The sequence below is a fragment of the Peribacillus sp. FSL K6-5616 genome, from assembly GCF_038008245.1.
GTDB classification, from domain to species: Bacteria; Bacillota; Bacilli; order Bacillales; family DSM-1321; genus Peribacillus; species Peribacillus frigoritolerans.
In genome coordinates this window covers 230,687-288,357 of the sequence record NZ_JBBOYT010000001.1, presented here as the reverse complement: position 1 = coordinate 288,357, position 57,671 = coordinate 230,687, and the positions used below count along the sequence as shown (strand labels likewise).

Annotated in this window: 45 protein-coding genes and 1 pseudogene (1 of these 46 cut by a window edge); 18 read left to right on the top strand and 28 right to left on the bottom strand. The window is 39.7% G+C overall.

Annotated features, from left to right (window positions below):
- Positions 1-103 precede the first annotated feature (103 nt).
- From MHB45_RS01300 to MHB45_RS01290, 3 genes are all read left to right on the top strand, one after another.
- A complete protein-coding gene (locus MHB45_RS01300) occupies positions 104-529 on the top strand; it encodes a universal stress protein (RefSeq protein WP_048685474.1) in 426 nt (141 codons plus the stop codon).
- A gap of 159 nt (positions 530-688) precedes the next feature.
- The gene (cidR, locus tag MHB45_RS01295) at positions 689-1,570 is read left to right on the top strand and encodes a cidABC operon transcriptional activator CidR (protein ID WP_048685477.1); all 882 of its coding nucleotides are present in this window, start codon (positions 689-691) and stop codon (positions 1,568-1,570) included.
- Positions 1,571-1,732: 162 nt separating this feature from the next.
- Positions 1,733-2,104 (top strand): hypothetical protein, encoded by a 372-nt coding sequence (locus MHB45_RS01290; RefSeq protein ID WP_048685483.1) that lies wholly within the window; start codon positions 1,733-1,735, stop codon positions 2,102-2,104.
- 63 nt (positions 2,105-2,167) lie between these two features.
- On the opposite strand, the gene MHB45_RS01285 is transcribed toward MHB45_RS01290, so the two are convergent.
- The 5 genes from MHB45_RS01285 to MHB45_RS01265 all read right to left on the bottom strand — a co-directional run bounded on the left by MHB45_RS01285 (position 2,168) and on the right by MHB45_RS01265 (position 7,049).
- Positions 2,168-2,890, bottom strand: a complete 723-nt coding sequence (locus tag MHB45_RS01285; protein ID WP_048685484.1) for an amino acid ABC transporter ATP-binding protein — start codon at positions 2,888-2,890, stop codon at positions 2,168-2,170.
- Entirely contained in the window at positions 2,887-3,543 is a 657-nt protein-coding gene (locus tag MHB45_RS01280) for an amino acid ABC transporter permease (RefSeq protein ID WP_048685487.1), read from the bottom strand. The genes MHB45_RS01285 and MHB45_RS01280 overlap by 4 nt, the downstream gene beginning before the upstream one ends.
- Positions 3,544-3,621: 78 nt before the next feature.
- On the bottom strand, positions 3,622-4,443 hold the full coding sequence (locus MHB45_RS01275; RefSeq protein WP_034305421.1) for a basic amino acid ABC transporter substrate-binding protein: 822 nt from the start codon (positions 4,441-4,443) through the stop codon (positions 3,622-3,624).
- Positions 4,444-4,781: 338 nt separating this feature from the next.
- Positions 4,782-5,801 (bottom strand): AI-2E family transporter, encoded by a 1,020-nt coding sequence (locus tag MHB45_RS01270; protein WP_048685492.1) that lies wholly within the window; start codon positions 5,799-5,801, stop codon positions 4,782-4,784.
- Between the two features lie 1,017 nt (positions 5,802-6,818).
- Positions 6,819-7,049: an excisionase family DNA-binding protein gene (locus MHB45_RS01265; protein WP_048687214.1), complete on the bottom strand. Its 231-nt coding sequence runs from the start codon at positions 7,047-7,049 to the stop codon at positions 6,819-6,821.
- Positions 7,050-7,300: 251 nt separating this feature from the next.
- On the opposite strand from MHB45_RS01265, the gene MHB45_RS01260 reads away from it, so the two are divergent.
- Positions 7,301-8,227 (top strand): hypothetical protein, encoded by a 927-nt coding sequence (locus MHB45_RS01260; RefSeq protein ID WP_048687216.1) that lies wholly within the window; start codon positions 7,301-7,303, stop codon positions 8,225-8,227.
- A 105-nt stretch (positions 8,228-8,332) separates the two neighbouring features.
- On the top strand, positions 8,333-8,581 hold the full coding sequence (locus MHB45_RS01255) for a hypothetical protein (RefSeq protein WP_072272412.1): 249 nt from the start codon (positions 8,333-8,335) through the stop codon (positions 8,579-8,581).
- Between the two features lie 113 nt (positions 8,582-8,694).
- On the opposite strand, the gene MHB45_RS01250 is transcribed toward MHB45_RS01255, so the two are convergent.
- The 6 genes from MHB45_RS01250 to MHB45_RS01225 form a co-directional block, all read right to left on the bottom strand.
- Complete coding sequence (locus MHB45_RS01250) at positions 8,695-13,365, bottom strand: hypothetical protein (protein ID WP_253349047.1); 4,671 nt, start codon at positions 13,363-13,365, stop codon at positions 8,695-8,697.
- A 165-nt stretch (positions 13,366-13,530) separates the two neighbouring features.
- Complete coding sequence (locus MHB45_RS01245; RefSeq protein WP_048687223.1) at positions 13,531-14,727, bottom strand: MFS transporter; 1,197 nt, start codon at positions 14,725-14,727, stop codon at positions 13,531-13,533.
- Positions 14,728-15,101: 374 nt separating this feature from the next.
- The gene (locus tag MHB45_RS01240; RefSeq protein ID WP_048687225.1) at positions 15,102-16,064 is read right to left on the bottom strand and encodes a sensor domain-containing diguanylate cyclase; all 963 of its coding nucleotides are present in this window, start codon (positions 16,062-16,064) and stop codon (positions 15,102-15,104) included.
- A 221-nt stretch (positions 16,065-16,285) separates the two neighbouring features.
- Positions 16,286-17,080, bottom strand: coding sequence for a DUF4097 family beta strand repeat-containing protein (locus tag MHB45_RS01235; RefSeq protein WP_048687226.1), 795 nt, complete (start codon positions 17,078-17,080; stop codon positions 16,286-16,288).
- Entirely contained in the window at positions 17,073-17,627 is a 555-nt protein-coding gene (locus MHB45_RS01230; RefSeq protein ID WP_340907222.1) for a DUF1700 domain-containing protein, read from the bottom strand. The genes MHB45_RS01235 and MHB45_RS01230 overlap by 8 nt, the downstream gene beginning before the upstream one ends.
- Entirely contained in the window at positions 17,624-17,944 is a 321-nt protein-coding gene (locus MHB45_RS01225) for a PadR family transcriptional regulator (protein ID WP_340907221.1), read from the bottom strand. The genes MHB45_RS01230 and MHB45_RS01225 overlap by 4 nt, the downstream gene beginning before the upstream one ends.
- Before the next feature lie 228 nt (positions 17,945-18,172).
- Between MHB45_RS01225 and MHB45_RS01220 the strand changes: the two genes are divergently transcribed.
- Positions 18,173-19,231, top strand: a complete 1,059-nt coding sequence (locus MHB45_RS01220; protein ID WP_161921985.1) for a DUF2157 domain-containing protein — start codon at positions 18,173-18,175, stop codon at positions 19,229-19,231.
- Positions 19,224-19,760, top strand: coding sequence for a GDYXXLXY domain-containing protein (locus MHB45_RS01215; RefSeq protein ID WP_161921986.1), 537 nt, complete (start codon positions 19,224-19,226; stop codon positions 19,758-19,760). The genes MHB45_RS01220 and MHB45_RS01215 overlap by 8 nt, the downstream gene beginning before the upstream one ends.
- 88 nt (positions 19,761-19,848) lie before the next feature.
- On the opposite strand, the gene MHB45_RS01210 is transcribed toward MHB45_RS01215, so the two are convergent.
- The 7 genes and pseudogenes from MHB45_RS01210 to MHB45_RS01180 form a co-directional block, all read right to left on the bottom strand.
- Complete coding sequence (locus MHB45_RS01210) at positions 19,849-20,328, bottom strand: C40 family peptidase (RefSeq protein WP_034305456.1); 480 nt, start codon at positions 20,326-20,328, stop codon at positions 19,849-19,851.
- Positions 20,329-20,514: 186 nt separating this feature from the next.
- On the bottom strand, positions 20,515-20,787 hold the full coding sequence (locus MHB45_RS01205) for a phage holin (RefSeq protein WP_048687232.1): 273 nt from the start codon (positions 20,785-20,787) through the stop codon (positions 20,515-20,517).
- A 193-nt stretch (positions 20,788-20,980) separates the two neighbouring features.
- Positions 20,981-21,832, bottom strand: a complete 852-nt coding sequence (locus MHB45_RS01200) for an ATP-binding cassette domain-containing protein (RefSeq protein ID WP_161921987.1) — start codon at positions 21,830-21,832, stop codon at positions 20,981-20,983.
- On the bottom strand, positions 21,832-22,236 hold the full coding sequence (locus MHB45_RS01195; RefSeq protein WP_034305461.1) for a GntR family transcriptional regulator: 405 nt from the start codon (positions 22,234-22,236) through the stop codon (positions 21,832-21,834). Before MHB45_RS01195 ends, MHB45_RS01200 begins: the two co-directional genes overlap by 1 nt.
- 23 nt (positions 22,237-22,259) lie before the next feature.
- Positions 22,260-22,976, bottom strand: coding sequence for a hypothetical protein (locus tag MHB45_RS01190; RefSeq protein ID WP_048687235.1), 717 nt, complete (start codon positions 22,974-22,976; stop codon positions 22,260-22,262).
- A gap of 335 nt (positions 22,977-23,311) precedes the next feature.
- Complete coding sequence (locus MHB45_RS01185) at positions 23,312-24,505, bottom strand: LL-diaminopimelate aminotransferase (RefSeq protein ID WP_055348370.1); 1,194 nt, start codon at positions 24,503-24,505, stop codon at positions 23,312-23,314.
- A gap of 74 nt (positions 24,506-24,579) precedes the next feature.
- Positions 24,580-24,824, bottom strand: a pseudogene (locus MHB45_RS01180) (DUF1731 domain-containing protein); the annotation flags it as partial.
- 606 nt (positions 24,825-25,430) lie between these two features.
- On the opposite strand from MHB45_RS01180, the gene MHB45_RS01175 reads away from it, so the two are divergent.
- The 8 genes from MHB45_RS01175 (at position 25,431) to MHB45_RS01140 (ending at position 34,078) form a co-directional block, all read left to right on the top strand.
- Positions 25,431-25,844 carry a GNAT family N-acetyltransferase gene (locus tag MHB45_RS01175; RefSeq protein WP_048687239.1) on the top strand — a complete coding sequence of 138 codons (414 nt, stop codon included), beginning with the start codon at positions 25,431-25,433 and terminating at the stop codon, positions 25,842-25,844.
- Between the two features lie 540 nt (positions 25,845-26,384).
- Entirely contained in the window at positions 26,385-26,855 is a 471-nt protein-coding gene (locus MHB45_RS01170; RefSeq protein ID WP_048687241.1) for a DinB family protein, read from the top strand.
- Between the two features lie 482 nt (positions 26,856-27,337).
- Positions 27,338-27,922 carry a YjgB family protein gene (locus MHB45_RS01165; RefSeq protein ID WP_048687243.1) on the top strand — a complete coding sequence of 195 codons (585 nt, stop codon included), beginning with the start codon at positions 27,338-27,340 and terminating at the stop codon, positions 27,920-27,922.
- A 248-nt stretch (positions 27,923-28,170) separates the two neighbouring features.
- A complete protein-coding gene (locus MHB45_RS01160) occupies positions 28,171-29,745 on the top strand; it encodes an S-layer protein (protein WP_048687245.1) in 1,575 nt (524 codons plus the stop codon).
- 359 nt (positions 29,746-30,104) lie between these two features.
- On the top strand, positions 30,105-31,463 hold the full coding sequence (locus MHB45_RS01155) for an IS1182 family transposase (protein WP_072272405.1): 1,359 nt from the start codon (positions 30,105-30,107) through the stop codon (positions 31,461-31,463).
- Positions 31,464-31,798: 335 nt separating this feature from the next.
- Positions 31,799-32,623: an amino acid ABC transporter substrate-binding protein gene (locus MHB45_RS01150; protein WP_072272403.1), complete on the top strand. Its 825-nt coding sequence runs from the start codon at positions 31,799-31,801 to the stop codon at positions 32,621-32,623.
- A complete protein-coding gene (locus MHB45_RS01145; protein WP_072272402.1) occupies positions 32,607-33,311 on the top strand; it encodes an amino acid ABC transporter permease in 705 nt (234 codons plus the stop codon). Before MHB45_RS01150 ends, MHB45_RS01145 begins: the two co-directional genes overlap by 17 nt.
- 29 nt (positions 33,312-33,340) lie before the next feature.
- Positions 33,341-34,078: an amino acid ABC transporter ATP-binding protein gene (locus MHB45_RS01140; protein ID WP_048679100.1), complete on the top strand. Its 738-nt coding sequence runs from the start codon at positions 33,341-33,343 to the stop codon at positions 34,076-34,078.
- A gap of 75 nt (positions 34,079-34,153) precedes the next feature.
- Here MHB45_RS01140 and MHB45_RS01135 read toward each other — a convergent pair whose 3' ends face one another.
- Complete coding sequence (locus tag MHB45_RS01135; protein ID WP_048679097.1) at positions 34,154-35,329, bottom strand: MFS transporter; 1,176 nt, start codon at positions 35,327-35,329, stop codon at positions 34,154-34,156.
- 351 nt (positions 35,330-35,680) lie between these two features.
- Between MHB45_RS01135 and MHB45_RS01130 the strand changes: the two genes are divergently transcribed.
- Both MHB45_RS01130 and MHB45_RS01125 read left to right on the top strand, forming a co-directional pair.
- Positions 35,681-36,391: a response regulator transcription factor gene (locus tag MHB45_RS01130; protein ID WP_072272401.1), complete on the top strand. Its 711-nt coding sequence runs from the start codon at positions 35,681-35,683 to the stop codon at positions 36,389-36,391.
- A complete protein-coding gene (locus tag MHB45_RS01125; RefSeq protein ID WP_048679092.1) occupies positions 36,388-37,776 on the top strand; it encodes a sensor histidine kinase in 1,389 nt (462 codons plus the stop codon). The genes MHB45_RS01130 and MHB45_RS01125 overlap by 4 nt, the downstream gene beginning before the upstream one ends.
- A gap of 59 nt (positions 37,777-37,835) precedes the next feature.
- Here the strand turns inward: MHB45_RS01125 and MHB45_RS01120 are convergent, their stop codons facing one another.
- The 5 genes from MHB45_RS01120 to MHB45_RS01100 all read right to left on the bottom strand — a co-directional run bounded on the left by MHB45_RS01120 (position 37,836) and on the right by MHB45_RS01100 (position 42,588).
- Positions 37,836-38,189 carry a YxeA family protein gene (locus MHB45_RS01120; protein WP_072272400.1) on the bottom strand — a complete coding sequence of 118 codons (354 nt, stop codon included), beginning with the start codon at positions 38,187-38,189 and terminating at the stop codon, positions 37,836-37,838.
- Between the two features lie 5 nt (positions 38,190-38,194).
- The gene (locus tag MHB45_RS01115) at positions 38,195-40,114 is read right to left on the bottom strand and encodes an ABC transporter permease (protein WP_048679085.1); all 1,920 of its coding nucleotides are present in this window, start codon (positions 40,112-40,114) and stop codon (positions 38,195-38,197) included.
- Complete coding sequence (locus MHB45_RS01110; protein ID WP_161921990.1) at positions 40,101-40,868, bottom strand: ABC transporter ATP-binding protein; 768 nt, start codon at positions 40,866-40,868, stop codon at positions 40,101-40,103. Before MHB45_RS01110 ends, MHB45_RS01115 begins: the two co-directional genes overlap by 14 nt.
- Before the next feature lie 155 nt (positions 40,869-41,023).
- Complete coding sequence (locus MHB45_RS01105) at positions 41,024-41,314, bottom strand: DUF3817 domain-containing protein (protein ID WP_034305497.1); 291 nt, start codon at positions 41,312-41,314, stop codon at positions 41,024-41,026.
- A 209-nt stretch (positions 41,315-41,523) separates the two neighbouring features.
- Positions 41,524-42,588, bottom strand: a complete 1,065-nt coding sequence (locus MHB45_RS01100; RefSeq protein WP_048679080.1) for a C45 family autoproteolytic acyltransferase/hydolase — start codon at positions 42,586-42,588, stop codon at positions 41,524-41,526.
- Positions 42,589-42,746: 158 nt separating this feature from the next.
- Between MHB45_RS01100 and MHB45_RS01095 the strand changes: the two genes are divergently transcribed.
- On the top strand, positions 42,747-44,135 hold the full coding sequence (locus MHB45_RS01095; protein WP_048679077.1) for a hypothetical protein: 1,389 nt from the start codon (positions 42,747-42,749) through the stop codon (positions 44,133-44,135).
- A gap of 352 nt (positions 44,136-44,487) precedes the next feature.
- On the opposite strand, the gene MHB45_RS01090 is transcribed toward MHB45_RS01095, so the two are convergent.
- The 4 genes from MHB45_RS01090 to MHB45_RS01075 all read right to left on the bottom strand — a co-directional run.
- On the bottom strand, positions 44,488-45,219 hold the full coding sequence (locus MHB45_RS01090) for a thioesterase II family protein (RefSeq protein ID WP_072272398.1): 732 nt from the start codon (positions 45,217-45,219) through the stop codon (positions 44,488-44,490).
- Between the two features lie 20 nt (positions 45,220-45,239).
- Positions 45,240-48,143, bottom strand: a complete 2,904-nt coding sequence (locus tag MHB45_RS01085; protein ID WP_072272397.1) for a non-ribosomal peptide synthetase — start codon at positions 48,141-48,143, stop codon at positions 45,240-45,242.
- Positions 48,140-55,819 carry an amino acid adenylation domain-containing protein gene (locus MHB45_RS01080; RefSeq protein WP_340907211.1) on the bottom strand — a complete coding sequence of 2,560 codons (7,680 nt, stop codon included), beginning with the start codon at positions 55,817-55,819 and terminating at the stop codon, positions 48,140-48,142. Before MHB45_RS01080 ends, MHB45_RS01085 begins: the two co-directional genes overlap by 4 nt.
- Before the next feature lie 79 nt (positions 55,820-55,898).
- Positions 55,899-57,671, bottom strand: the 3' end of a protein-coding gene (locus MHB45_RS01075) for a non-ribosomal peptide synthetase (protein WP_253349037.1). Its footprint extends 2,946 nt past the window's final position; the window shows 1,773 of its 4,719 coding nt (coding positions 2,947-4,719); the start codon falls outside the window, past its right edge; the stop codon is at positions 55,899-55,901.

Sequence of the window (57,671 nt, the reverse complement as noted above, 5' to 3'; positions counted from 1 at the left end):
CTTCAATGAAATATTCACAAAATTTATAATATATGAAACTGCATGAAAGATTTATATTGATATACTATGGGTATATGCTTTTATAGAAGGGAATGATCGATCAATGCTATGTTCAAAAATATTAGTTGCTTATGATGAATCTGAATTGGCACTTAAGTCTTTAGAAAAAGCGATTGAATTAGCGAAGCTGGATCCCGCTATCGAAATCCAGGTGCTTCACGCTGTTACACTGCCAATCAAGCCAAATATATATGGCAATGCTTTTCAGGAAATTGAAGAATCCATGCTTAAGTATGGCAAGGAAGTGATTAAAAAAGCGGAAGCGCTTTTATCCGAAATCCCGAATGCATCCCAAACATTTGTCGTAGAAGGTTCAGCCATCACGACTTTATTGGAACATGCAAAATCCGAGAATTGTGACCTTATTATCATGGGCAGCCGCGGATTGAGCGGCTTCAAGGAATTCCTGGGCAGCGTGAGCCACTATATCGTTCAACATTCTCCAGTTCCTGTCTTGTTGGTCAAATAAAATTTACGGCAGATATGGCCAGCCCCTTCATAAGCTGGGTTCCCCTTTGGAATCCAGCTTATTTATGCGTTCATGAACTCCAAACTTATCATGTTTTACAAACACTTCCGTTTACGGGTAAAATGAAACTAATTTCAAACGAGGATAACAGGTGACGCAATGGATATTAAACATTTGCAATACTTTATAGAGGTTGCCAATTTCAATAGCTTCACTCGGGCTGCCGATCATTTATTCATTACCCAGCCGACCATCAGCAAGATGATCAAAAACCTGGAAACCGAGCTAGGTGTTGAGCTTTTTGATCGTTCACGTAAGCAACTGATCTTGACCGATGCAGGCAGGGTTGTCTTAGAGCAGGCAAAATTGATCGATAAGGCCTTTCACAATTTAGAAACGGAAATGGACAATTTATTAGGTTTAAAAAAGGGACATATACGCATCGGGCTGCCGCCGATCATCGAGGCTTCTTTCTTCCCCCGAATTCTTAGCCGTTTTCACCAGGACTATCCCAATATCACCTTTCAATTAGTAGAGGATGGTTCAAAGAAAATAGAAGAATCCGTCCAAAATGATTTAATCGATATAGGCGTAATAGTCCTGCCAACCAACAACACGCTTTTTCACCATTTTGCTTTTTTGGAAGAAGACATCAACTTGATAGTTCATCCCTCCCATCCCCATGCTTGTGGGAAAGAAATTGATTTGGCCGACTTGGAAAATGAATCTTTCATCTTATTCAATAAAGATTACGTCCTTCGAGACCTCATCATTTCATCCTGTAATGAAGCTGGTTTTTCTCCACATATCGTTACTGAAAGCTCACGTTGGGATTTTATTGAGGAAATGGTTTACTGTAAACTTGGCGTTGCTCTATTACCGGAAAGCTTATGCCGCCATGATGAACGCATAAAGACAATCAAGGTTAGAAACCCCTCCATTAGTTGGAATTTAGGATTCATATGGAGTAAGGACCATTACCTTTCATACGCTGCAAAAGAATGGCTGAAATATACTAGGGAAGCATTGTCCCATAAGTAGTGGATTATCCAGCATGATTGATGTAAGCACTATCATAGATTTGGGTTATGCACATGATAACATCTAACCATTTTACAATCCGTTACGGCGGGGGTAGACTAGTATTAGTAAAAAGCACGTTGAATGCTGATGGATTCCATATGTTCTAAAAAGGAGATATTCATGATCACTTTATCTAATGTCGATGAGTTACAGGCATCAGAAGCAGCTCTGGAGAAAATTAAATATTCATACCCCGAACTATTTAATAAACTGCTCCATGTCGTTGCCTTAACACGGGCTCTTCAATTTAAATATCAATTTATGGGCACATTAATCATGGATGAAAACCCTAACGAATACACCCCTGAATTCGTTATGCCCTCCATTATCGAATTATATATAGAGGAAGTTCAAAAGTTAAAGGATGATCCGAATATCCAGGTATTACTTCAGACCTTCTCCCAAAGTAAAAATATTGGATATGCCAAAATCAGTATGCTTGTGCTCGGTAAAAGCCCTGAATCGCTTTTAGGCGCTTCATGCATCAAATGAAGCCCCCTGATATGCCCCGAAAAAAAACCTCCCATAATGGAAGGTTTTTTTCTTTACGTGTAATTAAAGCACTTTACTCAAAAAGGCTTTAGTTCTTTCCTGCTGGGGATTATTAAAAATCTCACTAGGAATATTTTCTTCGATAATATAACCTTCGTCCATGAAAATCACGCGATCTCCAACTTCTTTTGCAAACCCCATCTCATGGGTCACAACTACCATGGTCATGCCTTCCTTAGCCAGTTGCTTCATGACCTCAAGGACTTCACCGACCATTTCCGGATCCAGGGCGGAAGTGGGCTCGTCGAATAGCATGATTTTGGGTTCCATCGCCAACGCCCTTGCAATTGCGACGCGTTGCTTTTGTCCCCCTGATAATGAATCCGGATATGCGTTCGCTTTCTCTGCAAGTCCGACTTTCTTAAGCAGTTCCATCCCTCTTTGGGATGCCTGTTCTTTGGATATCTTGCGGACCTTTATCGGTGCCAGCATTATATTCTCAAGAACAGTCTTATGTGGAAATAAGTTAAAATGCTGAAATACCATGCCAACTTCCGTCCGGACTTTATTGATATTGACCTTCTTGTCTGTCGTATCAAGCCCTTCAATGAAAATATGGCCTCCCGTTATCGTTTCAAGTTGATTGATGCATCTGAGAAAAGTGGATTTACCCGATCCAGAAGGACCAATTACCACGACTACTTCCCGAGGGGAAACGATTGCATTGATATTTTTCAATACATCATTTTCGCCAAATGACTTCTTTAGATTCTCCACCTTTATCATTCTGTTTTCAACCTTCTTTCGAGTCTATTTAATACGAAACTTAAAATGAGGGTCAGGAATAGATAAATGAAGGCACAAGCCAAGTATGGCTCCCACACTTTAAAGTACTGACTCCCCATCGCTTTCCCCCAATACATTAATTCCGGGGCAGCAATGACACAAAGCAGGGATGAATCCTTCAATAATACGATGAATTCATTTCCTAACGGAGGAATCATTCGTTTGAAAGCTTGAGGCAATACAACATGTATCATTGTTTGGGCATGGGTCATCCCCAATGAACGCGCCCCTTCCATTTGCCCTTTATCGATGGATTGAATGCCCGCCCGGAAAATTTCTGCGATATACGCGGCTGCATTTAACGATAAAGCAATGACACCGGCGGTTACTGCATTCGTTTCCCCGGTAAAAAAGGGCACGATTCCAAAATGGATTAAAAAGATTTGAACTAAAAGCGGTGTTCCGCGAAAAACCGTGACATATCCGTAAAAAGGAAGGGCAAGCACTTTGTTTCTCATGATTTTCCCTAAACCGATCAATAACCCCAAAAAGGTTCCGATCAGGATGGAGGAAACCGAAAGCCCAATAGTAAGCAATGTCCCTTTTAATAAGAAAGGAGCATATTCAAAAATAATATCCCAGCGAAAACTCATTTCGTTCCCCTCCTAAAGACCAAAAAAACTGCGTAACTTCACACGTAAAGTTACGCAATCTTTTACTATCCATTTGTTTTATTGTTGTGCTTTCAACGTTTCAATATCTGGGTCAGTACCAAACCACTCTTTATAAATTTCTGCATATTTCCCATTTTCATAAATGGCATTCACGGCTTTATCGAACTCCGATTTCAATTCACTGCCTTTTGGGAACATAAGACCATAAAACTCCTCATTGAAACTTTTGCTGTCTTCAACGACTTTCAGTTTTTGATCGGGGTTATTTTTCACATATTCTTCAACAACTGTATTATCAGCTACGACAGCCGATGCTCCGCCTTTCAGTAATTCCTGAATGGCCAGGTTATTATTTTCGAATTTTTTGATATCCTTGTGATTCTTTCCAAGGAGTTTCTCTACCGCTTCCTGTCCAGTTGTACCGGTCTGAACGGCAATGACGTTTCCTTTCAATTCATCTCCAGATTTTATATCACTATCCTCAGGAACGAGAATTTTGTTTGTGGATAAGAAATACGGAACCGAGAAGTCATAAGATTGTTTTCTTTCGTCATTCACTGTAATCGCAGATATGGCGACATCCGCTCTCTTACCTTCGATTTCAACAAAAATCGGATCCCAACCGACACTTTCCAATTTAACTTCATATCCCGCTTCTTTTGCAACGGCATTGATGAAATCAACATCGAATCCTACAATCTTATCGCCTTCAAGATATTCAAATGGAGCATAGTTGGCGTCAGTCACGATCCTGAGTGTTTTCCCATTAGACTCTTCTTCTTTACCAGTTGTCGAGACTTCCTTATCCTTCCCGCATCCTGTCATGACTAGTAACAAGGAAGCAACCATGGCAAACACTAAAAAAGAAACCTTTTTCAAAATAATCCCCTCTTCTCTCTCGTAAACTCTCTTTTTTGAAAAAAACAGATAAATCTAACTTTAGAGAACTTTCAGTATATTCTTTTAAGAATATTATACGTTTATTTGTTTTTTTATGCAATAAAAAGTCGATAAATAACTTTAGTAAAATAAAATTTTAATCAATTAACTCGGTAAATTAAAAACGCAACTGTGCTCTAATGGGGAAAGAGGCCACTTTCTCCCCTTCACTCGAATTAATGGATATTATATTGAAAACAGATAGTGCCACCATTCAAAAGATTTAATGGAACAAAAATAAGCAGCGGCCATATTAGCGGCTGCTGCTTAAATGATTATTATGGGACTTCCGTATTCCCCTCTTCAATATCCAACATATCCAACAGGAAGATGAATATCGGTATTCCGATGATCAATCCCCATATCCCAAGGAAATGCTCGGAAAACAATAGGATGATGAAGGTGAAAAATGTTGGAAGATTCGTTTTTGCCGACATGAATTTCGGATTTAAAATATAGCTTTCAATTGCATGGATCACAACAATCATGATTAATACGGCAATCACTTTGGGCATGCCGCCGATGCTATAGGCAATCATGCTAAGCGGGATGAGGGAGATGATGACCCCTGCAACCGGAATCAAACCAAGGAAGAAAATCATGATTCCTAGACCAAGTAACTGCGGGAAGCCAAGAATCCATAAGAAAGTTACGGATAGGACAGCATTCGTAATGGCTATCAAGAACTGGACCTCAATTACCTTTCCGAATGAATTGATGAATTTGACGCCAAAGTGGCTTAAGTTTATAAAGAAAGATTTAAATTTGGCCCGCTTGAATTTAGAAGTGAAACGAATGATTTTATCTTTTTCCAATAAGAAAAATAGACTAAGCAACATGGAAATGAAAATTTGAAATGCCAGTTTACCGAAATCGGATATATAAAGATAGAGTGTATTCATCTGTGTTTGAAGATCGAGCGGCGATCGCAGCTCGTTCATTATATTAATGGCATATTGAATGACCCTGCTATCTGGTGGATGTTGAAAGAAGAAAACGATCTGTGTCACTAATTCCGTGAATTGTAACGTAATGACCGGTAGGTATTTATAAAGAACGATGGCTAAACAAGAAATGACGACTGCATATAAAAAGCTTATAACAACCTTGGAGTTGATATGCATTACTTTATTCAGCCGAATCATGATAAATTGCTCCAGCCTTCCCATCAGGAAAGTGAAAACAAATGTGAATAACACGATATTAACCATACTGCCGATGCTTATTAAAAAGAGAACTAACACAATTAATGTAATTAACCTTGAAAAACCTTCGCTTTGCAAATAATCTTTTACCACTTACTTATCTCCTAACTACCATTCTGCCGTGATAATTCCTATTACCTTTCATTTTACACGGAATTGAAGGATTCTACTACAATTACCTTCCATTGACAACAAAATTATTTGAATGATCAGTAAGGCCCCTGATGCAGACGTAGTTAAGACCTTTTTCGGAAATTCGACCATTACTTTCACAGCCATTTCCTGCATGAAAAAACATTTGCCAAATCGGTAGATGCCAGACCTTGGACAACTCACTGAAAATACGATTTTTTATTGGTTTGTACAATTTGGACGTTGATTTCCGCTCCAGGCACTCGCTTTCCGCGGGCGGTCGCGGAGCCTCCTCGGCTTGCGCCTGCGGTGTCTCCCCTAGACGCGCTTTTCTAAGCAGGATTCTCGTACCTTTTGCTCCAATCAACTCTGTATAAAATTTAAATAGAACCATACCTATGGAGTTGAAGGTGTTGTTCAATTGGTTCGGGAGCTTCACTTGATGAAAGATATGTTTCAGGACCCCTTTTATCTACAAACTAAAGCTGAGGCTAAGGCCTCAGCTTTTTTTTATGGCTGTACAATTTGGACGTTGATTTCCGCTCCAGGCACTCGCTTTCCGCGGGCGGTCGCGAAGCCTCCTCGGCTTGCGCCTGCGGTGTCTCCCCTAGACGCGCTTTTCTAAGCAGGAGTCTCGTACCTTTTGCTCCAATCAACTCTGTATAAAATTTAAATAGAACCATACCTATGGAGTTGAAGGTGTTGCTTGGGATCAATAGGTCCGGAACTTCACTTTGATGAAAGATATGTTTTCCGGGCCCCCTTCTATCTACAAGCAAAAGCTGAGGCTATGGCCTCAGCTTTTGTTATGGCTGTACAATTTGGACGTTGATTTCCGCTCCAGGCACTCGCTTTCCACGGGCGGTCGGAGCCTCCTCAGCTTGAGCCTGTGGTGTCTTACCCTAGACGCGCTTTTCTAAGCAGGAGTCTCGTACCTTCCTCCTTTTTGAAACTCAACATCTGCCAAATGGACAGATGCTAATCTTCATCTTTCACATCGATATCTTCGGGAATGGGTTCGTTATAATAATCCGCTAAATCCTTCTTATATTTCTCCATCTGTTCAAGATGCATATTAAATTGATCTTTAAAAATCAAATGCTGCTCACCATCATGAACGGTGCGAATTTTATTTTGAACGATTAAACTTTCTATATAAGATTCCGGCATCGATAGATATTCCGCAGTCTCTTTTACTGTCAAGTACATGCCTTCACCCCTTTTCCCCTCTAACTATACTAGATATGAGGCATTATTTGAAGCGCTTGATTTTTAACTGAAAACCCCTTACATGCCAAGGAAAGGACGATACCCGATTCAGGGTATTGTCATGCAACCTCACGAGATTAATCAATTTCCGCCAACGGAACATTTTAGATAAAACAACTTACAATCCCTTCCATTAACATGTAAGATAATGTTAAAGCAATATATCCATAGATTAAGAGGAGTGGACAAAGATGACCTTCTTTTATGTCATTCTTGCGGCAATTTTTGCTGTTTTCCTGGTCAATTTCGTTAAAGGGCTAAGTGAACCGGCTAAAATGGAACGCTATCAAAATGAATTCCGTAAATACCATGGTGAAACTTTAGATCTTCATGCAACGGAAATCGTTTCAGAAGCATTGATAGAAAAGCTTAATAAAGCACTGGATTTCGATTATATGGAAAAGGTCAATACTGAATTCCGCCTGAAGCATCCACGGGACTCACAGTTAAAGGTCAATCAGGCCTGGCGTGAATTGAAACGCTATTTGATTATGGCTGCAGTGTTTGGAAAAGTTGAAATGTTTAATTCAGTCATCGATGAGTTATGGCATATCATGCTGAACTATAGACAGGAATATGATGAGTTTTGCCAGGTTTTCATCGGTAGGACCATTCAGCACCATCCTCATTCAGAACCTGTTTTCAAACCCGATGAGCGCACTCTATTTGACTTTTACTATGTACAGCTATTTACGGTGGACTCCCATTCCATTCAAAAATGGGGCAAATTTTTCAAACATGATAAAGGGCTAACGCTTCTCCGCGATTTTGAAACGTTGGAGCTGGAGCAGTTAAAAGAGAAATATATGCGGAAACCGACAAGTATACAGGCGGAACGGACCTTTGAAGCCTTCACTTCACAATTTAAAGAAAATCGCCCCATGACAGAATTGAATTGGCGGAAAACGTACGATCAGACTGACTACGCAGCTCCTGCCTATTTCACTTATGCAAGCACCGATGATTTTGACAGCGAATTTAAAGATATATTCGGGAATGAACCGAACACAGTTTCCTCCGGTTCCGGCCATGCCGATCATGGTGGCCATACCGGTTCCCATGACAGCAGTTCTGATTCCTCTTCCAGCTGTTCTTCATGCAGTTCTTGTTCGTCTTGAGCTTTTCGCTTGGAGAAATCCAAGCGTTTTTGTATACACAAGCATTAGATGAACTGATTGATCGTGCTTAGTTTTTCACTCAATTCTAAAGGAGTTACAACTGATATGGGTGATAATGAGATCCGAAAATTCAGACCAGTTTTTGTCTATGCAAATTTCGAAAGCAAAAAAAAATTAATGCAAGGTTTAACTGAAGATCGAGTGAAATTGATTCAAGAACTAGAAAAATACAGAAATGTCCTATCACCATTTTTAATTAATGTTTTGCAAACTAATATAGATCAGTGGGAAATAGAAATTCATGATTGGGATGAGGAAATAAAAAAAATAGAAGCAGAGAAAGAGAGCTTTTAAGTACTCTCGGTTCACAGGCAAAAGGGGTTCGGAATTAATAAATTCCGAACTCCTTTTAATTTTCGTCCAAGGTTAAGAGCTTGGGTATCTGACGCATTCCATTTTCTTCTTCATTAATTCCACCGATTGAACCAATTCTTGATCCTTTGTTTATTTTTCTCAAGAACCTCCTTAGAGGTCCTGTTGTCTTTTTGTTTTTTCCATTCAAAGAAAGATGCAATTCCGATAAGCAGCCCTCCGCCGATGATTAAATACAGCCACCATGGCATCTCGCCCCACATCGAATTGGTATTCATATAGACATTGAATAAAATCGTCCCAGTTCCAGCGATGAAATAGGATTTGTATTTCATCATGAATCCAAAGAGCATTGCTGCCAATGACACGGTTCCGATAATGAGGGCATCATATAAGGTGTTTCCTGCCATTGCATCAATGATCAGGGCTAAAAACAAAAGGAAAACAATACCACTTTCGATATATTGTGTAATTTTGCCTTTAACAAAGATTTTCCTCAGCAGAGTGGTGCTGACAATGAACAGCGGCAGAATATTCACCTCCTCCTCAAGTACAGGAGGGATCGTGAGCTGATCGACAATGACCCAATACGGATATAGACTGAACAAAACCGCAGCTGCCAACTGGGATTTTCTTTCGAACATCCCTGTCGTCGTGCTTCTCATCAAAATGAAATAGGCCGGAATCAGAAGTGCCGCGATGATTTCCAAAATGAAATGTGCCGGTCCCCCTGTCAAAACATCCATGTTCATGGCAATAAGAAACAACAGACCATAGACTCTGTAAAAATCCAATTTAAGTCCTGCCCCGCCTTTATCAAGCAAGCCTTTAAAGTATTTCTTGCTTAGCAAGACCATTATGGCCGTACACCCAAAAAGGACTGCCGTTCCAACGAAAGGCTGCAATGTGTCCGCGTACATGATGATGATCCAATACGGATACAAACTGAGAATTCCCGTCAGCCAAACGTAGATGCCCTTTTCTTTTACATCCTTTGTGAAACTTCCAATCAAGATGAAGTAAACCGTGATCAAGAGCGATACAAAAACTTCGAGTAACTGGGTCAATGTTTCAGTTGCTGGGAATCCCCGATTCATGGCCAGTAAAAACAGCAGGCCATATATCCTGTATGCATCGATGGTCATACCTGCTTCTTCCTTTTTGATTAAACCATCGAAATAACGCCGGCTTAAAAGCAGCATCCCTGACATACAGCCGAAAAGGAACAGCAAGCCCATTACAACCGATAGGCTGTCGGCATAGCCGACGATGATCAGGAAGGGATACAGACTGACTAGTGCAGCAATATTGGAATGAATTTTCCTTTCTAGCTTTTCCGCTGTCAAGCTTCTCATGAAAATGAAATAAGCGGTTAACAGAAGCGATACAAAGACTTGGAGTAACTGATGTTTAGTATCGTTAAAAACCTCCGCATTCATATCGATCAAAAAGAATAAACCATAAATCCTGAAAGGATCAAAGCTGATGATGCCTGATCCGTTTTTCTTGAGTGAACCGCTGGAATACAGCCTGCTTAACAACAACATTCCTGCCATACAGCCAAAAAGAACAGCCAAACTCGTGACGATTGGGAGTGTATGGGCATAAACTATGATATTGATGAAGGGGACAAGGCCGATGATTGCCGCTATTCCCGAGTAAATGCTTTTTTCTTTCTTATAGATTGTGAATCTTCCCATCAGGATGAAGTAGCTAGGCAACAGCAGGGAAACAAAAATCCCCAAAATCGCAGAAGCTGTATCGCTCATAAACACTTCCAGATTCAGAGTACACAGATATAACAAGCCAAAAATCCGATAATGATCAATGACTCTCTTCGTTCCCTCTTGGTTGAGCAATCCTTTGAAAAGGCGTCTGCTAGCCATCAACATCACAACCATACATACAGACAATACGATAATCGCCATAACCAGAGGCAATGTATTTACATACATACTATAGAAGATGAACGCCAGGCCTAGAGGAACCGCAACATAGTTCCGCCAATTCCTTTGCATGAGCAGATACCAGGCAAACAAGAGCTGTACAGTCATCACTCCTACCCAGACTGACTCGCGGTTAAGTGGAAAGCCCCGGATCGCCGTTTCAAAAATGGATATGCTTATCCCTAAATGAATGAATGGAATAAGGTAATACTCCATGATGCCTTTCCAATTCTTATTGGATAACCCCCACAGAATGGTTATGAGTCCTGCTGTAATCATCATGCATATTGATGTAATGAATACTATTTGCTCCATGTTTACCACAAATAAATGGACCTGTAGGAAAAGGACTGAAAACCCTAGGTACGTAAAAACGTATTTTTCCCATTTAACATGCGCCCTTAAAGCACTCAAAATATAAATCGACAGTTGTGCAACATATAGTAACGGTGAGCTTTCCGTAAAAATAATGAGCAAATATCCAACAGGAATCGCCAGTAAATTGGCAAGGTGACTTGCGTAAAAGAAATACAGTTTCCCACTTTTCGAATATTTCCCAAGCCATTCTCCTAATAGGAAAAAGGTAATGGGGCCGAGCAACACGAACGCAATCCTCAGTACCATTGATGCAAAATCAAAAACATCGTAGAGTGAAGCATATAAGCTGGCACTTGTAATCACGACAGGCACCCAGAATATTTGCTTCCGATGGATATGGACGGACCAGCCGTTTATTGCAGTAGCTACGGCAATCACTCCGCTTGCCTCCAAAGGATTTTGTGAATCGAATGGAATCGATATCAAGGAAAGGAAAGAAAGAATCTGCCCGCTATATGCAAAAACTGGAAAGAGTTTATAGTATCCCTTTTTAAATGTGTAAGCTGCACCGATGGAAACCAGTGAAACACCCATTAAATAGACGCTGAGCGGGAAATTTGACCGAACCCATTCTAAACTCTCCGTCAAATATGGATAGAAAGCAACCAAAGCTAGTACGAAAGTGATTGGAAATCCGTATAAGGCATTTTCCTTCATATTCTTTGTTTCGTCTTTTATATAGGTGATGAAGAAAAGCCCAGAGATCATGGCGAGAGCCGCACTAACTGCAAGCCAATCCATTTCGCTGAATTTAATGGTCAGAATCACTAACATGATCATTGGGGAGATAAGTAAGGTACTCTTCCTAAACAGGATGTACCTTGGGTGACGATTATATAAATATACTCCAAGATATTGAACGACCTGAATAACAAATAACAGATTTAAAATGGTAGAAAAAGAGATTGGCAAGGCAAAGAAAAGGTATAGTAACGCTAAGTCGAAAATAACAACAGCCGGGTACGTGAGGCTTGAGTTTCTCGATTGAAGGGAAACATAGGCAAGCTGGGCGGATAATAACATGAGCGCGACGAATATTTGCGCATAGTTCTCCTGGTACACCATCGCGTTACTATATAAGAAAACGATCCCGCTCTCAATCAAACTGGTAATCATGAAGTGCTTCGAAAGCTTAGTTCTTTTGGCTTTAGCCAGATATTTCGATAGCATGGTAAAAATGATTGGAACAAGTGCAAATGCAATGATCATGTACTCACTTATAAACGAGTTATAAACTAGATGGATATATCCATACGTGAAAACGGCGCTAAAAGCCATTTCATAATATTTTTTTTTGAATTTGACCGAAATAATTAAAAACAAAACAGAAAAGACCATCAACGTTAGCGAATACACCAAGTTGCTTGAAACTAACGTCAGGATCACAAAGGTCTCCACGATAATCTTAAACTGGATAAATTGAAAAATGAATGGCTTGAATAACGTTAATGCTTTTTGATTTTTCAATTGCTCAATATTCCCTAATAGCAATAAATTAAGAACGCCAATCGCCAAAAACATCCACTCGATAGTCGGCGTCACAAAAGCCAATCCGAAATAGCAGGTAATGGCAAAAGTGAATATTGAAATGAAAATGAATATTTTCGACTTGAAGTAGTCAGCAATCTTACAATAAATGGCTAAGCAGAGTAATCCCCCAATAAACCCCAGAAGCCCCCGCCCCCCACCATTAAGTGAAAGGTACTCTCCAAAAATCCGATAATATGAAGCTGATAAAATCGTAATCGGAATGAATAAACCCGCTAGCGTCAGGAATGCAAAAGAGGTCTGTTCAATTTTCAGTTTCGAAGCGATGAAGGCCATCCCTGCAAAAATGACGGATACCATTCCAATGAAGAGAACTTTCAGGACCGCATTCAGATCCCCCCATGAAGTGGTTGCTAAAATCAACCCGCCAAACAGAAGCAATATGACCCCAGTGAGCAGGATGACAGAAATATTCCGTTCCCTGATTTGTTCAGGTGTTTTCTTCGGCTTTACCGGTTTTACCGGTTTCTCCCGCTTGATGGCCTGCTTTTGAATAACCGGTTTCCTATCATTGATCTCCTTGACAGGTTCAAGGCTCTCCTCGAAACCAGATTCAATAGGCGCATACCCGGCCTTCTCATCTTTCATTATCGATTCATTCAATCCACTGGATTCCCGTAATTGGAATGAAGATTCTTCGATCAGGCTATCCTGAATCCTCTTATCGGCACTTTCACCGATTATCGTTTCAGTTCCATGGGTGGATTTCTTCTTTTCTTGCTCTAAGCGCTTTTGTTTATGGAGGGCTAATTGGAAATGCCGATTGTAAGCCCTGCTAATCCGGATATATTCTGATTTAGGGATGAGCCGCCTTTCCCATAAAACATCCAGCTCTTCTTGGAAAATACGCTTCCTTCTTTCTAATGTCATTTCTTCGTTTGAAGAGTCATTCATTCCAAGCTTCCCCTTCCTTCAAATAGACCTTCTATCATCTTATGTATAATCTCTTTTCGATAATAACAAAGTTCTTCCATTTTTAAAATATTTAGGATAGTGCACCAAGGGTGTTCCTACTGACTCAAAAAAAAGAATGACTTCCATTGAAGCCATTCAACATCCTTATATTGATTTTCCTTTATCCTCGCTCCTGATGATGAATAAATAAACGATCATCGAAATGAAAATCGAGGCGGCTGCCGTGATATAGATGCTCCTATATCCGAAGAGGAAGCCAATCTGCCCGAACACGATGGCACCTATGCCCACTCCAAGATCGAAAAATGAAAAGTATGTGGCATTCGCCATCGCCTTCCGATTGGGTGCCGTCTTTTCAATCGACCATGCCTGCAGCGCCGGCTGAACAGAACCGAATCCAAATCCATAAAGCACTGCCGCAATGTAAAGTACCGCTTCACTCGGCATCCATGCAAGCAGCAGCATTCCAGCCATGATGAGTACCGTTGAAGGCACGAATACGGCTCGATGTCCCCTTCTGTCATATAGTCGACCCGCGAATAATCTCGTGACCATAAGGGCCATTGCATATACTAAAAAGTACCACTGAATTCCATCTACACCTTTTTCCGCTGTATACAGGGGAAGGAAGGTTGCAATTCCACCAAATGTAACGGAGATGAAGAAAATGAGCAAAGATGGCTGAAGGGCACTTTTTTCATAAATATCAAACCTTTTGGCTCTGACAGCCGCCGAAGGATCACTTTCCACTTTTTGATACCGAATAAGTGATGCTGCAATGATGGCAAGCAAGCCTAATAAAGAGCAGATCAAAAACAACTCTTGAAACGGAAGGACCGTAACTAGGAAAAGACCCAATGATGGCCCGAATGCCAGTGCTAAGTTACCCGATAATCCGTAATACCCCATCCCCTCACCACGCCGTTTCGCAGGGATTATATCGGAAGCAATCGTTCCTGAAGCCGTTGAAGAAAATCCCCAGCCGACGCCCTGTACAATCCGCATCATGAATAACAAGCCGATGCTCCCCATGAAACCGAAGGAACCCACTGACAAAGCAAAAATGGCTAACCCGGCAAGAAAAACGATGCGCCTTCCTTTCGTCTCCAATAATCTTCCGGCAATTGGCCGGACAAGCAATGCCGAAAAAGTGAAGATTCCAAGGACAGCCCCCACAAGACGGTCATCACCGCCAAGCTGTTCTACAAACAACGGGAGGGTCGGCATCGTCATTTGAAAACCCATGAAGATGCACATATTTGCCAAACAGATCATGATGAAATCACGTGTCCAGATTTTATCAGTCCCTCTTACCCGTTCATCCACTAAGGTTTCCCTCATATCCCTTCACCTTCTAATTATAATAGTCATTGCCAGTTTACTAAAATTGCTTAAAATAAGCGAATGATTTATTTCGTGTACCTAAATATATATATATAAATAAAAGCCCAATATGACACCGGGCTCCCCCCTTTAACATTCATGATCATTTCCGTCCACTTACCTTCCGTATGCAAACCAATAATTTTTAGGTTCTCCATGCTGTAATGCATTAAACCATTGCCTCTATTCATCCGTAACGGCTCTTAGCTGAAACGCATCCCGCCAGCATAATGGATTTTCCTTACATTCAAATTTTCATAAAACATCCCCTGAAACAACCATTCTGCAAGTGAAGAATGGTTCTACACCCTATCTTATTGTTTCCATATCTTTCATCTGCCCGGCCGAACGAGTTTCTGTTCTTTTCTTCGCCGTTTATCTTGAAACATTTTTTGATCCGCTTCCATGAATAAGCTATCCATATTCCCTTTGGAATGCGAACGGTATGCATGCCCGAATGACATACTGATGTGAGGGCCCTTTTTTAGGGAGTTTTGCAAAAGGATTTCTTCCATTAATAATTCACAAAGAGATTCTACCTCTCGCTTGCTTCTGTCAATCAGAAGAACGGCAAACTCATCGCCTCCCACTCTCGCTACAACAGCGATTTCCGAGAAAATCCGTTTTAATAGATTTGCCGCTGCTTTAATCAATTCATCTCCTTTCTTATGTCCATACGCATCATTCATAAATTTCAGTTCATCTAAATCACACAATATCATGGCAACCGGAGTATCAAAATCCAGATTGGATTTTGCAGCTATATTATCGAAAAACTGTCGATTATGGATGTTCGTTAATGAGTCATGGGACATTTGATACTCAATATCCTGTATGAATTTCACTCTTTCATCGATATTGCGAATGATTCCTTGAACGGCTACCAATTGCTCTTTTTCATATATGGGTGTAGCATATTCCTCGAACCACAAAAAATCACCCTCGATAGTTCTCCAGCGTTGAATGACCGGCTTATTATAATCTATCCCACCATATATCTTTTCATTTAGGAGTTCAAAATCATCAGGATGAATCCTTTCAAAAGGGGAGGAAGGGTCATTGTATGCTTCTTCCAAGACGCCTTGACCTAAAAGTGTATTGATGGATGGACTTAGATACCTGAACTTGGAACTTGGATTCGATTCGTAGCAGTAGATAATATCCTTAGAACTTTCCACTATATTAAACACTTTTTTTTGCACTTCGAAGCCTTTTTTAAGATAATCCTTTTCCCTTTTCTTGCGAGTGAAGATCGTACGTTTAAATATATCCAATGACCATTTATTGAATTTCATTATACAGCCCCCATACTTTTGAAGTCGTTTCCTTAAAACCCTATCCTTAGATTTGAGGGCGGACTTACACTCATTACTTTTAACATAATTATCCTTTCTATATTATAATTCCAAAAACATCTAAAAGGAAAAACTTTAAATGTTTTCCTTATCTCCTTAAGAAAAAGGGACGCATAACTGAAAAAAGCCGATTCCAATTGGATCGGCTTTTCATGCTTCGACTATTTCGTTATCTCGATTTTCCCATTATTCGTTTCCAATTTAACAAGATTTTCACCTTTGCCAATGACAGTATCGCCCTCATACTTACCAAGGATATCCACTCTCCCATTGTCAACATGAACATCGAATGTTGTATTCGTCGGTTCATTCTCCGTTTTGATCATGATTTTACCATTATTACTTTCGAGTTCGATCTCCCTATCCAAGTCTTTCGTGACTAATGTGATTTTACCGTTATTCGATGAACCAACCAGTTTTCCCTCCACATTATTAAGCTCTACTTTTCCATTAGCAGATTTCACTTCAACTTTTTCGGTTATTATATCATTTAATTCTACCCGGCCATTTTGAGATTTCACATTTAGATTTTCACTTTTCAATCCTGTTATTTGCAATCTTCCATTATCGGATTCGGCCACAAAGGATTTATAAGATTCATCAGGCACATACACCTTTAAATGTAAGGATTGAATATGAAAGCCAAAGCTAAACGTACGTCGATCCTTTAATTGTACCGAAAGCTTCTTCCCTTCCACATCTGCAGTGAAATCCAACTTGGAAACATCCATCCCTTTTGAAACCAACTCTATCCTGGTCTCCTTATCCTTCGTTGGCACGATCTCTACAGCTGCATTGTCAGCGTCGATTTGAATGTCCGTCACGATTTCCGAAATCGTTTTTTCCTCTGTAGTCGTTTCCTTATTCGTCATTTGGGAAAACGTAAACAGACTTCCTATTACCCCGATCAATAACAATACAAGTGCAATGATCGATAATTTTTTTACATTAATCATTTTTCAAACCGCCTTTCACAAGGGAAGCGTTAAATTTTAAATAGCGAATGAATCCTTTAGTTAAAGCACTCGTAGCGACAAACATTCCCATGGCAATGAAAATGCCAATCCCGCATAGTCCCAATGCGAAGAAAAGATCGAATAATTGAAAGTTACCTAACACAAGGTTAAACAGAGCGCCAAGCGGAGCAAGAATGAACGCTATCGCCGAAACCCACCCTGCAATGACAACTCCGATCAAGGCTATAAATGGTCCCAAAACGATCACTAAATTAAAGAACCCCAAACCAATGACTGCCCAAACCGCCCGCATAACATTACCTGCAGAAGTCGTTTGTTCGACCTGACCAAGATGATAGGTTGCCATCAGTTCCTTGGAAATCTGTCTAGGATTTCCAAGGGATTTGGAGATTTCCTGCTCTGACTTCCCTTCTTCCATTCCAATTTCGAAATACTCTTTGTAATCTTGAAGGATATCTTCCCGTTCCTCTAAGGAAAGTCTGGTTAAAGAGGCATTCAATTGTTTTAAAAATTGTTCTTTATTCATTGGTTCACACCTTCCTTGATTAATTGGTTGACCCCGTTGGAAAATTCATTCCATTCCATCAGCAGTTCTTGAAGGTATCTCCGTCCTTTTTCGGTTAATATATAATATTTGCGCGGAGGCCCTTCTGTTGATTCTTGCAAATATGTCGTAAAATACTCTTCCTTCGTCAATCGTCTTAAAAGTGGATATACCGACCCTTCCGATATTTCAATTTGATCCGAAATCTTCTGTACAAGTTCATACCCATAGCGATCCTGCTTATCTAGTAACACCAGAACACACAGTTCCAGGACACCTTTCTTAAATTGTACATTCATAGCACCTTCACTCCTTCCAAAAGTTTTTCAGTATAGTTCAATAAACAGTACTGAACACCGAACAATACATCTTATGTAAATAATTTACCACATGGTACTGTTCATTGCAAGGTACTATATTTTTTTGCCTTACACGCATTCCAATAAGGGTAGAAGAAAATTAGCATTATATTCAAAGCAGCAAGAGAATACGATGTATAATAGTAAAATGTGGAAGGAGGAGTTACTTTGGCCAACAAAGCAATAACAAAGAAGCAATTCGATTTTCTTGAGCATGAATTTAATTACCTTGAAAAGGAAGGAGTCATCTCCCGGCAAGAGAAAGTGAGGATGTTGGGTTCCTATGATGTAAAAGGCAATTTGAGCTTCATCACGATTCTATTATCCATTGGGGCACTTCTTTTAGGTTTAGGCGTATTGACCTTCGTAGCCAGCAACTGGATCTATTTAAGTAAAGCGGTTAAATTCCTGCTTATCATTGCATGCCTCATCGGAGTGAACTTTGCTGGCGTGAAGGTGCAGGCACGCTTTCCCAAAACGTCACGAAGTCTGCATTATGCAGGTATCCTGATCTTTGGTGCAGGGATATTTCTAGTCGAGCAGATGTTTAACATTAGCATCAATTTCAACAATTCCTTTTTATTATGGGCGATTGGAACGGTATTCATTGGATACTATTTGAAGGATGTTTTCATCCTCCTGTTTACATCTTTCCTGCTTTTCATTTATTTGAACGGAAGTATATTCGTTGATGAAACATCTTATCCGTTTGCCATTCTTGTATTTCTACCGGCTTTATACATTCTGTTAAAGAAATTCGATTACCCTAATTATCTGACCTTTTTCATTAACGCTTTAGCCATCAATACAATTGCCTTATTTCTTATGGAATTCGTGCCGAAACTAGGGTTTGAAAATTCGATAACGATTGTCCTTTCCATCTTGTTTGTACTGGGTATCGTGCTTGCCTATATTCCGGTAAGAGCCAAATTACAAAACATCACACACATACAAGGGCATATCTTACATGGTATAACCGCACTCTTCCTTACCTTTGAATTTTCAATCTGGTTTCCTATAGCTTATTTCGTTTTTCTGCTTTATCTGATTCTAAAAGGCAGTTTGACCAGCATCGTGATAATATGTGCACTGATTTTCAGATATTACATCTACTCCTTTGACTTCCTGCCAAAATCGCTTACATTCATCATTGGTGGAATCATGCTCATCGGTTTTGGCTTCTTCTTTGAAAACCAACGACAAAAAGGAGGGGAACTCAATGAGTAATCCATCATTCCGGCCACTCATCGTATTTTCCATTCCAGTCTTGATTTTGTTAATCTTGGCGTTTCCCCCGGTCTGGACAACAATGACAGGAGATGTAATCAAGATCAAGACAGCCCCGGTCGACCCGACTGATTTGTTTAGGGGAAGCTATGTTGCTTTGAAATACGAAATTGAATCAGTAAAGCCGTCGCAAGTCGATGACTCGATTAAAACCGAGTTCAATACAAGGAATATGGGTGATTATAAAAAGGTATATGTACGTTTAAAACAAAACGCTGATGGACTATACGCTGTTGATTACGTAACGAAAGAAAAGCCCGGCGAAGGCGTGTACCTAAAAGGGGAATTGGAAGTCCCTTATGACCTGCAAAATGCTAAAACCATTCAGATCAGATACGGTCTGGACAATTATTTCGCATCCGAAGAAAAGACAAAGGAAATGGAGAAGGAAGCATTGGCCAATCCTTCAGTGGCTGTCGTAAAAGTTCGTAATGGCCATGTTGTTTTAACCGATATCATCATTGAATGAATGGCCCCCGGATATGACTAGCAAAAAGAGCATCGGTTTTTCGATGCTCTTTTGTTTTCTGGACTATTATCATGTAAAATTCAGATTGTTACTTAATGACCCGTTTTGCCCCTATATATTTTTCTTTCCAATATTCATCACTCATTTTGACCACCTTGACCCCTTTGGTGGTGGTCCCGACAAAAGTGCCATTTCCATAATAGATTCCTACAAAAGAGACCTGCCCTTTCTTACCTGTCGCATAGAAGACCAAATCGCCCGCTTTCAAATCTTTTTGCTTCACGGCCTTTCCGGTTTTATACTGATCCGCACTCGTTCTTGGAATCTTCATTTCTGTGGCGGCATTTTTATATACATATTGGGTAAGACCGCTAGCATCGAACCCTTTAGGGGTCGTCCCCCCATATTTATATTTGCTTCCCACCTGCTTCTTTGCCAAAGCGGCAACTTCATCACCATAATTGATAGAGGCTGAAGCATTAGCCGGACTGAATATGAATGCCGTCAATAATGCCCCGACTAAAACTATGGCTGCAAACCATTTAGAAACTGGTAAACGATAACTCATCCTTTTTCCTCCCCAAACTGAAAATGAACCACAATTTTAAATGTATGTTGCATTTCAGTTTTTAGACCAAATCATTTTCGGCGATCATCATCCCTGTAAAAAAAATAACCAGATAACGCCGTTGTCTAGCTAATACGGTGTTATCTGGTATACTCTACTTTTCAGTAGCTGAAAGAATAGTGTCCATTACTTAGGTTCCTCGTATTGTCGTGCATTTTCACTGTCACTTAAACCTTTAGTTGTATGATCGACCACACCGCCGACCCCAAAGAATGTAAGCGCTATGAAGTTAATGATGCCTAAAGCGCCGTTCAATGCATCATCAGTAATGGTGAAGCCTATAGGAGTAATGAAATTGTTTATGAACGCGGCGACCATCTGCGCCAATATTAAAAGCCCAGGAAGGAGTACAGTGAATATAAACGTAGGGTTCTTAAGACGCACTTTCCAGTTGATCATTGCTTTTCCCCCTCTCTATCCTATTAAGTCCGCTTCATTGAAGATTGTCGCGGACCTGCTATATTTTATGCGGCTTGTCCTTTTTACGTTCAAAAATTCCATTATCATCTATTACTCTAGTTTCCCATAAACATAAAGAAGCCCATCAGAGGATGGACCTTCAAAGTAGTTTTTAAAAATACTAGAGAGCGCCTCACTTTAACAAGTAAGTAACAGCTTCCTCGAGCTCTATATACTCCTCGGCGTGCCAGTTTATTCCTGCCTTTAGAAAATAAGCTTCTGCCTCTATGGGTAAATGGGTAGTCACCGTCCGCAAACCTTTTCTCTCAATTTCCCCCGGAATGGATACCGGCGGCAAGTCCTCTGCCAGCCAAAACCGTTTATACTGCTGAGCCAATTTGTCTTTTTCGAACTTTCCTGCCATTTGTCCCCGGTTTATAAATATCAGGTAATCGGCAAGTTTACGGATATCCTCCATTTGATGAGTGGAAATGAAAATCGTCTTATCTTCCCTTTCCATCCACTCAATCAAAAAATCCGTATACTTCCGTTTTGAGACAATATCCATATGTGCGGTCGGTTCATCCAGAATCAATAGTTGGGCATTTTTGGACAAAGTCAGGGACGCTAGTAACTTCTGTTGATTACCCTGTGATAATTTTCCGTACTTCTTATTCATGGGTATCTCGAAGGTATCCACCATATTCCCAAACCAATCATCATCCCAATTCGGATACCATTTTGAGAATAAGACCTTTAATTCATTTCCCGTAAATGAGTCACAGCCCATCAAAGTTTGAGGCTGGTAAGCAATTTGCTTTTTCCAACTTTCATCATCCTGGTTTGTATTACATCCAAAAACGATAATCTCACCCATATCCTGTCTCGCCAGCTGCATGATCGTTTTCAGCAGTGTACTTTTCCCTGCACCATTATTACCGATCAAAGCCGTAACCGTACCCGATTCAAGCGTAAGGTTAATCGGTCCTAACAAAAAATCCTCGATTTTCTTTTCAACGGAAAGTACCTCAAGTGATGTCGTCATCAACCTTTCCCTCCCTTTTTCATTTTAAGCTCTTCGATCAGTTCTGCAAAAATCGTCTCGATTTCTTCAAATGTATAATTTTGTTGAAGCGCTGATTCAATGCTTTTCTCCATCGCTTGCTGGACGGATTTGATTTTCACACTTCGGATGAGACTTTCCTCCACTTTTGCAACGAAGGTCCCTTTTCCCTGGATGGTAGTGATGAATCCTTCCAGTTCCAAATCCTGATAGGCTCTCCTGGTGGTAATTGCACTGATTTCCAAATCCTTCGATAGCGTTCTTATTGACGGCAAAGGGGCACCTGGAGCCAGTTGCCCACTTGCTATCATGGCTTGAATCTGACCAGCTATCTGATGATAAATGGGGACTCTTGATTCTTTTGATAAATGAACCGGTAGCTCCACTTTCCTTTTCCTCCCCGGATATCTTATTTTAAATAATCTATTTTTTTCATTTTCTTTCCCATATAATGCTTACAGTAATAATAACCGCTGACCGCTATCACTCCTGAAACAGCCATTGACCAAATAGGGAATGCCTTCGCCGCTTCCATCGATAAGCCAACGATCCCTGTATCTGTTTTCACGTAGAACCATACGAGAACTAACGTTACTCCCCCATATATGATGATACTCCATACTAACAGCATCATTGGAGTGATCCTGTCTCCTACGTCGCTTGCCGCATATGTGAAGGCAGATGCTATCCCAAAAAGCAACCAAATAAGCATAAATGCAATGTATTCAAGAATGTCCATCGATTCAAGGAGCATTGGCGAAAATAAAATCAAGAACAATAGTTGAAAAGGCAAACCGGGAAACAGTGCTTGAACTAAGCGGCTCTTCATCAGTACTTCCTTGTCTATAGGCAGTGTGTTTAACATCATGAAAAATGGCGAACCCCAAATTTCCCCATCCACCTTTTGATATTGTAATTCTTTGGATCTAACCATATAAGGAACCAAACCAAATAGCAGCAGAAAAGCAATATCAATAAAAATGGAGGGCAGTTGGTCCCCATCATTCCAAACAACCGTATACATAACAGCGACCGCAAGAAGGATGAAAAACAAACTGAATATCCCGATCCATGATTTTTTCCATTCCATTTTTGCTAACCAGAAAGCATCTTTCCACGTATCCATGTACGTAAGCCCCTTTCAAATTGTTATAGTGTTTATATCCATATACACAGTATATGTCAATGATATCCACTTTGCAACCAAAAATAGGATTTTATCTCCATAACAAAGTGAAGTTAAACTTGATATAGGAACACATCTTTCGAATATCAGCATGACAAGGTATGAAAAAGAACAGCGGCATTTGCTCCAAGTGTTTTAGGGTCAGGACAACATTCCATAAGGGTCAACTTTTTCAAATGCCTTTATGATAGTTGTGCATTTCACCTTATATAAAAGCAAGAAAATAAAAAAAGAACGGCCGATCCGTGATCGGGCGTTCTTAAAACCTGAATATATTAAATGCTAGATTTTTCACACTCCATTTTTTCCTGCAAAAACATTCTAATCCGTTCAGCAGCTTCTGTCAATCTCTTGGCCGGCTGGACCAAGGCCATCCGGACATACCCTTCACCCTGCTTCCCAAAAGCATCGCCTGGAACGACCGTTACCCCTACTTTTTCAATCAATGCATAGGCAAAATCCCGTGATTTCCAGCCAGCAGGAATTTGGGCCCAAATAAACATCGTAGCTGATGTTTTCGGTACATGCCATCCCCCTTCCGCAAGACCTGAAATCAAGGCATCACGTCGGGACTGGTATTCCTTAACCTGTTCGGATAGCAGCGAAAGATTGGAAGTTAGCGCCATTTCGGCAGCTTTTTGAATAGGATAAAAAACCCCATAATCGATGTGTGATTTCAGCGTTCCCAGGATGTTCAGCGCCTCTTGATTTCCCACTGCATACCCAATGCGGCAGCCGGCCATATTAAAAGTTTTGGAAAGTGAGTTAAATTCAATCCCCACTTCCTTGGCACCAGGAATGGACATAAAACTAATTTGCGGATGATCATCAAAAATCAATTCCGAATAAGCAAAATCGTGAACCACCATGATTTCATTCTTTTTCGCAAACGATATAACGTCCGAAAAGAAAGTCTCATCAGCAAGGGCCGTGACAGGATTACCAGGATAACTGATGATCATCATTTTCGTCTTTTTCAGTATTTCATCCGGAATTTCGTTGAGCTGCGGCAGGAATCCATTTTCGGCAGTAAGCGGCATCGGATGAATGATTCCGCCGGCAAGTTCCACACTCGCTTCATAAATTGGATATCCCGGATCTGGCACCAGCACATAATCTCCAGGGTTTATCATCGCCGTTGCCAAGTGTGCAAGGCCATCCTGTGACCCCATCAGTTGGAGGACTTCCCTTTCTGCATCCAGCTCCACTCCATAACGCATCCGATAAAAGTAACAGACTGCCTCATGGAATTCAAGCGTACCTTTTAACGTATACCCGTAGGAATTGCGATCCTGCGCATACTTCACAAGCGTATCCACCACAAAATCAGGCGGTGGTAGATCCGGACTTCCAACACTCAAATCGATAACATCCAGCCCTCGTTTCATTGCATCCTGCTTGCGGGCCGCCAACTCTGAAAAGATTCCTGTTGTGAATCTTCCGACTTTTTCAGATGGAGTCATATTCATTCTGCGATTCCCCTCCATTAAATGATTTTCTATCTATCATTATAGCAATCTTTTTCGAGTATTTTAAGAATTCATCAGTATATCTGTTCGAGAGCCACATCAAGATGATCGAATTTAAATGCATACCCTGCCTTTTCCAATCTCTCAGGTATGACCCACCGGCTTTTTAATATCAATTCCGTTTCGGTCCCCATAAAGAAAGCCCCCATTTCAAGAATGGGAGTTGGACAGGGAAGTCCTATCCTAATATTCATGAACTGAATTTCTGATTTCCTGATCCTTGATGGCCTCCCAGTCCGAATTTAACCAAATTCCTATATTCCTGAAATGCTTTTCAAAGTATTGACCGACAAAACCAGTCCCGCCAGCTAAAACCACTTTCTTCAGCATATAACCAACCCACTTTCGTTTATGAGTTAATAGTATGAATAATAACGAACGCCTTCTATGTGAAGTAATTCACATAGATTATACCATGTTATTACATTAAATGGTAGCAACTCCTGCCGCTGTGCAATAATTGGTGAACTTGTCCAAGCAAAAGGGAAAATTACACATAAATTAGTAATGTGGAAATTTATAAAACAAAGGGGATGATTTCAGTGTCAAACAAAAAGCTAAGAAGAGCTGTTAATTCTGGAACCGGTAATTCCGGAACTGGCAATAGCAGTCTTAGGTCTGCCTTGAGAAGAGTCTTACAAAATTTATTAAACAATAATAGAGGTACTTCAATTAAGGAACCTACTTCCAACAAGCAACCCACTTCTGTCAAAGAATTTGAAAATTAGAAGGTTGCTTTTTTGAGATTAACATGGAATCCCTTTGGACTAATCTAAAGGGATTCCGTGTTATGTATTTACATGTACCAGCTATATATGTCTAGTGAATAACTGTTATATCTAATAGAGATAAAGGAGAAGTTATGATGTATTTTTTTCGAGACTGGAAACCTAAAAAGGATATAAAGAAATTAACGGATATCACCGTAAAAAATTTTCGGGTTTCTTCCGATAAAGTGAATGAAATTCTGCAAAAGTCACACAAGGTGCTTGTGATTTGTAATGATAAAGGTAAAGTAGTGGGATTCATTTGTTATAATCTTTATTTATATAAAGTGGCTCATATTAATTATGTAGTCATTGACAAAAAATATAGAGGAAAGGGAATTCTGCAAGCCCTTTTACCCGAATTAGTAGAATATGTGAGAAATAAAGGAATCCTTGTAGTATCCGGTTTCGTGAACAAAAATAACCATGAGGCATTGCAAAAATTTAGAGCCCTTGGTTTTAAACCGATTTTTATTTATCATGATGACATTCTAATTCAATCACTGATTTAAGAAGGGTCTCTTGAAGCTTATAGCGTAAATAAGAAGAAAGATCGATCAAATACATTCTGTTTCACCTATATTAACTGCATTCCTGATACCAATACAAATATGCGGGAATAGGATTATAGGGATATATGAATTCCCTGTTCCTCCATGCAATGAATAACCTAGGGAAGGAAAGCCTGTAAATTCTACACGGATTCATAGGCATTTTCCCTGTAGTCTCTTCTACCTTTCTTATAATCTTACCCCCTTTCCGATGCTTCTTTAACATGCAATATTCCATGTATTCAAGGCACTTCTATTAAACAAACAGTGTGCAACGTTTGTCATTCCTTGGCTTGATCGTAGAGTTCCCATTAAAAAGGTCAACCAGTAAAAACTAGTGAACCTATCATATGTTTATCTTTTTGAATAAAACTGGAGCGGTACTATATATATTGGAAGGAATCGCAATGATTTAATACCCCACACATAATATTTTTCTATATTTTCAAAATAAACCCATTCCTGTATAGTGATTGTATACCTTCTAAAAGGGGAGATATAATGAAATCGATAGAACTAATCATCTTAAATCTGGAAGAGGTTAGAAGAAGAAACATTAAACTATGGACTTCAATACCTAAAGGCACACTCCATTGGAAACCGGACGACAAGGCAATGAGCTGTTTAGAAATGGTTAGACATGTCCTTGATAGTGAGCATTACTATCATTTATCCATTAAAAATCAAGGCAGCTTACCAGTTTATGAATCACCATATGAAAAACAGCCACTTAGCTCCGTGGAAGCGGAATTAAATTTTGCTGAACCATACAGGCGTAATTTTTTGGAAACAATCATGTCCTTCAGCGAAGACGACTTATCCACTATTAAAATTGATCGCTCTGATGTAGGATATATCAGGGATTTAGGAGACATGTTGCTAAGAATCGCTTATCATGAGTCTGTACATACTGGTCAATTATTGGACTATTTAAGAACTGCTGGAGTCCCTAGAATAAGCGTTTGGGATTAATCAAATCATTTTCAATTGTGTTTCATCATGCTGAAGCACCACACTGTAGGCAACTCGATGAAAATCGTGTTTGTCTGCAGTTTTTTTTTGCTTGTACGATTTGGATGTTGATTTCCGCTTCAGGCACTCGCTTTCCGCGGGCGGTCGGCCCTCGGCTTAAGCCTGCGGGGTCTCCCCTAGACACGCTTTTCCCGCAGGAGTCTCACACCCGCTCCAATTAACTTTGTTTTTAATTTTAGATAGAACCCTTTAGCCTACAGTTATTGTTTTAAATAGAACAATTTAAACTTGTGGTGATGAGGATGCTTGCTAAACATGATTCTAGAGATCAACTTGATATGTTTACTTTAAATCAACTGTTGCCGCAGATGCAGCTTATAAATCCCCTGATGCTCCACCATAATCAAACAATCCAATTATCTTCAAGAAAATGTTTCATGCAAGAAAATTGTGGAAAAGTAATGATATAGGAGGGATAAGAAATGTTATCAAAAAAACCGGCGGCCAGAATGGTCAGCGCCTTTATTCTGACCGGTTCTCTTTTAGGGGCAGGTGCATCGTTTTCAACAGAACCTGTTGAGGCTGCATCCACAATGGATTCCGCTTCTGCCATAGCTAAGGATCACGCTCTTACCACCTTACATGAAATCTACAACAAAGCTTTTTCAGGAGAAATGCCTTATACTGCCATGGGTTTGAAAATTAATGAAAACACCCAAAAAGATGTATATGAGATATTTGGTTCTCCCCCTGAACCAGGTAACACAGATGAAACTTTTGACTATTACCATGCAGAAATGGGGTATCCAGGTTTTGCATTTGCCTATAACGCTGACAAGACCATCTCACAAATCCGATATTTCGGGACAGATGTGGAACGGGACCATAATCTAGGAAGCATCACACCTAAAGTATTAGGAAATCAACTCGGCAGTGCTGACGAAATACGCCATATTTCCAGTACGAATGAAATCAACTACGTTTACAAGACAGGGAATTATGAACTGCAATTCATTGTCGGTGAAAATCAAACTGTAAATCATATCAATCTACTCGAAGCTAAATAAAATGTACGATAAAATGGTTGTCGAAGGTTGCAGAGAATGAAAATTATCCCTGCACCCTTTTTTTATTTCAAGCCCCTCCCCTTCTTTCCCTTTCAACTTCAAAGCCGTGTACTGCCAAAATCAGATAATGGAAGCAAAACGGTCATTTCATTTACATAAACCATACTCACCCCAAACGGATTCTTAATATTTTTACAATAAAATTAGCTTATTCAATATTATTTCAATATATGGAGGGTGTCAGTAAAATGATTAATAAGTTCAGGGCTTTCACAGTATCGGTTCTAAGCCTCACCATCCTTTTTCAGGGTCTTCCGGCCGCGGTTGCAGCAAAAGATGCAGAAGACAATCAGACAAATCCAGGAGGCAGATGGATGAAGGGGGAATATCATGCCCATACCACTCAGTCCGATGATGCCGAGGGATCACAGAGCCTTGAAAGCTTGCTGAATAACGCATTTGATAAGTATGGCATGGATTGGATGGGAATATCCGATCACTTGAGGATGTCTTCAAGGGATGATGAAGGTAATTTGATTCCAGGAGGGCCGATACCGCTGTCTCAGGGAATCAGTCAATATCAAGCCCCAAAAATAAAACAACTGCAAAAAGAGGGCAAATTTAAAAATAAAGTCATCTTTTCAGGCTTCGAATGGGACATGCCCACATACGAGCATGTCGGCATAGGCATTTTGGGAGATCAGCCGGGCTCGCCTAAAAGTCTGAAAGCTGCCAATCAGTTCGAATATCTGTTCACCAACCAGGATGAAAAGATGTTTGATCCTAAGGATGTAGCCATTTGGAAGTCACAGGATCAAAGAGCCAATAAAACATCCGAGGATGCCCGAACGGCATTGGCATGGCTCGAAGAAAATTATAAGAATACAAGTTATGCCATATTGAACCATCCATCAAGAAAGAGGGTGTACAGCATATCTGATTTTCGCGACTTCAACAATATCGCCCCGGATGTCATGTTCGGATTTGAAGGTATGCCAGGTAACCAGTTGGAGCCGGATAGAGGCGGTTTAAATCTGACAACACCGGAAAACCGGACCTATGGCGGTTCCGATTACATGCTTGCTAAGGTAGGAGGTGCATGGGATGCGCTACTTGGGGAAGGTCGTAAGTTCTGGAATTTTTCCAATTCGGACTCCCATTTTGAAATCAGTGAAAACCGCCTATACTCAAGCGGTTACTGGCCAGGAGAATATTCCAAGAATTATACATGGGTAAATGGCTCATCAATAAAATCTGTCCTTGATGGCATGCGATCCGGAAAATCCTTCTCCGTTTTTGGTGATTTGATCGATGCCCTTGAATTCCAAGCTAAAAACGGAAACAATACGGTGGATATGGGCGGGGACCTTAAAGTGAAGGAAGGACAGATGGTCAAGATCACCGTCCGATTTAAGAGCCCCCAAAAGAACAATAACGGGGACCCCGTCAAGGTAGATCACGTGGATTTAATTTCCGGTGAAGTAACCGGGAAAGCAGAGCCTGGAACACCTGCTTATAATAAAGCCACCAATGATACGACAAAAGTGGTTAAACGCTTTACAAGTAAAGACTGGAAAACCGATCGCGATGGTTTTCATGCCATCACTTACAAAGTCAAAGCAAATAAGGATCAATATTTCCGTTTACGCGGCACGAATCTAGGGGAAAATGTCTCTGGAGAAACGATGGACGGTGAACCGCTGATCGATAAAAAGACTGAAATCGAGGATAACGAAACGCGTTTTTCAGAAATAAACAAACGTAACTATAAAGACCTTTGGTTCTATTCAAACCCTATATTCGTCAGCGTAGAGGATAAATAATCATGGTAAAACTAAGTTAAAACGAATACTGCAATAGTTCTGGACGGCCTCTAAGAGCCCCTCTCCCACTTAGCGGAAGAGGGGCTCAGACTGTAGACAAACTCGATGAAAATCGAGTTTGTCTATTTTTATGGCTTGTACAATTTGGACGTTGATTTCCACTCCAGGCACTCGCTTTCCGCGGGCGGTCGGGGAGCCTCCTCGGCTTTCGCCTGCGGGGTCTCCCCTAGACGCGCTTTTCCCGCAGGAGTCTCGTACCTTCCGTTCCAATCAACTTTGTCTTACCTTTTAGATAGAACACTTTTGCCTGGAGTCATGTTTGTTTTAAAATAGAAGTATTAAAACTTGAGGTGATGAGGATGCTTTCTAAACATGATTCTATTCAGCGAGATCAACTTGAAATGATTACTTTAGATCAATTGGTGCCACCGAACCATTTGGTTCGTAAAATGGAGGCTGCCATTGACTTCACTTTCATTTATGACTTGGTGAAAGATATGTATTCAGAGGTAGGACGCCCAAGTATTGATCCAGTTATTTTAGTTAAACTGACTTTCATTCAATATACCTTCGGTATTCGTTCCATGCGTAAAACGATTGAAGAAGTTGAAACCAATATGGCTTACCGTTGGTTCTTAGGCTATGGTTTCCATGATAAAGTACCTCATTTCTCTACGTTCGGGAAAAATTATGAGCGACGCTTCAAAGATACAGATCTGTTTGAACAGATTTTCTATCGCATTTTAATGACAGCTGCTAATAAAAAGTTAATAAGTGCTGAACACGTTTTCGTGGATTCCACACATGTGAAAGCCAGTGCGAATAAACGGAAATTTGAAAAGAAAATCGTTCGTAAAGAAACACGAGCGTATCAAGGACGTCTTCAAGAAGAAATCAATCAAGATCGTGAAAACCATGGAAAAAAGCCTTTTCCACCAGATAAATTTGATAAAGAAGAGACCAAAGAGATTAAAGAAAGTACAACGGATTCTGAGAGTGGCTACTATGTGAAAGATGAACGAACAAAACAGTTTGCCTATTCATTCCACGCGGCCGCAGACCGCAACGGTTTTGTATTGGGAACGATTGTAACACCTGGAAATACACATGACAGTCAGATCTTAGAGCCACTAGTTGAACAAGTGATTGAGAAAGTTGGAAAACCGGAAGCCGTTGCCGCAGATGCAGCTTATAAAACACCAGCGATTACAAGCTACCTATTTAACAAAGAAATCATACCGGCTTTACCTTATACACGTCCTCGCACCAAAGAAGGATTTTTCCGCAAACAGGACTATGTATACGATGAACATTTTGATTGTTACCTTTGCCCTTCGGGCGAAACTTTAAAGTACTCAACAACAAATAAAGAGGGCTATCGCGAGTACAAATCGCCAAAACAAATTTGTACAACATGCTCATTTTTATCTCGGTGTACAGAAAGCAAAGACTGTCAAAAAGTGGTGACACGGCATATCTGGCAAACACATGTGGAAGAAGCAGATCATCTGCGTCATCATCAAGATGTAAAACCTATATATGCAAAACGTAAAGAAACGATTGAGCGTGTATTCGCAGATGCAAAAGAAAAGCATGGTATGCGTTGGACTACTTTAAGGGGACTTAAAAAATTGTCGATGCAGGCGATGCTTACTTTCGCTGCCATTAATTTAAAGAAGATGGCCAATTGGACATGGCAAGGTCCAAAAATGGCCTAACATAGTGGGCTCGTAGAGCCCCAATCTCTAAACTTTAGGCGAAAATTCAAAGGGAATTTCAAAAGGGGTTCAGAATTTTTTAATTCCGAACCCCTTTTGTCTACAAACTGAGCCCCTCTCCCACTTAGCGGAAGAGGGGCTTTTTGACCCCTTAGAATCTTAATGTACACTTCCCTTCCCTTTCGTTTTATTTCACTTCCATTCATGAAAAACCGTATAATTCACCAAGTTTCATTAACACTAATGATATAAGTTATTTTCATTGACTTTTTTCCTTTTCTTGTATAGTATCACAGAGTATCAATCCCTATCAGATTACTAGGAGGTTTACCCAAATGAAAAAAATGGTTGCACTTTTATCGCTATTGTTAGCTTTCACGGTTGTACTTACCGCTTGTGGTACCGATACAAAAAATGAGGCAAACGATACCGGCAATAAATCTTCTTCACAAGAAAGTCTATATGATAAAGTCAAAAAAGATGGCGTATTAACTGTTGGAACAGAAGGTACATATCCTCCTTTCACATTCCACGATGATTCAGATAAACTTACGGGGTTTGATGTTGAAATTGCTAAAGAAGTGGCAAAACGCCTTGGAGTGAAAGCTGAATTCAAGGAAACACAATGGGACGGCATGTTTGCAGGCTTGGATGCAAAACGATTTGATATGATCGCAAACCAAGTGGGCATCGATGAAGACCGTCAAAAGAAATATGATTTCTCTGACCCATATATTCAATCAGGAGCCGTATTGCTTGTACACAAAGATAATTCGGATATTAAATCCTTCGATGATTTGAAAGGCAAGACCTCTGCACAATCTTTAACGAGTAACTACAATGATCTAGCCAAATCACATGGGGCTGAAGTTACAGGTATTGAAGGATTTTCACAATCCGTACAGCTTATTGGTTCTAAACGTGTAGATGCGACGATCAATGACAAATTATCTTACCTTGATTATAAAAAGCAACATCCGGATGCACCTATCAAAGTGGCTGATGAGGAAGAAACCGGAGTCGCAAGTGGTTTAATGTTCAGAAAAGACAGCGGCAAATTAGTGGAAGAAGTAAACAAAGCACTTAAAGCAATGAAAGACGACGGCACGTACGCGAAGATCTCGGATAAATGGTTTGGTGAAGATGTTTCTCCTAAGTAATATTTTCACCGACCCCGAGCGTATGAACCAGCTTGTTTCCATCGCTCAAACCTCCCTCTATCCGATGATAGAGGGAGCTATTCGATATACGATTCCACTAACATTGATCACATTCGTTCTCGGCCTTATTCTTGCTGTACTCACAGCATTGGCTAGATTATCTTCCATTAGAATTCTTCAAATAATTGCGCGTGTATATGTGTCAATCATCCGCGGGACACCTTTACTTGTGCAATTATTTATCATTTTCTATGGACTTCCAAATTTAGGTGTAACCATCAATCCTTTCATATCGGCTATTATAGGATTCTCTTTAAATGTAGGAGCATACGCTTCGGAAATTATACGAGCAGCCATTTTATCGATACCAAAAGGGCAATGGGAAGCAGGCTATTCAATCGGGATGACATATACCCAAGCGTTAAAGCGCATCATTTTACCGCAAGCAGCGCGGGTATCCATTCCCCCATTATCCAATACGTTCATTAGCCTTTTAAAAGATACATCGCTTGCATCACTCATTCTTGTAACGGAATTATTCCGTAAAGCTCAAGAAATCGCTGCAAAAAACTATGAATTTTTACTGCTTTACATGGAAGCAGCTGCTTTATATTGGATTTTGTGTACGATTCTATCTTTCATTCAAGGAAGTTTAGAGGAGAGACTTAATCGTTATGTAGCAAAATAAGAACCGCAGTAGTTAAAGGAGATTTTAAAATGATCAACATTAAGAATCTTCATAAATCGTTTGGTGACCTTGAAGTATTAAAGGGCATCGATTTGGAAGTGGAGCAAGGCAAAGTCATTGTATTGATCGGTCCTTCCGGTTCAGGAAAAACAACCTTTCTTCGGTGTTTGAATCTCCTTGAGGTGCCTACGGACGGCACGATTGAAATCGATGAAACGGTAATGGACTTCAAAAAAACCGTTAGAAAAAATTCGATTACATCTTTTCGCAGTTTAACAGGGATGGTTTTCCAAAGCTATAACCTTTTCCCCCACAAAACAGCATTGGAAAATGTAATGGAAGGCCCCATCATTGTAAAAAACATAGCCAAACAACAAGCGAAAGAAACGGCTGCTGCCCTGCTTACAAAGGTGGGCTTAGGTGAAAAAATCGATTTTTATCCGTTTCAATTGTCCGGCGGTCAGCAGCAACGGGTCGGAATTGCAAGGGCCCTGGCCATGGAGCCTAAGGTCATGTTATTCGATGAACCCACTTCCGCTTTGGATCCCGAACTAGTGGGAGACGTCCTGCAGGTCATGAAAGACCTGGCGAAAGATGAAGGCATGACAATGATCGTGGTAACCCATGAAATGCGTTTCGCCCGCGAAGTCGCCGATGAAGTCATTTTCATGGATGAAGGAAAAATAATGGAGCGGGGAACACCCGAGCAGATTTTCACAAACCCTAAAGAAGCGCGCACACGAAAATTCCTCAATATGATTCAATAAAAAAACGGTGCTATTTTAGCACCGCTCGCAACTACCCCCCATTTTTAGAAATGGGGGGTTTTGCCCATCATTATATCAATGCGATGCTTGGACCTGTTTAGTCTGTGCCCGTGCATGGTATAGCTGAAAAAGAAATAAAGCAAAAACGGAAAGGATGGCACCCGATATAAATGGTAAATCAATCGAAATCGAAAATAACCAACCGCCGATCGGAGGACCCGCAATCCTGCCGAACGAGTCGAAGGAAGATAGCAATCCCGTGACACTGCCATGGCCCGACATGGAACTTTTGGTAAGCAGTGCTGAAATGGCAGGCCGGATGAACCCATTACCCACTCCGAAAATTGTCAGGAAGACCGCCGATGTCCAGAACCCGGTAGAAAACAGGATGAGAATGAAACCAACTGCCGAGACGATGATTCCCATTCGAATGACCGCGCCTTCCCCATATTTCTTTGTCATCCTGCCCACTAATCCACCTTGAACGATCGCACTCCCAAACCCCATGATCATAAAGATATAGCCTAATTGCACAAGACTAATATCAGCCTTTTTGGCTGCAAAATAGGCGAAAGTCGTTTCTAGTCCTGCCATTGAAAGGGTGACGATCATTTGCAGAAAGAACATGGTTTTAAGAGGCCCTCTAAAGGCTTTCCACATGGACTCTTTATTTTTTGACTGTTGGGCCCTCTTCTCTACTGTATGTGATTCCTTCAGTACCGCAATCACTAAGAATAAAGTAATCAAAGAGGATATTCCAGCAATGTAAAACGGCAAGTTCAAACTTGATTTGGAGAATACCCCGCCAATCGCCGGTCCAAAGATGAATCCAAGCCCTGTGGCGGCCCCGATGATTCCCATCCCTTTTCCCCGATCTTCCGGCGTCGTGATGTCAGCGACATACGCCATTGCGGTTGGCATGTTTGCCGATGACAAAATCCCGCCAATGATTCTCGCTACAAATAATACCCATAGGGAATCTGCCGAAGCCTGGATGAAAAACGAAAGGGCCAGTCCAGCAATCCCGATAATCATGACAGGCTTACGCCCTATCCTGTCAGATATACGTCCCCATATCGGGGCAAAAAATAATTGCATCAGTGAATAAACAGCCATTAAAAGGCCAAGCTCTGTAGGACTGCCACCAACCTTTTCTGCAAGGAATGGAATGACGGGAATGATGATCCCAAATCCGACCATGACTAAAAACATCACTAAAAAAAGTACGGGTAACACCTTTTTTGTTTCCATTATATTTTTCTCCTTTTATTCTTCCACATTCGCTACGTACTTTGGATCGAGTTCCTAAAATCCCATTACTTAGCATAATCTACCTGGCAATTCTTTAAACAGTTTATCATACAACCTTTACCAAATCAGTATGAAGCACGATCTTCTTTCGGAAACTCCCTTAAATAAATAAGAACCAGGCATCAATATCCTCAACTCTACAGTCATTTCTCATGTAATGGCATTTCGTTATTTTCACTGTGTTTCGTGAAATCAATGGCATGAGTTCGTTAAAAATCTTTTCCTCCCCTTATTTTTTCTTAAGGGGTACTCTATACTGTAGGGTATGATTGATGTTTAGGAGGTAGAAGAATGTCTAATGATCAGTGGATTTTAATTATTGACGATGAAGAAGATTTGGCACGTCTCATGGAGACAGTTTTACATAAAGAAGGTATCCCCAATATTATTACGGCGGGGACAATTGCGGATGGGTGGGCAAAGTTTCAGAAGTTCGATCCATCACTAGTCTTGCTGGATATCATGCTGCCAGATGGTGAAGGCTATGATTTATGCAAGCAAATTCGTGAAGTGTCGAATGTGCCCATTTTATTTTTGTCGGCAAAGGATGAGGAAATTGATAAGCTTTTAGGGTTGGCAATTGGAGGGGATGATTATATTACCAAACCATTCAGTCCGAAAGAAGTTGCCTATCGAGTAAAGGCGCAGCTTAGGCGGGCGGGCTATACAGAGGAAAAAACTTCACCTAAAAAATTGCAAATTGGCCCATTTGAGCTTAGTTCAAATGAAAATGAAGTGAAAAAGGATGGCGAAACCCTTGAGCTCACAGCTAAAGAAATCGGTCTGATGAGTTGTTTTATGCATCATCCGAATCAGATTTTGAGCAAGGAAACTTTGTTTGAACATGTGTGGGGCGATGATTTCTTTGGCTCTGATAATACAGTGATGGTCCATATTCGCCGTTTACGCGAAAAAATCGAAGCAGATCCTTCAAAGCCATCTTTCCTAATAACCGTTAAAGGGCTTGGTTATAAATTACAGACCAAGGGTGAAACAAGATGAAGTGGAAATTGACACGGCGCTTTTTAGGATCCGTTGTGACAATTGTTGTAATCGTAGGAATCGTAAATACCATTTTACTTTTATGCTTACTCTTTGTTCATTTCGACACGGAAGAGGAATCTGCGGAGAACTTTAGCCGATCTTTTTCACAATATGTAGAACTAATAGATGACAAACCAATGGTAAATGAAGAAGGACTGGAAAAACTGCGGAACACGAACGCCTGGATACAATTTTTGAATGATAAGGGTGAACAAGTAGCAGCCTATTACACACCTCAAAAATTGCAAACCGTATATTCTCCGGTTGAAATCGTCCAAATGTATAAGTATAAAGAAATTGATGCAGAGACGACTGTTTTTGCCGGCGAAGCTCATGATTTCAGCTATTTTGTAGGGGTTAAAGATCGAGGAATAGGCCGATATGTACTGTCCTATAATTATGTTCACATTTTAAAGTACTTCAACATCATACTTTTACTGTTTTTAACGGTGGATATTATTATTGCCCTAGTCATTGGACTATTATTTGGTAAAAGATTAACGACACCACTTAACACTTTAATAGAAGGAATTCAGCAGCTTCGTGAAAGACGTTTTAAAAAGATGAGTATACCAAAAGGCGTCTATGAAGATGTATTTCACAATATGAATGAACTATCGGTAAAGTTAGATCAGTATGAAAAAGAACGTGATCAACTCGACCAAATGCGTGAGGAATGGATTAGCAATGTTTCTCATGACATGAAGACACCACTTGCATCCATCCATGGTTATACAGAATTGATGAAAGACAATGCCACTGAATTAACACCACAAGAATTGTATGAGTTTACATCCATTATTAATAGACAGTCCTTATATATGAAAAATCTGTTGGATGACCTCAATTTAACGATGCGTTTACGCAACCAACGACTTCCTTTGCAATTTGAAGATGTTGATATCGTTGGGTTTATAAGAGAAATGACGATAGAGCTCTTAAATGATTCACAATTTGGTGATCGACAGGTCGAATTTGAGGCAAATGTGGATAAAGCAATACATAAAGTTGATAAAAATTTACTGAAACGGGCAATTTTTAACTTTATCTACAATGCGCTCGTACATAATGATGAAAATGTCGTCGTGAAAATACAAATTGATGATATTCATCTACAATCAGAACATCATGCCCAAATTACCATTGCCGATAATGGCCGCGGTATTCCCTCCAAAGATTTGGATCAGGTTTTTGAACGCTACTATCGAGGTACGAATACTGCCAGTACACATGGGACCGGCTTAGGAATGGCCATTGCAAGGGACATCATTCTGGCTCATAAAGGTAAACTGGATTTGACTAGCATTGAAAATAAGGGAACAACCATCACGATACTTATATAATTTATTTTTTCTACAGAGAAAGGGCTGTCCATAACTTACAGACAGCCCTTCTTTCCTATTTATTTTGGTTGTGCCTTTTTTGGAATATCTTCAAATTTCACTTCATCATATGACGAAACTTCATCACCATTTTTCACGTACATCTTTAAGTAAGCATCTTTTCGAAGATTTTTTTGTGCCGTGAATTCAATCGGTATCGTTTCACCATCTGCATTTTTGGCGTCAAGTTCATAAGAATAGGAAGTCATCACTGTACCATCATCCAGTTTGGTTTCATGCTGCACCCCATCCTCTGTAATTTGCAAATAATAATTATCGGCATTCATGCGATTAAAGTCAATTTTAGTAAGCGCGAATACTCCTGCCGCTCCAAGTATGAACAATATGACAACTACCATAAAAAATTTCTTCATTTAGATCATCCTTCTGTTTTATTATTTTGTGTGATAATACGATTATAAGAAGCTACCGTTAAGATATAATACAGACCGTAAATAATCGTATAAGCGATCATCCAGATCAATACAGGTTTTGCCAAATTCATCATCAATAACCCCGAGAAGGCTTTTAACGCAACCGCACTGTGCAATAGCCCGACTGCCAGCGGGACGAAAAAGATTACAAACACTTGGGATGCAATGGATTTCCGCATTTCTTTTGCGTTAACGCCCATTTTATGAAGCATATTGTATTGTGATTTATCTTCCTCAGCTTCCGTTAGAACTTTAAAGTAAATGATACTGCCTGTTGCCGCTAAAAAAACCAGACCAAGAAAACTGCCGATAAAGAGCAATGATCCTACACTTTCAATGCTTGCTTGAAAATCTTGAGGCGCACTGGAAAATAGAGCTTCTTCAGGTATTTGTCTTGATATTTTTTCAGATAAATCCACGGAGGCTTGATCAACACCGATAGCACGATAGTTCAGGGCTTCCCCTTCTTTTTGTAATGATTTAAATTGATCATTCGATACAACCACTGCAATGCCTGCTGTTTTGGCATTTAAAACCGTTTGTGTTTTAAAGCTTTGGAATGTTATCGCCGTGCTGTTTTCTGTCCTTATCGTCTTGTCCTTGTATTCAGGTGAGAATCTTTTGTCATATCCAATATCTAAAATGACTGCTTTGCCATGATTCACATGCAGTGCTTCCTTACCTTGTACATCTGCCAATTTGTTATATGTTCTTTCATCGATTACCGTGTAAATCCTTTTATCCGAGTTATCGAATGCTGATTCCTCGCTAAGTTCTTTCGTATTAAATGTAATGGATAGCGCTTCAACATTTTCATCATACTTTGTATCTGGCAAAATGGCGGTGACTTGATGATCGCTTTTTACATCCGTTTGCTGATACATGAAGGTATTCGGATCAACGGTCATAACTTGGTCATTCGCGTTATAATAGAGACCATAAACCGCACCGCCAGCCGTTACCGTTGTAGCACTTAACACCGCAATTACGGTCAATGTCCTTGCATTCCCCCGAATGCGATAAAGCAATTGCGAGACCGTCATCAGATGCAGGCCTTTCCATAGCCATTTTTCATTTTTCTTGATCACGGCTAACACAAAGCCTGTCACGCTATGAAACAATAAAAATGTACCGGCAATAACAGTTGTCAAAATAATGAGTGCCGTCATCAAAAAGCCAATCTTTTCCCACACTTTAGAAGTAAAAAGATCTTGCATCGCCAACCAATATCCGATGACAATCAGGAAAATTCCCAGAAAGGCTACAATCATAGATGGCTTCGGAGCCGCTTCCCCCTTTTTCGATGCATGGAAAAGATCAATTAGTTTAAATTGGTAAATTAAACGATAGCCCTGGAATGATGTCACCAAGAAAATAATAAGAAATACGATAGAGGTGTTCAAAGCTGCAGATCCCGAAAATGTAAAAGGGGCGATGACATCATAGCCCATTAAATAGATCAAGATCGTCATGAACCCTTTTGAACATAGAAATCCAAGTAAAATCCCCACAACTAATGAAACCAAGCCTAGCAATAGATTTTCAAAGAAGAGCATTAAGCCAATCTGGCGATTACGTACGCCAAGCAATGCATATAATGCCACTTCTTTTTTACGTTTTTTCATGAAAAATGAATTGGAATAGGCAATAAAAATGGCAACGAAAAAAATCAGGATGACGGCCGCACCACTCATTAATGAACCTAATTTCTGTGATGAAGCCGTTTGTTCTGCAACTGCATCACTATACTTCAATGTTACAAATGTGAAGTAGATGATAATGCTAAATACCATGGATGCGATATATATAAAATATTGGGAAAGGTTCCGGGCAATATTTTTTCTCGCCAGACTAAATAACGTCATCTACCTCACCTCCAATTGTTGCAAGGACATCCATGATTTCTTGGAAGAAAGCTTTACGTGATTGGCCACGACGATAAATTTCTGTTGAAAGCGTACCATCCTTGATGAAAATGATCCGCCGGCAGAAGCTTGCGGCATATGCATCATGTGTCACCATCATGATGGTGGAAATATTATTTTCATTTAGTTCACTTAAGCTTTCCAGCAGACCTGTTGCCGATTTTGAATCAAGTGCACCTGTTGGCTCATCTGCCAGGATCAATGCCGGCTCTGTCACAAGCGCTCTGGCTGCAGCTGTTCTTTGCTTTTGCCCACCGGAGATTTGGTATGGATATTTAGCTAATAAATCTTCAATTCCAAATACTTTAGCAATACGATTCACCAATGCAGTAATTTCTTTCGCTGGAATTTTCGCAATCGCCAGTGGCAATAATATATTTTCCTTCACAGTCAATGAGTCTAGCAAATTGTAGTCCTGGAAGATGAAACCAAGATTTTCACGTCTGAAATCCGTTAAGTCCGCCCCTTTCATATCGTGAATGCTCGTATTATTCATATAAATTTTCCCTTCAGTCGGCGAGTCAATAGTTGCCAACATATTGAGCAACGTCGATTTCCCCGCTCCAGAAGGTCCCATGATTCCTACAAACTCCCCTTCATGAATATCAAAAGATATATTTTCCAGCGCTGTATAGGCAGCGTTTGATTTACCATACGTTTTTTTTATCTTTTCCACTTTTAATAATGGTTCCATTTGTTTCACCTCTTCAGTATTGTTGATACATTTACTTTACATGCTCATTCTTACAGCATCTTTGTGCCAACCTTACAGCAAGCTTAAATCCATAAAAAAACGCCCCCCCATTTAAATGGAAAGGCGTTTTTATATTTTTTAAAAAGTAAAAGTATTTAACTTTGCTTCAGAAGCCTGCGGTCGATAACAAAATTACCAAATGGAATGAATGAAACGATGAAAATCATTGCCATTTTTAAAAAGGACCATTTTGATATGATGCTCACATATAGTAATAAAAGCCCAAACACGACAAACAAGAAACCATGGATGCTGCCTAAAATGAGTGTTGCTTCCCCAATATCCAATATGTACTTAATGGGCATACCAATGGCAAGCAATAGAACATATGAGATTCCCTCAATTATTGTAATAAACCGAAACCATCCAATAGCTGTCGAAAACATTCGCTCATCCCCTTATTCATTGTACAAGTACGGCACACAAATCCAGCTTCCTGTCCCAATCCAAAATCTGTTACTCTATATCATATTATATTACGTTGGCACCCACTAATAAATAGTATCAGGTTTTCCTAAAAGTAGAACAACAAAAGAAGCCCAATCCAAGGATTGGGCCTGTCAATAACGTAAGGTTGAAATTCACTTAAAAACGCTCAATTCCGAAACCAATTCGCTCCCTCATCCATGTGCACGAAGGGAATATCCGTATCAATTACACCGTTGATTCGTTCTAATTTAACATCTTCCCCTTCAAGCCATTTCGCAAAATCTATGGAAGTCGGCTCCTGGTTCCCTCCCAAGGCAATCCAAGCTTTCATCTCTTTAGGTAAATAAGCGGATGTATGAATCGTTCCCGCCCAGCTGCTATATAAATCCGAGAAGACACCTTGATTGGTATCATTAAACAACCGATAAGCATCGTAGGCAGATTCAAGTTTCCCTTCATGATCTTGGATGATCTCCAATCGGCGTTTCGAATCGATAAGATGGTTACGGTTTTCATTTTTCATGATTTCAAAGTGATTCGTACAGGCATTTGACGTGCGCACTTCTACATTTCTTGGGGAGGTTTCCACAATATAAGTACTTCCGCTTTTATCATAGACGACGTAAGTGAAAGAATGACGATGCGGGATTTCCTTCAGCATCGCCACAGCTTCCTGAACGTCCGCACAAGATTCAACGATCAGTCTGCCAATCATGCAGCAGATGAAACCATCACCAGGGTTCTTGCGATTCATGAAGTTATAGCCTATCACCAACCCTTTTTCGTTCATTCCATCCATCCGGCCAGTCCCTCGCTGACTAGGGCCGATGCTTGAATACCCTTGATCGGTTGGCTGGAATAAGACATAGCGTCCTTCATAAGTCTTAGGGTGGTAATCATAATTACGAATGAGATAATCATTGCCTGTCATGATCGAACAGCCCGACCGGACATAATCCAATCGGTATCCACCGAACTCTTGCAGCACGCGATCCATTGGCCATTTCAACGCTTCTTGCAACCCCAGTAATTCTTCCCAAACCCCAGGAGCGAATTGTGTAATGGCTCTCTTGACCTCTTCTTCTTCAACCGTAAACCGCGGCTGCCTGATCTTCCACTGATCTTCACGGTTTTTTACCGTTAGTGAATCTTTTAATTCCTCCCCTTGCATGTATCCAAACTCATAATGTGTACCCCGAAATTGTATGACATCACTATATATTTGCTTCACGGCTTATCCCTCATTTACAATAGTTGCTTTTCAAATTAAGGATACTTGAAGTATTGTTGAAAATAAAGAAGATAAGCCTTTAAAATTCATGAAACAACTCACCACCCCGTACCTCCCTCATAATCTGTAACTAGGCACATTTATTAGGGGGACGGATCATGGAGATGGAATTAACGGCACTCCATTGGATTTATGTTGTTTTTATTGCATTGATAATCGGGTTTATGGTAAAACGTCGTGATACTACCCTCATCTGCATAATTGGCATTTTCCTTTTGGCTTTAGTGGCTACAGGCAGTTTAGCCTCTTCCATAAGCGGGATATTCAACAGCTTCATTTTCGCAATAACGGAATTAATGTCCACGATTTTAATCATTTCCATCATCGTTGCCATGAGTACGGTTTTAACGAAGTCGGGCATTAATGATGTCATGATTGCACCATTTGCGAAATTCATTAAGAACCCTACACTTGCTTTTTGGGTAATCGGCATCGTCATGATGGTGATATCCTGGTTTTTCTGGCCATCACCTGCCGTTGCCTTACTTGGGGCTGTTCTGCTCCCCGTAGCCTTACGGGCTGGTTTACCTGCACTCGGCGTGGCGATGGCGATGAACCTTTTTGGTCACGGAATCGCATTATCAGGGGATTTCATCATTCAGGCTGCCCCTAAACTAACAGGCGATGCGGCTTCCATACCAGTCGGTGATGTCATCGCTGCGAGCATACCCCTTGTCATTACAATGGGGGTTGTCACCACCCTCTCCGCCTTTATCCTTTTAAAGCGGGATATGAAGCTTGGAAGAATCAAGGCGGATAATGAGGGATTTGTCCAAGATCCAACAATGAGTGAAGGTCTGCTCACACTGGGACAAAAGAAGTTTTTTGCCGTTTTCATTCCGATCGCCTTTCTGTTGGATGTTGTGGCATTGTCGATTTTGAAGTTGCAAGGCGGAGATGCAACCGCGTTAGTTGGCGGTACAGCGGTTTTCATTTTGCTGGTTTTATCCCTTGCCGCACATAAACAGCAAGGGCTTGAAAAATCAACGGCCTATTTGATTCAGGGTTTTCAATTTGGCTTCAAAGTATTCGGACCCGTCATTCCGATCGCCGCATTCTTCTATTTAGGTGATTCTGGATTCAATCAGATCATCGGTGACTACTTACCGAAAACATCCCTCGGCATCGTCAATGACCTCGGTGCCGCATTGGCGGCCTCCGTTCCTTTAACGAAAGAAATAGCCGCCGTCACATTAACCGGCATCGGTGCCATCACCGGCTTGGATGGATCGGGCTTCTCAGGCATTTCTTTAGCGGGATCTGTCGCTAAACTCTTTGGCACGGCAATCGGAGGCGGAACCGCCACCTTGACTGCACTTGGGCAAATAACCGCGATTTGGGTTGGCGGAGGTACCCTGATTCCATGGGCACTGATCCCGGCAGCTGCCATATGTAATGTCAGTCCCTTTGAACTTGCCCGCCGGAATCTGCTTCCGGTAACCATTGGTTTAGCAGTGACTACAATAGTAGCGATGTTTCTCATTTAATCGATTTGTGTGGAATCTAAAACACGGAACGGATCTCCATTTCCGTTCCATTTTTAAAAGAAGGTTCGATTGGTTTTTACTTTTTTATAAGGATGTTGATTGAAGAAATCAGCGACATTCCTGCCGAATAACTGGCTAGCCTGGACCCCACAGGCGCTTCCGTCGAGGAGGCTTAGCAGACTTGTCGGCGTATGGGAGTGGATTTCTGAAAGCAACTGGAACTTTTAAATTTGTCTACAGTAAAAAGGACTGAAATAAATCAGTCCTTTTTTAGATGAAGATTGGGTTTCATGGGTATCCAAGCGGATGCTTACATTAGAGCAAATTTTGGTGCAAGGGGCAGTCCGCTACCTTAAATCAGAACTCCACAACGACTATTGAGTTCATACTCTTGAATGATTTTTAAAACGATATCCTGGTTTTGCTTTATATAGAAATGATCACCCTTTAATATATGCAATCCTTCAATATGTTCAATGTATTCATTCCAGCTTTCGATACTTTCCTTCGTCACGGTATCATTCGATCCCAATAGCAAAACGGCCTTGTTTCCCACCTTTTTCTCGCGTTTTTTTTCATGGTGATAGTTGGCTAATACATTCAAGTCGGACTGGATTATCGGAAGGAATATATTCATGAAATCTTCCGTTTCCAGGAGTTCCTTGTTTGTTCCCCCGATTTTTTCAAGCGATTGTTTTAAATGTTTTGTATTAGAGCAATCGATTTGATCTACTTTATATTTTGGGGACGACTTACTTGAAATGAATAAATGTTCAATTATATTATCATCTCTCTCTTCTAATTTTGCCGCAATTTCATAGGCTACGATCGCACCCATGCTATGTCCAAACAAAGAGATGTTTTTTAGTGAATTCATTTGATGTTTCGTTTCCATTTCCTTCAATAATATATCCGTCAAATCCGTCATATGTTCACATAATGGTTCACTATATTTACTGCCATGTCCAGGGTATTCCAGCGGGATTACCTCTATCACATCATCATCAAATTTCCATTCTCTATAAAAAGATGCACTTCCCCCCGCATAAGGGAAACAAAAAAGTGTTTTCTTCAGTCCTTCCATCCCCCTTCTCTTACGATCCATTATTTCAATATGTACTTCATAAAGCTTTCAACATACCTTGAATCGATTTCCGGCATTTTCATTGATAGCAGTTCCATTTCCTTCTTGGTTTTTGATTGCAGGATTTCCGACTCTTTTAATTTTGTTGATTCATCTATTAACTGGGACAAAGCACTTAATGAATGAATCTCGTTAGATTGTGTCTTTTCTTTTAAAGATTGTAACCACTCTTCCAAATCCATATTGGAGTAAGGTATTTCATTCTTTTCGAAGAACGAGGTCACGAAGTCACTTGAAACTCTCTGATCATTGAACATATGATAGATCCCGAGCTTCTGATTCTCTTTCAATCTTGATATTTTGTAAATAAACTCACTTACAAAATCGACTGGCATCAATTCAAAATGAATTTCCTCTTTAAATGGCAATATCCTTTGTTCAATAAATGATTCAAAAACCTTGTACAACATATCCTTCTCGTTCCAAACCCCATTTGAATTAGATGAAATCCTGCCTAATCGGAAAATATCGATTGTCAGTCCGAGTTCCCTTGCTTGAAGAAGCAATTTCTCTGCAACCCATTTGGACTGGCTGTACCCGATCATTAAATCGGGGGAGTAAACCAATTCGTCTTCCTCGTCCCATTTCCTTTCTCCGGTCAAGACAGAAAGCGTTGATGCATAATAAATGTTTTTCCGATTGCATGATGAAGCAAAATTAATGACTTCCACTACACCATCCACATTCGATATTTTTGATTTGCTATACGGCTCGAAGAAATTCGTTTCAGCACCGACATGATACACATGAGAAACATCATTGCTTAATTTCTCATATGTCACATCATCCAGACCGAATTGATGTTTACTAAGATCCCCTTCAATTACAACGATTCGACTTACGAATTCATCCTGCCAAAGACCATATTTCATTAAAGTATCTTTCAATCTATTTCTTGAAGGAAATCTAACCAAACAATAGATTTTGACATCTTCCAATTCCAGTAATAATTTGTTTAATAGATGTGCTCCCAAAAAACCTGTTCCACCTGTAATCATCATATTTTTTTCAATTTGAACTGGTTTAGCGGATATTTCCCTTATTTTCTCCATTAATTCTCGATTGAGCATGGAATCCTTCTCCATCATTGCTTCCATGCTGCAAGAATAATCGACTTCAAGTGCCTCAACAAATTTATTCACTGTATTATTTTCCAATAAGATTTGTAAAGTGGCGTCAGGAAGTACAGTTTCCTTCATTACATAGACCAGTTTGGTAGCTAAAATGGAATGGCCTCCATGTTCAAAGAAGTTGTCGTCCAATCCTAGACTTTGATTTCCCAATACATTTCTCCAAATCTCCAAAACTTCTTTTTTCTTTCCAGTTTCCTGATTGGCTAAGGAAGTTTTATTTTGCACGATCTCCATTTCCAATAATTTCTCTTTATCGACTTTGCCGTTGGCATTTAGCGGGAAATCATCCACTCTGACAAAAAAGTGGGGAATCATATATTTCGGCAATTCATTGTTCAGATAATCTTTAATATCCTTTTCAGCGTTTTCCGCTTTTTCATCTTCATGTTTGTAATAAGCGATCACATAATTTTCATCATTGATGTTTTTAACAGCAACTACTGAACTTTCAACCTTCATGTATTGATCAAGCTTGTCTTGAATTTCATTCAGTTCAATTCTAAAACCGCGAATTTTCACTTGACTGTCTTTTCGACCTTTATACAGGATCTCACCATTTTGTAACCGGATGCCATGATCACCTGTTTTATACCACTTCATCTGATTCAAATCATCCATGATCAAAGCTTGTTCCGTTAATTGCGGCTGATTTAAATAGCCTCTCATGACCCCTTGACCGCCAATGTAGATTTCGCCTATTTCCCCATCTGCTACCTCGACTAGTCCTTCAGATAAAATCTTGATTTCTACATTGCTCAATGGTTTTCCAATGGGAATAACATCTGCATCTTTGTCTTCGACCTCATGACAAATGGCAAAAGTTGTGCATTCAGTTGGTCCATACCCATTAATCAAGGAGAAGTGACCGATTGTTTGCTTCAATCTTCTCACATGGGAAACCGAGATTTTATCTCCGCCAACCACAATTTTCTTTAATCCTTCAAAAATCATAGGATCCTCATCTACCATTGCATTGAAAAGACCTGTCGTAAAAAAAGCTACATCCACCTTTCCAATGGATATCGCTTCTTTCCAATCATCAAAAGAAGTGAACTCATTCGGCATCAAGAATAAAGTCGCTCCATTCAATAAAGCTCCCCATATCTCAAAGGTTGCGGCGTCAAAACATGGGTTGGAAAATTGAGCCACTCTATTATTTTCGTTTATTTCAAGTATTTCAGAGTTCAATACTAAATTGACTACACTTTTATGCTCTATCATTACACCTTTTGGATTTCCGGTCGTTCCTGATGTATAGATGACATATGCGAGACCATTCTCCGAGGAACGGTTCACGGGAATATGCCCATCCCTGCTTAGTTCATTCATCTCAAATGGAATTGGTTCAATATCCAATTCTCTGAGCTTCCCTCCTTTACCATTAAACGATAAGAAGAACTTCATATCCGTATCTGCAAGCATATATTCCAATCTTTTTAATGGGTAATTTTCGTCGATTGGAACATAGCAACAGCCTGACTTTATTATGGCAAGCATCCCTATGATCAGTTCAATGGACCTTTTGCTTGGAATACCGATCATTGTTTCTTCTTGAATCCCCAGATCAATGATCCTTTTGGCAAGGCTATCTGAAAGCATGTCTAATTCTTTATAAGTAATTTGACGTGCATTTTCGCAAAGTGCCGCTTTTGATTGATTATCTTCCACGATTTTTTTAAAAGCTTCAGTTATTGACATCAATTTATTCGTCGTCATGGATTTACTTATCATCGGGCCCCAACTTTCAAGTGATTTATTAATTTTCCAATAGATGGAAGCGTTTCATTTTCTGTTAGTTTTAAGAATATTTCCTGCATGGAATCCATAAAACGTAAAATTTCATTTTCGGAGAATTTACTGTCTTTATAAATGATTTTATAATGCAACTTGGATTGCACTACAGCTGCAGAGAATGTAAGATCAAAATTGGTCGATTCACTTCCGACTGAATTTTCGATCATGATTCGCGAATCCTCTGCCAGTTCTGTGCTCGGATAATTTTCGAATACAAATATATGTTGGAACAATTCCTTATCCCATGGAATTTCAGCGTATCGCTTTATATCCGTAAGTGAACTGAACTCATACTCTCTCATTTGTAATTGCTTGTTTTGAATCGCAGTAAGATAGGATTGCAAATCATCTTCCCAATCGATTTTCAACGAGAATGGCAGAGTATTGATCAATAAGCCTACAGCTGTTTCAATATGCGGAATGCTGAGGTTCCTTCCTGAGCTTGTCACCCCATAGCAAACTGAGTCGCTCTCACTGAGGCACGATAGAACGATGTTCCAAATCCCTTGAACAACGGTATTGATTGTCTTTCTATGCCGCTTGGATAATTCTATTAATCTTTCGGTAAGCTCTTCAGGCAGGCTATATTCAATGACTTTATCCGATGTAAAAGCTTCCTTATCCGTTTTCTTACCTACTAGTGCTTTTACTTGTTCGAAATCCCTCAATTCTTCATTCCAAAAAGCTGCTTCATCCTGTTTATTCATATTCCTGACATGATTCATGACTTGTTTATAGGCAATCTTATGTTCATCACTGTCTTTTACCAAATTGGATGGGTTTCGATAATTATCCAAAAAATGATTAATGACGATTTGCAGGCTCCAGCCATCCATTAAAGCATGATGATGTGTCCATATGAACTTATAGCGATGATCCGATAGCTGGATCAAGGTGATGTTCATGAGCGGACCATTCTCTAAATCCATTTGTCTGTTTTTACTATGCTCTAAAAGATTTTCTATCTTGGATGCCGATTCGTCTTCACTAAACATCGTTAGATCCACATGATTAAACACATAATAAATGTCATTAAGTATGATTTGGTAACGGTCCCCCAATTGATTGCGCCTGAAAACGGATCTAAGAACGTCGTATTTTCTACAGGTTTCATTCCAGGCTTCTTCCAATTCGTCCAAGTCCAGATCACCTATTAAATCAATGGACAGCTGTGAAATATATTCAGGACTTTGAGTTACTTCACTATGGAATAACATCCCTTCTTGAAGTGATGTCACGGGGTAAATCTCTTCAATGTTATTAAACTTTTTAATGAAATGGGTGATCGTACTTCCATCGACTATCTTCTGAGCTTGAAAATCCGTTTCCACAATGGAGTCATTCAAATCTGCGCTTCCACTTAAAATTTTATTTAAGTGTACTTCAACTTCTTTACATATCATTTGGTAGTTTTCATTGTTGCTATCGCCAATTATATTCAGCATGAGTCTATTGTTTACGATGCTGGCGACAAAATTGAGCTTATATGGAAATGTATAGTCCAAATCGATATTGCTGCTATTGGTTTGTTCCATATCACCAGTGTTATTAAATTGACCTAGATAGTTGTAACTCACAAGGCTGTCTGGATAGTTATGATTCCGAGCGAAAATATACTTTAGGATTCCAAAGTCAAACCCTTTGTTTGGCACACTTCTTAATATGTTTTTTGTATTTCTCAAGGTTGAGCCCAAAGACGGCATTCCTTTAATCCTTACTGGATAAATGGAGGTGAACCACCCTACTGTCCTTGATAGATCAATATCATCTTCAATATCCTCTCTGCCATGACCTTCTAAATCGAGCCAAAATTCATCAATTCCCATTATATTGGAAACTACATGGGCAATAACGGATAATAGAACCTCATCAATCGTCGTTTTATGTTTTCTTAAAGTGTTTTTAATGAGGTTTTGTGTTGGGTCCTCATCCACTTGTATTTTGTACATGTTTTCAAAATCACATGTTTCTCCTAAGCTATGCGTCAGCGGAGAAACTGGAATATTCATTTCCTTTTCCCAATATTGAACGGCATCTTCCGGTAGGCCAGTGTTCTGATACTCGTTCAGTTTCTCGGACCATTGTTTATAAGAAGTCGTTTTTAAAGGCAGTGATGGTTCTTGTCCATTCTTTATCTGTTGATAGCATCTTTCGAAATGATCAAGAAGTATCCTCCACGAAACACCATCAACCACAAGGTGATGAATCACCCAAAAAATCCTTATGTCCTTTTGATCCCTGAATAGAAGGAACTTCATCATGGGGCCATTGTGTATGTTTAAACTTTGTTGGGCGTTTTCTTCCAGCTCCTTAATTACTTTCAGAGTTTTTTCATCTGTAAAACTGGAAACTTGATACTCATGAAAACCGCATGCCGTATCAGCATTTGAAATATTGCCAATATATGAATCACCATGTTTTTCAAATAATGTCCTTAATATGTCGTGGTGATCAATTAATTTCATGATGATTTGTTTATATTGTTCGGTCGCCAATGCATGATCCTTCATCAAAACGACTGACTGATTCCAATGATGGATATTGTCATGATTTTCATTAAAAAACCAAGATTGAATAGGCGTCAACGGTACATAACCTGATATTTTTTCTTGGACCACTTGTTTTTGTTTCAGATCATTTACAACATTCCCTAGCTCACGGACCGTTTGGTATTCAAATAAATCTTTAGGCGTTATAAATAGATCTTTTTCTTTTGCAGCCGAGCATATTTGAATGCTGATGATTGAATCACCGCCACATTCAAAGAAGTTATCTTCCGGTCCTATAGTAGGATCGTTTAATACATCTCTCCATATTGTCAGAAGCTCTGTTTCAGTTTTGGACAGCTCTTGCACATCCGGCACTTTTTTCTTCCTCTCATCCAACTGTTCCGTCCATTTCGGCAGGGATTTCCGATCAACTTTTCCATTCGGCGTCAAAGGGAATTTATCCAGTTGCATAAAATGAGCAGGAATCATGAAAGCAGGCAGTGTTTCTTTCAGTCTTCTTCTGATTGAATCCACCGAAACCTCATCATTCACCGTATAATAAGCAATTAGCCTCTTATTCTCAAATCCATCTTCCATTGCCGTTACATAACTATCTTTGATTTCTGCTAGTTTTCGTAATGAAACATTAACCTCCGATAGTTCAACTCGGTATCCTCTTATTTTCACTTGGTCGTCCGCTCTGCCTATATAAACTAATTCCCCAGCTTTATTATGCTTAACTAAATCCCCGGTTCTGTATACTTTTTCAGCAGGGTTGAATGGATTGGATATGAATCTTTCATTTGTCAGGCTCTCATTATTCAGATATCCGCTCGCTAACCCAATTCCTCCGACATAAAGTTCACCAACCGCTCCTGCCGGCACTAGTTTCCGGTTTTCATCCAGCACAAATGCAACAGTGTTAGTCAGTGGCTTCCCAATTGAAACAACGAATTCATCTGTAGCATCCTCATTCGGGGGAAACATTTTAAAACTTGTACACACCGAATATTCAGTAGGCCCGTAGCCATTGAAAAACGATATATGCTTAAACTTCGAAACGAGCTCAACTGGACATTCAGAGCCTGCAGATCCCAACACTTTAAGCGTGCTCAAATCATTGATTGGCAGTTCCTTCAACACAGCAGGCGGTAAAATAATATGAGAAATTCCTTCACGCTTAATTTGTTCAACAAGTTTACTCATGTCAAATTGATTTTCTTTATCTACGCTTATATGCAGCTCGGCACCGAACAATAGTGTGCTGAAAATCTCTATGACGGATGAATCAAAATTAAACGTAGCGAATTGCAGCACTTTAGCTGATGTATCTAAACACATCATTTTATTTTGGTTATGAACCAAGTTAATGATTCCCCTATGTTCCAACATGACTCCTTTTGGCCTGCCTGTCGTTCCAGAGGTATAAATGACATATGCTAAGTCCCGCTGATCTGCAATGTGAAGATTCTCTGTCATTGACAAATCCGATTCATTTTCAATATTTTCAAAATATATTATTTTGGATGGGTCAATCAAACCATTCTTTCCGAGTTCTTTGTGACTCAAGCAATAGGAAATGGACGAATCTTCAACCATGTAGCTTAATCGTTCATTAGGATAATGAGGATCCAATGGAACATACGCAGCACCTGCTTTAATTACTGCCAACATCCCTGTCACCATATCAATTGATCGATTCACATAAATTCCGATTCTTTCTTCTTTAGCAATCCCTTTGCTTAGTAAATAGTGTGAAAGCCGATTGCTCTTATCATTCAATTCGCGATATGTAATGGTTTCGGAACCATCAACAATGGCTACCTTATCAGGAAATCGCTCGACAATTTTATGGAAGGCTTGTGGGATTGTGTCATTGATCCCCTCAAAGCGAATGGTTTCTCCCTGCCATTCTTCCAATAATAATTTCTCCTGCTTCTTACTCACGACGGATACCTTGTCAATGGATTGTTCAGGCAGATAAGTAATCTTCCTGATCCACTCCAGGAAATTTTCAGCTAATGATTGAATGGTTTGTTCATTGAAGATCCCTGAATTATACTCGAAGGCGAATAATAGCTTATCTTCATATTCTTCTGCAGCTAAACTCAAATCGAATTTTGCTGCCTTTGATTTTATTACTTCAGGCGTTATCTTTATGTATTCACTTTCCAATGCAGCTTTGGCATTATTTTGTAAAATGAAGACGGTTTGAAATAAAGAAGTGCTTGCTAAATTTCTTTCAGGGTTAATGACTTCAACGATTTTCTCCAATGTCATTTGCTGATGATCATAGATATCGATGATATGGCCTGTATTTCTTTGAAGTATCTCTTCAAATGTTTCCTCATGTCCCAGCTTTAATCTAAAGGGCAGTGTATTGACAAAATAACCTATCGATTTTTCTGTCCCTTCAATCATTCTATTCGCCAAAGGACTTCCAACGATGATATCGTTCTGACCTGTATATTTTGCTAGGAAAGACTGGTACATCGTTAGCAGTGTCATGAATAATGTCGAGTTTTTTTCCAGGGACATCCGCTTTAAACCCTGGAACTCTTCCCTCGTTAGTTCCACTATAAAACTACTGCCATCGTTGCGATTTTCTTTTGAACGTATCTTATCTAAAGGAAGCTCCAATTTAGGTAATTCCCCAGCTAAGTTTGTTTCCCAAAATAGCGATTCTTCTTTCATGTTATTTTCCAACCAGTTTTTCTGCTCTAATGCAAAATCCTTATATTGTTTAAAGTCTTTTCCAAGGATAAGTTCGTTTTCATTTACTTCACTGTCATAAAACGATAACCATTCATCTAAAAATATACTCACTGACCATCCGTCAAAAACGAAATGGTGGAGATTCACAAATAAAACAAAATCCTTTTCACTCAATTTAACAAGTTTCACTGTCAGGAGAGGACCTTTTTCAATTTCAAAGATTTCCGATTGGACATCGTCTTCAATTTGCAGCATACGAGTCTTTTGCTGTTCGGGCTTTAACGCAGAGAGATCGATTTCATCTATTTTAATGTATAAATCTTCCCTGATTTCCTGATAGCCTTTACCAGCGTTTTCACGGACGGTGGTCCTCAAAATCTCATGTCTAGTAACGACATGATTTAAGGCTTTTTCCAGCATTGAAGTATCCACTGCTCCAATCATTTTATATTTCTGAGGGATATTATAATTGGCTGTCTTACCGTTGAGTTTTTCGTAGAACCATAAGGCCTCTTGGTTACTGGATAAAACATGATTTTCTTGTTGCGCTTCTATGTGCTCCATGTCATGATCTGAAATTTCATTAATGATGAAGTCCGTCAACGAATCGATTGTTGAATTTTGAAAAATATCTTTCAAAGTTAGAATTTGATTATATTCTTTGTTTAATTTCGTCAATAATTTCATAGCTAAAATCGAGTGTCCGCCCATTTCAAAAAAATCGGCATCTTTATCGATTTGACTTGTTGATAAGACTTCCAAAAATGTCTTTTCCACGAAAGATGAAACGACCTGCGTTTCATTTCCCGGAGGTGTACTCATTTCCGGAAAGATCTTATGATTTAGCATTTTCAATGTAGGATTTTCAAACAAATCAGCTAATTTCATATTCGCATCAAGTCTTTTATTTATTTTAGACACCATTTTCATGGCTGTTATCGAATGCCCGCCCAATTGAAAGAAATCACCATTAATATCGCTGTTCAAGAAAAACTCTTGCCATATTTCTTTAAGTTCTTGATTAACCGATGTGGATGTGACCGAATGGCCATCAGCTGCTTGATCGTCTTTACTCACATTATTTTTTAGTTTTGAAAAATCAATATCCACATATATTTCATCAATTTGCTGAGCTTCAGTAATTTGATGGGCAACCTGCATGAAGGCTGATTGGATATCATATACTAGCGAACGCTGTAAGAAGCACGTATTAAAATACAATTTGCATGTTATCGTTTCTTTATTATCCTGGGCTTGTAACGATAATGGAAAGCTATGTGACTCTTTTCCGCCTTCGACCTCCCAGTTAATGCTAAAGCCTTCATCTTTCGCTTCCGGATAATTTTCATAAACAAATAAAGTTTGGAAAATCGGATCTTCCTTCTTTAATTTCGTATGCTTTTTGATATCCACTAAAGAAATTTGGGAGTAATCCAGCATATTGTTCAATGTTTCCTGGAATCGTTTCAGTAAATCGGTAACGCTATCTGTATCGTTTATATCAGCTATCATAGGAATCGTATTAATGAGCATCCCAACGATTTCTTCCGATTTGAATAAGTTGTTCGACCTGCCAGAGCTAACGATTCCAAAGACGATTCGATTTTGATTGGACATTTCCTTTAGGACGATTGACCAAATTAACTGCAGCAATACATTAAGCGTTACATGGTTTTTAGCGGCAAACTCTCTTAAAAGCTTACTTTGTGTTTTATCCAGCTCCCAGAAGAGATCATTGTCCTGGTGGTTTTCCTTCACATGTTTCATGACGGGAAATGTGATCGTCGGCTGCTCAATATCCTTTGCAAGCTCTTTCCAAAAACGATTTAAATCTTCCGCATCTGTTTTATTCATATACCGGATAAAATCTCCATATTGCTTTGGCTTTTCAATAAGTCCTTTGGAGTCTTTTCCTACAATTCGGCTGTAAATAACAAAGAGTTCATCGATGACTATGCTGGTACTCCAGCCATCCAAAATTATATGGTGATGAGTCCAAATCAAGATAAACTGATTTTCTTCAATTTTCACTACCTGGAGTTTCATCAAATTGGAGTTATTCACATCCATCTCCTGGGATTCGGAAGTCACTCTTTGAATTTCATTTAATTGTTCATGTTCACTCAACTCTGTCAGATCGATCATTTCCGGTTGATAATCCATTGTATTGAAGACAACCTGAACATTATTTTCAATATTTTTAGAGATGACCTTCATTCTTAATGCCTCATGTCGTTCTACAACCTGACTCCACGCCTCGAACAATGCATTCACTTCAAGAGCGCCCGTTATCCTGATTCGCATTTGAGAAATGTAAAGGTTCTCTGCTGTATTGTTCATTTCCAGTTCATAAAGGATTCCTTCTTGAAGCGGAGTTAATGAGTAGATATTCTGAATAGATTTCTCCAATTTTGCGCCTCCCGATTCCATTATCTTCGTGTCATCCATACCCGCAGACCACAATCATTCTATTAAACCAATAATCACTTTATTTGTTAGAATTCAATATATGAAACAAATCTTCCTCAGTGAGCATCGCATCCGGGAAATCACTTTCTATTAAAGAACCTTGGTCAAATTCAGTTCCCTTGATTTCCATGACAACATCACCAATAGCTTCCATTATTAGATTCATCTTTTCTTCGGCTAATTTTGAAATTATTTTTATGATTAGTTTTCCATCCTGGATAAATGACAGGAAATGCAGTTTTGGTTTATTTTCAAACTCACCAAAGTCCCTGCTATTGGATGATTCAAATTGAGAATCCAATCTTCCTAAGTAATTAAAAGTAACGTAGATATCCGGCTCCTGAATGACCCCAGGTCGTAAATACTTGATGACGCCATAATCAAAACCTTTATTTGGGATTTCCCTTATAGCATTCTTCGTGTTTTTTAAAGTATCGTCAAACGTCCCATCTGAATGCAGCAATATTGGATACATCGCAGTAAACCAGCCAACGGTCCTAGTAACATCGATTGTTTCATCCACCATTTCCCTGCCATGCCCTTCTACTTCCAACCAGAAGTTCTTCACTTCGAAAGATTGTTTCAAACCCTTTGCGATTAATGACAACAATACTTCCTCCACAGTCGCTTTTGATTGCTTTGATAATTCCTGGATCAAGAATTCAGTTTCTTCCTCACTGAATGATTTCTCCATCGTTCTTTCTTCTTTAGCTATAAAGTCTTCCGCTATCTTAAAATCCGTTATTTCACTTTTTGTTTTTTGTTCCCAATAACGGAGTGTTTCAGGGTCCATCAACGATTCATTGTATTTCTTCAAGAAGTTTGACCAGTCTTTGAATGATGACGTTTTATGAGCAAGCCTTCCTGTTTGATTGTTTAATGCCTGATCATGGAGAGTATTGAAATCCTCAAGTAAAATCCTCCAGGAAACGGCATCAATCAATAAATGATGGATTACCCAAAAGAAGCGATACTTGTTCGGTTGTTCTTTTAAAACAAGCATTTTCATGATCGGTCCATTACTTATGTCCAATGAACCTTGAGCCTTACTTTCCCATTCATCTCTCACCCATATTCGCGTTTCCTCATCCAAATGATGTATATCCTTATAGACTAACTCCCATGTTTTGTGTTCGGAGTCTATATTCCCGATATATTTATTGTCACGTTTTTCAAATAGGGTTAACAATCCATCATGATGTTCCACGATATGTGATAGGATTTTTTCAATATCCTCCATTTGAGCACAGGAATCTTTACTAAAAACAATGGACTGGTTCCAATGATTGATGAAAGCAGTGTGCTCCGCAAAGAACCATTCTTGGATGGGGGTCAGTTCCACATTCCCTCTAGTGGCTATAGGTTGAATCATGACCTTATTTTCAGTTTTCGCTATCGCTGCCAGCTCTGCTACCGTTTGATTTTCAAAAATTGATTTTGGACTGATGATTATACTTTCCTGCCTTGCTAGTGAACATATTTGAATGCTCTGAATGGAATCGCCGCCAAGTTCAAAAAAGCTATCTCGGATACTTATGTCATCCAATCCTAAGACACTTTTGAATATTTGAAGAAGCACTTTCTCATTGAACGTCTCAGGTTCTTCCATTGTATTGCTTCTGGTTACGGGTACCGGAAGAAGTGCTGAATCAATTTTCCCATTTGCATTTAACGGAAATTTGTCCACTTGCATAAAGAATGAAGGAATCATGTAACTTGGTAATCTCTCTTTTAAAAATGCTTTTAAGTGATCGTAATCTACTTGTTGCTTGGATGTGAAATAAGCGATTAT

Bases quoted from the DNA above. Each gene is read 5' to 3' on its own strand.
- MHB45_RS01235 (WP_048687226.1), bottom strand. From the start codon at position 17,080: ATGATTAATGTAAAAAAATTATCGATCATTGCACTTGTATTGTTATTG.
- MHB45_RS01115 (WP_048679085.1), bottom strand. From the start codon at position 40,114: ATGACGTTATTTAGTCTGGCGAGAAAAAATATTGCCCGGAACCTTTCC.
- MHB45_RS01150 (WP_072272403.1), top strand. From the start codon at position 31,799: ATGAAAAAAATGGTTGCACTTTTATCGCTATTGTTAGCTTTCACGGTT.
- MHB45_RS01120 (WP_072272400.1), bottom strand. From the start codon at position 38,189: ATGAAGAAATTTTTTATGGTAGTTGTCATATTGTTCATACTTGGAGCG.
- MHB45_RS01110 (WP_161921990.1), bottom strand. From the start codon at position 40,868: ATGGAACCATTATTAAAAGTGGAAAAGATAAAAAAAACGTATGGTAAA.
- MHB45_RS01155 (WP_072272405.1), top strand. From the start codon at position 30,105: ATGCTTTCTAAACATGATTCTATTCAGCGAGATCAACTTGAAATGATT.
- MHB45_RS01145 (WP_072272402.1), top strand. From the start codon at position 32,607: ATGTTTCTCCTAAGTAATATTTTCACCGACCCCGAGCGTATGAACCAG.
- MHB45_RS01170 (WP_048687241.1), top strand. From the start codon at position 26,385: ATGAAATCGATAGAACTAATCATCTTAAATCTGGAAGAGGTTAGAAGA.
- MHB45_RS01240 (WP_048687225.1), bottom strand. From the start codon at position 16,064: ATGAAATTCAATAAATGGTCATTGGATATATTTAAACGTACGATCTTC.
- MHB45_RS01255 (WP_072272412.1), top strand. From the start codon at position 8,333: ATGGGTGATAATGAGATCCGAAAATTCAGACCAGTTTTTGTCTATGCA.
- MHB45_RS01085 (WP_072272397.1), bottom strand. From the start codon at position 48,143: ATGATAAGTAAATCCATGACGACGAATAAATTGATGTCAATAACTGAA.
- MHB45_RS01175 (WP_048687239.1), top strand. From the start codon at position 25,431: ATGTATTTTTTTCGAGACTGGAAACCTAAAAAGGATATAAAGAAATTA.
- MHB45_RS01130 (WP_072272401.1), top strand. From the start codon at position 35,681: ATGTCTAATGATCAGTGGATTTTAATTATTGACGATGAAGAAGATTTG.
- MHB45_RS01200 (WP_161921987.1), bottom strand. From the start codon at position 21,832: ATGACGACATCACTTGAGGTACTTTCCGTTGAAAAGAAAATCGAGGAT.
- MHB45_RS01210 (WP_034305456.1), bottom strand. From the start codon at position 20,328: ATGAGTTATCGTTTACCAGTTTCTAAATGGTTTGCAGCCATAGTTTTA.
- MHB45_RS01290 (WP_048685483.1), top strand. From the start codon at position 1,733: ATGATCACTTTATCTAATGTCGATGAGTTACAGGCATCAGAAGCAGCT.
- MHB45_RS01125 (WP_048679092.1), top strand. From the start codon at position 36,388: ATGAAGTGGAAATTGACACGGCGCTTTTTAGGATCCGTTGTGACAATT.
- MHB45_RS01105 (WP_034305497.1), bottom strand. From the start codon at position 41,314: ATGTTTTCGACAGCTATTGGATGGTTTCGGTTTATTACAATAATTGAG.
- MHB45_RS01165 (WP_048687243.1), top strand. From the start codon at position 27,338: ATGTTATCAAAAAAACCGGCGGCCAGAATGGTCAGCGCCTTTATTCTG.
- MHB45_RS01185 (WP_055348370.1), bottom strand. From the start codon at position 24,505: ATGAATATGACTCCATCTGAAAAAGTCGGAAGATTCACAACAGGAATC.
- MHB45_RS01160 (WP_048687245.1), top strand. From the start codon at position 28,171: ATGATTAATAAGTTCAGGGCTTTCACAGTATCGGTTCTAAGCCTCACC.
- MHB45_RS01205 (WP_048687232.1), bottom strand. From the start codon at position 20,787: ATGATCAACTGGAAAGTGCGTCTTAAGAACCCTACGTTTATATTCACT.
- MHB45_RS01250 (WP_253349047.1), bottom strand. From the start codon at position 13,365: ATGAATGACTCTTCAAACGAAGAAATGACATTAGAAAGAAGGAAGCGT.
- MHB45_RS01280 (WP_048685487.1), bottom strand. From the start codon at position 3,543: ATGAGTTTTCGCTGGGATATTATTTTTGAATATGCTCCTTTCTTATTA.
- MHB45_RS01285 (WP_048685484.1), bottom strand. From the start codon at position 2,890: ATGATAAAGGTGGAGAATCTAAAGAAGTCATTTGGCGAAAATGATGTA.
- MHB45_RS01090 (WP_072272398.1), bottom strand. From the start codon at position 45,219: ATGGAAGGACTGAAGAAAACACTTTTTTGTTTCCCTTATGCGGGGGGA.
- MHB45_RS01265 (WP_048687214.1), bottom strand. From the start codon at position 7,049: ATGTACTTGACAGTAAAAGAGACTGCGGAATATCTATCGATGCCGGAA.
- MHB45_RS01215 (WP_161921986.1), top strand. From the start codon at position 19,224: ATGAGTAATCCATCATTCCGGCCACTCATCGTATTTTCCATTCCAGTC.
- MHB45_RS01245 (WP_048687223.1), bottom strand. From the start codon at position 14,727: ATGAGGGAAACCTTAGTGGATGAACGGGTAAGAGGGACTGATAAAATC.
- MHB45_RS01140 (WP_048679100.1), top strand. From the start codon at position 33,341: ATGATCAACATTAAGAATCTTCATAAATCGTTTGGTGACCTTGAAGTA.
- MHB45_RS01225 (WP_340907221.1), bottom strand. From the start codon at position 17,944: ATGAATGTACAATTTAAGAAAGGTGTCCTGGAACTGTGTGTTCTGGTG.
- MHB45_RS01300 (WP_048685474.1), top strand. From the start codon at position 104: ATGCTATGTTCAAAAATATTAGTTGCTTATGATGAATCTGAATTGGCA.
- MHB45_RS01095 (WP_048679077.1), top strand. From the start codon at position 42,747: ATGGAGATGGAATTAACGGCACTCCATTGGATTTATGTTGTTTTTATT.
- MHB45_RS01260 (WP_048687216.1), top strand. From the start codon at position 7,301: ATGACCTTCTTTTATGTCATTCTTGCGGCAATTTTTGCTGTTTTCCTG.
- MHB45_RS01190 (WP_048687235.1), bottom strand. From the start codon at position 22,976: ATGGATACGTGGAAAGATGCTTTCTGGTTAGCAAAAATGGAATGGAAA.
- MHB45_RS01230 (WP_340907222.1), bottom strand. From the start codon at position 17,627: ATGAATAAAGAACAATTTTTAAAACAATTGAATGCCTCTTTAACCAGA.
- MHB45_RS01135 (WP_048679097.1), bottom strand. From the start codon at position 35,329: ATGGAAACAAAAAAGGTGTTACCCGTACTTTTTTTAGTGATGTTTTTA.
- cidR (WP_048685477.1), top strand. From the start codon at position 689: ATGGATATTAAACATTTGCAATACTTTATAGAGGTTGCCAATTTCAAT.